The organism is Methylosarcina fibrata AML-C10 (genome assembly GCF_000372865.1).
Lineage (GTDB): Bacteria > Pseudomonadota > Gammaproteobacteria > Methylococcales > Methylomonadaceae > Methylosarcina > Methylosarcina fibrata.
In genome coordinates, this window is record NZ_KB889965.1 from 492054 (window position 1) to 549195 (window position 57142).

The window sequence follows — 57142 nt, forward strand, 5'->3', positions numbered from 1 at the left end:
CGTTTACGAAAACCAGAATTACGACGTCAATCTGGAACAGCCGACGGTCTTCGGAGGCACGACCTTTTTCGGCGGCTGGCGCCGGGGCACCGGCGATTATCCGGTTTACGAAGGAAAAAGTCTGACCGCGGAGGACGGGGAAGTGCGCATCGGCGTCACCATTCCGCTCTGGCGCAACCGCGAGATCGACCGGCGCCGGGCCAGTCTGCAACAGGCCGAATTGGGGCAGCTCATTGCCGGCCACGAATACGACCAGGCGTTGCTCGAAGTTCGCCGTCTGGCTACTCATCGCTATTGGGATTGGGTGCTGGCCGGCCAGCGTTTGCGCATTGCCGAGCGTCTGCTCGAAATCGCCGAGCGGCGAAACGAAGGCATACTTGAACGCGTCAGAGCCGGCGATATTCCCGAATTCGAAGCGCTGGACAACCGGCGGGCGATCATCGAGCGTCGGGAACGGAAGGTAGCGGCTCAGCGATTGGTGGAACAGAGTGCGATTCAATTGTCCCTTTACCTCCGGGGAACGGACGGCGAACCCTTATTGCCTTCCGGCAACGAACTGCCGTCCGCCTTTCCGGAGCAGGAGCCTTCGGTCAACGTGAATTTCGACGAGACCGTGCAAACGGCGCACCGTCAGAGGCCCGAGCTGAAGCGCATCGGTTTGCAGAGCCGGCAGACCGAAATCGAACGCGATCTGCAGAACGACCAGAAGTCCCCCGGAATCGATCTGTCGGTGGTCGGCGCTCAGGACATCGGCCAAAGCCCGGACAAAACCAACCGGGACGAATTGTACGTGGGCCTGAATTTCGATATCCCTTTGCAGCGCCGCATCGCCGGAGGCCGTGCTCAGGCGGTCGCGGCGAATCTGCAGCGGCTGAAATGGGAACGCCGCTTGTTGGAGGATCGCATCGCCGCGGAGGTAAAGGATGTGCTGTCGGCTATTGCCGCCGCCCGCCAGCGGCTGGCGCTCGGCAAGGATCAGCAAAGAGCGGCCGGCCAGCTTGAGGAAGGCGAACAAAGCCGTTTCGATTTGGGCGACAGCACCTTGCTGATCGTCAATCTGCGCGAAATGGCCCACGGCGATGCCGCCCTGGCGGCCGCCGAAGCCGCCGGCGTTCTGTTTAAAGCCCATGCCGATTACCAGGCCGTGCTCGGCAATGAAATTGCCCATCCCGCGAACTGACAAGCCGATGCCGTGATTGGCAAGGATATGAAAAAAGCCTTGCTTCTTTTCACGCGAGTGCCCGGCAGGCGGGCAAAAAAATCGCCGCGCTGCCGGCCCACGTTACTCCGAAAAAAGCCAGCAGCGAAAGCAAGCGCATGACGCCGGTCAGAAAAGACAAAGGCTCGTCTTCGGGTCCGGGCAGAACGATCTCCGGCTTGAGCATCAACAGCAGCAACGTCGTTAACGCCGCCAGCGTCGCGGCGATAACGGCCATTTGCACCCATAAGCCGGCGCGGCTGCCGTCGATCACAAGACAGAAAGCAGGATGCAGACCGTAGACAACGGCAAAATGCAGCGCCCAGACCGCCAAAGGGCCGGCCAAAGCAATCAATACGACGCCGATCGACGGTTCGGAACAAGGAGAGCCTGATAACTTCATAAAATCATCCTCGGAAAGCCGTGAATCACCAGAAGCCCGAGAAGAGCCTGAGCTACGGTGTAAACCATCAGCAAGCCGGTATTTTCCAGAGTTGCGCAGCGGACACGGTCGAGCTTTCCCGTAAGGTGCCGCCCGATCACGAACAACGACATGATCAGCACGGCAAAAACAAGTTCGCCGGTCAGGATGCTTTCCATATAGACCATGGCGCCATAGCTGGTCGATCCGGGCCGCAGTCCGGCCTGCCACTGGCACCCGACCTCCACGGCGACGGCGGCTGTGGCCGAAAGGGCGCCGAAAAGCACCAGCATCGGCGTGGCGGCCCGCTTGCGGCCCGGTTCCGCCAGCGTTTTCTTCGCGGCCGCAAACAATGCCGCGCCGGCAATCAACAGCAACGCGCTTAAAACAGGCCACTGCAATTCGGGAAGAGTCTTTGCATCGACAGGCCAGACCTGGGGCGCAACGGTCCACAGGTAAAGATAGGAAAACAGATAGGTTAAATACAAAGAGGCGGCCACCAGCATCAGAATCACCATCGCCCACCAGCCGTGCCCTGTCGGTCCGGAAACATAAACCGGAAGACGAATGCCGGCACCGATATCGACCGGCCCTTGGCCGGGCCCTTTATCGAGCTCCCACACCCAGACCAGGCAACTGGCGATGGCCAGCGCTCCGCACAGCAAAGCCGGGACCACTACCTTGATGGTCAGCAGCAGAAAGCAGGCCGCTGTGAAAACGGCGGCAAAAAAATGCGCCCAGCCGTTGCCTGGCATTTGAATCACGTATTGCGGCCTGGCGTCGATGACCGAGGTGACGATGGTTTCGCGTCCGCCGGTCGGCGCATTGGGCAGGTAATGCCGGCCCGCATCGACCTGCGCGGACAGACCGGGCTGGGTCCACAAGGGCTCGCGGCTGGTCACGTGCGGAATCGAGCGAGTCGAGTACAGGTCGGTCGGCAGCCATTCGAGGGTGCCCGCCTGCCAGGGATTAGGTTCATTGCTTTGTCCGATCCGGAAATTCCGGATCAGATCGGCGATGAATACCGCCACGCCCAGGCCGATCAGATAAGCGCCGACCGTGGACACCAGGTTGTATGCGCCCCATCCGGACGCTTCGGAATAGGTCCATACGCGGCGCGGCATGCCCAGCAGGCCGGCAATATGCATCGGGAAAAAGGAAACGTTGAAGCCGATGAAGATCAGCCAGAATGCCCATTTTCCGAGCCGTTCGGACAGTCTGTTCTTGCCGATCATCGGCGCCCAGTAATAAAAGGTGGCAAACAGCGGAAAGACCATGCCGCCGATCAACACGTAATGCAGATGCGCGACGATGAAATAGGTGTCGTGCGCCTGCCAGTCGAACGGTACCATCGCCACCATGACGCCGGTCAGGCCGCCGACGGTAAAAATGAACAGCATGCCCAGCACGAACAAGGCCGGCGTCTCGAGCCGAAACCGGCCTTTCGACGAGGCGATCGTGGCGATCCAGGCAAATACCTGGATGCCGGACGGTACCGCTACCGCCATGCTGGCCGCCGAAAAAAAGGCTGTGCTGAGCGAAGGAATTCCGGTGGCGAACATGTGGTGCACCCACAGGCCGAAACTGAAACAGCCGGTGGCGATCAACGCCACGACGATCAGCCGGTAACCGACCAGCGGGGTTTGCGCCATGGTGGGCACGATCATCGAGACGAGGCCCGCCGCCGGCAGAAAAATAATGTACACTTCCGGATGGCCGAAAAACCAGAACAGATGCTGCCACAGTAAGGGGTCGCCGCCCTGGGACGCGGTAAAAAACGGCCAGCCGAAAGAGCGTTCGATTTCCAGAAACATAGTCGCCAGGATCACCGCCGGGAAGGCGACGACGATCATCGCGGCGAACACCAGCATGGACCAGCCGAAAATCGGCAGTTTGTCCAGCGACATGCCGGGCGGCCGGGTTCGTAAAATGCCGACGATGATCTCGATGGCGCCGGCGATCGCGGAAATTTCGATAAAACCGATGCCCAGGAGCCAGAAGTCGGCATTGTTTCCGGGCGAATAGGCGGTCAACGTCAGGGGCGGATACATGAACCAGCCGCCTTTCGGGGCCAGGCCGTAAAAAACCGTCGAGAAAAACACTGTGCCGCCGATAATGTAGGCCCAGACGGCAAAGGCGCTGAGGCGCGGAAACGGCAGATCGCGTGCCGCCAGCATTTGCGGCAGCAGCAGTACGCCCAGGGCTTCCATCGCCGGAACTGCGAACAGAAACATCATCGTAGTGCCGTGCACGGTGAAGATTTGATTGTAGAGGTCCTGGCTGACCAGATCGTTCTCGGGAACGGCCAGTTGCGTGCGCATCACCAGCGCGAGCAGTCCGGCCAGCAAAAAAAACGCGAAAGCGGCGCCGAGATACAGCAGTCCCACCACCGTATTGTTGACTGCCGTGATCCAGCGCCAACCGGGGGGTGTTTCCCAGATGCGCAGTAATTCTTCTTTCTCGCCGGGCGGGCGGGGCCAAGGATTGGGCAGAGCGGTCTTTTCTTCGGTCTTATCGATCACGAATTCCCCCTCATGAAATAAAGCAAAACCATGCCGCCGCCGTAAACGGCGAGCACCGCGGCCGAGTCCAGCCCCATGCGTAAAAAGGTTCGGTCGGCGCGTTCGGCGAGGCCCACCAGAAATAAGCTCGTGACAGCCAGGCCCAGCAAAGCTCCGACCGCCGAAAAATCGCCGGCGCGAGACAGCACCGGAGCTCCCGGAGTAATGGCATCGATGCCGAACAACAGCATCACGTTAAAGATATTGGAACCGAGAATATCCGAGATGGCCATCGTGTAAAGGCCGCGATTCATGCTTGCAAAAACGATGCTTGCTTCCGGCAGGGCGGTGGCAAAGGACATCAAGCTCATTCCGGTAAAAGACTCACCCAGCCCGCTCTGCCGGGCGATTATGCCGCCTGCGGTGGCCAGCACGTAACCTGCACAGAGGATAACCAGCGCACTGGCGACGGTTTTCACGATAAGCAAGTCCCGAGGCTCGTGCCGCAACGGGAACTCGCTTTCGTCCCGGCCGCTGCGATCTTCCTTGCCCAGCGCTTCATCCTCGGGATTGTTCACGACCCAGGGGTATTGACCTTCGGCTTCGCTGATTTTGACGAAACTGTACAGAGACGCCGCCAACAATCCCCAGGTCCAGAGTCCTGCACCGAACAGTGGGACGTCGCCGACGATTACGCCGATAGCGACGAAGGCCAGCAGGCAGATCACTAGAGCTCCCTGCAACATCACCACTGGATTTGGAACGACAGAAGTCAGAGCCCGTTCGCCGGTAAAGATATCGGCAATGGCCAGCAACGCTAATTGCAGAGCGATACCGCCGAGCATATTGTTGACGGCGAGGATGGCGTCGCCGTTATAGGCGGCGCTCAGGCTGGTCGCGATGTCGGATAAAGAAGTTACGCCGGCCAGCAGAAACAAGCCAAGTAACGCCCGGCTAAGGCGAAAGCGCTCGGCAAGTTCGTCCGCATAGGCCGCGATCTTGGTTCCGGCAACCCAGACGCCGGACGCGGCTGCCGTAAAAATCGTCAGGTTCATTGTCAGACTGTAACCGGAAAAATCGAACATGGCGGCTATTCCAATCCGTTAAGATAAGTCGCCAGCGACCGAAGCTCGCTTTCGGAAAAGAAATCGAAAGGAAGCATTAAATTGTCCGGTTTGAGAGTTTGATGACGGCTGATCCATTGCATGAAGCTTTCCGGCGTATTCGGCAAAATACCGGCGCCGAGGGACAGCCTGCTGCCGACGTGCGTCAATTCCGGTCCTATCTTGCCGTCGGCCTTGGTGCCGCGGACGGTATGGCAGCCGCCGCAGCCGCTGTCGATGAATAATTGCTCGCCTTCTTTTTCATGCGCAGGGCGCGCATCAGACTGTTCTTTAGAGAGCCAGGCCTCGTAATCGGCCGGCGCCATCGCGACGGCATAAAAAGCCATTAAGGCATGGGCGCCGCCGCAATATTCCGCGCATTGTCCGCGCACGATGCCGGGCTTGTCGGCGATGAAATGCAGCTTGTTGGCATGGCCGGGAATCATGTCGACTTTTCCCGCATACGCCGGCAGCCAGAAGCTGTGAATCACGTCGGCGGATAATAACTCGATTTCTACAGGGCGGCCTGCCGGGATCCGCACCTCATTGGCGCTTTCCGTCGTGCGGCCGTCGGCGTGCCGGTAAACCACCCGCCACCACCACTGCTCGCCCACCACCAGAATGCGCGCCGGATCCTGGGCTCGGCTTAAAGTTTCGCCGGCGCGCAAAACCGAAAAACCGTAAATCAGCAAAACGCTCAGCGTCGCCGCGGGAAAGACGATGCCGCCCCAGACGATGCTTTTTTCTCCGGAGAGCCGCTCGCGCCAGCCGGCAGGGCCGGCGATCGACACGCACAGCAGCAGGCCGATGAAAACCGTTATCAACACGGCGGCCACGAACATGATCCACATCAGCAGCGAAATTCTCGAAGAAACGGGCCCCAGCCCGGCGAAGGCCGACTGTTCGCCGCCGCAGCCTGCAAGCGTCACGACCAGCAATAGAAAACATGGGATCGATAAGCGAAAGACGGCCGTCTTCATGGCTGCGCCCCTTCTTCCGTCCTCGACGGCGGGGCGGTTTCCGGCGACTGATTCGCAAAGAACGCGGCGGCCGCGGCAGCCTGCCGTTCCGTCAATCGCCTGGCCACGACCGACATCATCGCTCCATGCGGCGTTTCGTTACGGCCGCCTTCTTTCCAGATTATCAGTTGTTGCTTGAGATAAAGTTCGGACTGGCCGGCCAGTCGGGGATAGTCTTCGCGTCTTTTTCGGCCGTGGCAGGAATTGCAGGCAGGAATTTTATGTTCCCGATCGCCTTGCTCCGCCAGCCGGCGCCCCAGTTCCCGGTCTTCCGAAGACGTTCTTTGCCGACGAAGAGTAGGAGACATGGCCGAGTAATAAGCCGCCAAACGATCGATTTGCGCGTCGCTGAGATCGTCCGCCACCGGCTCCATAAAGCCGCTCTGTCGCGAATCGTCGCGATATTCGTACAGCGCCCTTTTCAAATAGGCTTCATCCTGGCCTGCGATGCCGGGAATATGGGCACTGGTCGGTGCCGCACCGGCCGCGTCGTGGCAGCGGCTGCAGGCGGTGAGGTCCAGCCTGGGCCGTCCTTCATTGACGATTTCCTCAACGGAATGGGGCTGAATTTTGCTGTTGCCGCGAGCATGGCGAAGGTATTCGGCTGCCGTCATCGACGGCAAGGCTTCCAGGAAGGCGACGACCGCCCAGACTTCATCCTCCCGGTCGCTTCCGCTCCATGCCGGCATGCCGGTGAACTGGATGCCGTGACGCGCAATCCAGAACAACTGGCCACGGGTCCAGCGAGGGGAATGAAGCTGAAGATCGGGAGGATGAGGCAGCATGTGGCCGAACACCGGATTCACCGGCTGTCCCGGGGCGCCATGGCAGACCGCGCAAGTTCCCTGAAAATGAGCGGCTCCGAGAGGCACCAGGTCGGCCGTATCCAGTTCCGGCGGCTCAATATTCCGGCTGTTCACTTTCACCGAACGTTCTTTCGCCATCTGTAGAAACCGCTCGAGCCAGACCGGATGCCCGGCGCTGGCCGCGACATTGTAAATCCCCGAATAAGCGGCCAGAAGCGCAAACAGCGCGCCGCCGGCCAGCAGGCCCAGCGCCCACAGCAGAAGAGACCGCCATCTCATCGTGACGTAGTTGATCATGAGCCGCTTTCCGAGACCGGCGCCGAAGGCTCAGTCTCGCTCCGTGATTCGCAGAGAGCTGCAAACCATCGATACACCAGGACAATCGCAGCGAGCACGTAAGTCATCGGGCAGGCGATGACCATCAACAAGCCTGCCGTCTGCTGGTCGGCAAGATCGGTCTTGATGCCGGAGTGAAATGCTTCGACGCCGTAAAGCACGCGCGGAGCGAACGTCAACAGGACCGCGAGCAGGCAAAACAGCTTGCCGGTCAGCAACAGACCCAGCACGGCCCGCCATAAATGATTGTCGGCCTGATTGAAGACCGCCAGCCAGAACCACAGGGCCGATAAAAACAGCGCGGCATGCAGCGCTCCTTCAGCACCTTGAGCTACCGCCGCAAAACCGGGAGGAGAATGCCAGGCGAAAAACAGGCCGGCCTGCAGGAAAGCGGCCGCCGCCAGGGAATTGGCTCCGGCGCATTCGGCCCTCAAACCGGTCAGGCCTCGAACCGTAACGGCCAGAATAGGTGCCGCCAGACTCATTAGCAGGATGTGAAGGATCATATGGCGCGATAAAACGCCTGCGTTTCCGGCATAATGCAAAACCCAAAACGCCAGCAGCGACAGGACCGCCAGTTCAGCAAGAGTAAGCAACGTCATCGGCTTGGTCTGCATTCATGGTTCTCCTTGATCTCCGGGATGGGTACGTCATTCAAACGATGCCGTTCAGTGTCAAGGCGTTCCTGCCCAGGCACGCGCAAGCACCGTTCAAACGGCCGCGTCCGGGTAAGCGGTATGCTTTTGTGACAATGAAAATCATGGAAAGTGCATCGAGTGTATTAAATCCGCTTTTTAGGGAGACACCCTGTGTCGGTAGAGGATGCTTCTTTCCGTTTCCGCAGGGCATTCCCGTCGGCCGAAGCAGAACAATCTAGTAGTCAGTCAATTTAAATCAAAAGGATATATTGGGCTTGTAAGTCACTCTATAGTGGCATTGATGGTTACTGATTGAGGTCAAGCAATGCCAGCTCTTAAATACAAAGTCAATCTGACTGAAGACGAAAAGCGTGGCTTGGAAGCCATGATCAACAAAGGAAAAGCCGCGGCACGCCATCTGACACGCGCGCGAATTTTATTAAAAGCGGCAGCGGGTATTCAGGATAAAGACATTATCCAAGCTTTGGGTGTCTCGGAATCAATGGTGTTGACGACGCGCCAACGGTGTGTGGAAGAAGGCCCGGAAGCCGCCCTGAAAGAACGCCCCCGTCCAGGACGTGCCCCAAAACTGACGGAGAAGCAGGCCGCCCATATTATCGCCTTGGCTTGTAGTGAGGCGCCGACAGGGCATGATCACTGGACCTTGCGGTTGTTGGCGGACAAAGTGGTGGAATTAGCGTATGCCGACCGTTGCAGCTATGAAACCATCCGTCAGCTTTTAAAAAAACACTCTCAAACCCTGGCAGAAGCAAGAGTGGTGCATTCCCGAGGTGAGTGCTGAATTTGTCGCGGCGATGGAAGACGTGCTGGACCTTTATGAAGAACCCTACGATCCGTTGCGCCCGGTTGTGTGTTTCGACGAAAGTCCGAAGCAACTCATTGCGGAAGTCCGCCAACCTCTCCCGCCTGAGCCCGGTCAACCGGCCCGCTATGACACCGGCTATGAACGGAAAGGCGTCTGCGATTTGATGATGATCTGCGAACCTAAACGCGGTTTTCGGCAGGTGGACATCACCGCGCGGCGGACCAAAATCGAATTCGCGCACAGCATGAAGCATATCGCTGAACTTTATCCGGACGCGGCGGTGATCCGGGTGGTGCTGGACAATCTGAATACCCATAAAATGGCGTCTTTGTATGAAGCCTTTCCAGCAGAGCAAGCCCGTGAATTGGCGCGACGGCTGGAGTTCCACTACACGCCCAAGCATGGCAGTTGGCTAAACATCGCTGAGATCGAACTGGCCGTCTTGTCGAACATGTGTTTATCACAGCGGATACCGGACACAGAGAGCCTCCGGCGTGAGGTCGAAGCCAATATCCTACCGCGCAACACCAAGGCGACGCCCGTCAATTGGCGATTTACGACGCAACAGGCACGACGTAAACTGGCTCGCCTGTATCCTTGTGTTTCTTCGTGACTGACTACTAGGATGAATCAATTTTCTTCGAAGAGACGGCTTTGGCCACCTTTTCCAGTACGGCATCCTGGGAGAGAAGGCTTTCGAGCCGGCGCGGCGGCTGCATCCACCAGCGCAGCCGAAGCACAATGCCGTTATCGGCCAGTTTGACGATGAGGACGTCGGGCGCAGGATGATTCAGTACTCCGGGAATTTTCTCTACGGTATCGAGCAGGGTTTGCTTGGTTCGCTCGACGTCGTCGGCAAAGCCGATCGTGATTTCATGTTCCAGGCGGCGAAGCGGATAAGCGGTATTGACCGTGACCGAGTTGGTGAAAAGATTCGAATTGGGGATGACCACGCGCCGGCCGTCGTACGTTTTGATAAAAGTCGCCCGGGTCTGAATGTCCTCGACCGTGCCTTCGTATTCGTTCAGAGTGATCTGATCGCCGATACGGAAAGGCTCGGTCAGCAGTAATAAAATGCCCGCCAGAAAATTCTGCAGAATGTCGCGAAACGCAAAACCGATGGCGACGCTGGACAGACCCAGAACGTTGACCAATTCGCCCGGCGTGAAGCCGGGAACGGCGATGACCAGGGCGATGAGCAAGCCGAGGAAAATGATGACGCCGTAACTGAGCCGGCCCATCACCAGGCTTAGATTGAAATGCCGCCGGTTACGACGGGTGATGGCTCCCACTGCCGTACGCGCTGCCTTGGCGGCGAAAAGAAACAAAACAAAAACGACGAAAGCAATTACGAAGTAGGGAGCTCTTTCGATAAAGCCGTTAATCATCTCCTGTACGGAAGCGGTGGCTTCGCTAAAGTTGAATTTCATAGTCTTCTCCCGCCTTATTTTCGATTATAAGCTCGAACGGTCGGAGCAGAAGGATGGTTTTTCACTGCTTTCATGCCGGACGAATCATCGGTTATCGAAATATATTTTTTTCGAATTATACGTCCCGGTGGTTGCTGATTATGTTCGCTAGCGAGCTTAAGCAAACATTTTTTGGACGGCGAGTCCGATACCCAATCAGTGACAAGGAAGGTGCACTGCGGCAAGGAGTTAAAAGATTTTTCGTCCTTCGGCGCCGCCGGCTGGCCTTTCGGCATTTTTTTCAATACAATCGAAGCGCCTTCTCCGAATGAACGAGAACACGGTTGCCCCTGCTTTTTGTCCGAAAGCAGCCGGCTGTCGAAACGTCTGCCCCTTCCACACTTAAACCGCGCCGGTAACGGAGTCGGCTACATCATGGACATCGCGCTTATTGTCATTTTGATCCTGATCAACGGTATTTTCGCGATGTCGGAAATGTCGGTCGTTTCTTCCGCCAGGGCGCGTCTGCAGAAACTGGCCGATGAACGGCGCGCCGGTGCCCGCACAGCGTTGAAACTGCACGCCGACCCTTCCCGGTTTTTATCCACAATACAGATCGGCATCACCTCGGTAGGGATTCTGAGCGGAGCGCTGGGCGAGGAAGCGCTGGTCGAGCCGTTAATCGTTCAATTAAGACAATTTCCGTATTTTGAGCCTTATGCGGAAAGCCTGGCGCTGGCGATCACCGTTCTGTCGATCACTTACGTTTCGGTCGTAGTCGGCGAATTGGTGCCGAAACGCCTGGCGTTGCTGCGTCCGGAAGGCATCGCGCGAATGATCGCCCGGCCCATGAACGGGCTGGCCCTGATCGCGAGCCCGCTGGTATGGCTGCTGTCGGCTTCCAGCAATTTGCTTCTGCGGCTAATGGGCGCCCACAAACCGCCGCAGGCGACCGTTACCAACGAAGAGATTAAAATCCTGATGGACATGGGATCGGAAGCGGGCGTCTTTCACGCCAAGGAAGGGCAGTGGGTATCGAACGTGTTGAAGCTGGACGAACAACGGGTCGGAGCCGTCATGACGCCGCGCAAGGACATTTTTTTCATCGATTTGAACGACGGGGAACAGGAAGTCAGACGGCTTGTCGGCGAGTGTCCTTATTCGAAAGCGGTTGTTTGCCGCGGCGGACTGGAAAACGTGCTGGGCGTGCTGCAACTGAGAGAATGCTTGAAAGTGTTGATGGAAAACAGCGAATTGAGCATTGAGCCGCTGCTGCGCAGCCCTCTGTATGTTCCGGATCTGTTAACTCTGCCCCATCTGCTGGAGTTCTTCAAGGAAAAACGGAGCGACTTCGTGCTGATCGTCAACGAATACGGCGAATTGGAAGGCCTGGTTACGCTGAGCGACGTGCTGAAAGCCATCGTCGGCGATCTGCCGAGCCTGGAAACCGATCTGGACCCGGATATCGTGCAGCGCAACGACGGCTCCTGGCTGGTGAGCGGCAGTTTATCGATCAACCGGATGAAATCCGCTATCGGCATGAACGGCCATTTTCCCGGTGAAAAAGCCGTCGGCTTCAATACGGTCGGCGGTTTCATTTTATTCTATCTGGAAAGAATTCCCCGCGTGGCCGACAGCTTCGTTTACGACGGATGGTATTTCGAAGTGATTGATGTCGACGGAACGCGCATCGACAAGGTTCTGGTCGCAAAAGAAGAAGCCGCTCCCCTGAACAAATAGAGGGCATCGCTCTCGGCAGTCCGCCGGTATGCCGAGAGGACAGGACGGAGAATCCATGCGATGGCCGTCGTCCCCATCCCTTTTTTATCCGTGCCCTGAACCTCTCTTCATGAAGCAGGGTCGACATGAACATGTCCTTCAGTGCCTGGAAGGGGCGCCGGGCTTTAACGGGATCGGTCGTCATCCCGCAAGAACTTGGGTCAGGTCGCCCGAACACGGGAGCTCAGGACGGCGGGCCACCTGCTCAAACGGTGGAGGGGAATCATGAAATTTGACGAAGAAGGCGGAAAGCCCGAAAGCGAGCGGACGGCGGCACATTCCGGAGAGAATCGAGACTTGGCCAGGCGGACGTTCATCGTTGCCGTGACGGCTTTTGGGGTGATTGCCGTCCTGCTGATCATCCGGCAGATGGCTCAGATTTTACTGCTGGTTTTCGCAAGCGTGCTGCTGGCTATTTTTCTGCGCACCCTGGCGGACTTCATCGGCCGCCATACGCCGATCTCGGTATCCTGGGCGCTCGCGGCGGTGGTTATCCTTCTGATGGGGTGTTTTGCGCTGATTCTGGTCCTGTACGGCCCGGACATCGCCGACGGATTTTATCGATTATTCCGGCAGTTGCCGTCGGCGCCCGAACGGCTTCGAAGCACGCTCGAACCGTACGAATGGGGTCCTGCCGTCATGGAGGCATTGTCCAGGGCCGGGCAAACGCTGGTCAGCCCGAAACAATTGGCCGGCATTGCCGGGATTTTTTCGACCGCGTTCGGAGCGCTCGGCAGCGGACTGTTCGTGATCGTGTTGAGCCTTTATCTGGCGGCGGATCCGAAAACCTACCTCGACGGCGTGGCGCGGCTGTTTCCGGGGGAAAGCCGGGGGCTGGTTCACGAAGCCTTCAACCGGATCGGGCACGCGCTCCGCTGGTGGCTTTTGGGTAGGATCGCGGCGATGGTCATTGTCGGTATCCTGATCGGCGCCGGACTGGCGCTATTGGGCATTCCTTTCGCCTTTATTCTGGGCCTGGCAGCGGCTATTCTCGATTTCATACCCAACATCGGGCCGCTGGTCGCCGCCTTGCCGGCTCTGATGATCGGGCTGACTCAGGACGGCTCGACGGTGGCCTACGTCGTTGTTCTCTATCTGGTGGTGCAAAGCCTGGAAGGTTATCTGATCTCGCCGCATATAGAGGAACGGGTAGTGTCCCTGCCGCCGGCGCTGCTGCTGTCCGCCCAGCTTCTGCTGGGAGCCGGCATGGGTATTCCGGGCGTTCTGCTCGCCTCTCCGCTGACGGTGGCGGTTACGGTGCTGATACGGATGTTTTACCTGCGCGACGTGCTGGGGCAGCGGGTGGATCTGCCCTAAGGATACGCCAGAAGCCAATAAGCGGCCAGGCCGAGCCAGGTCAGGCCCAGCAGCAGCCAGGGCAGCCAATGCTGGCGGTACGCGATCGTTTCGAGGATCTCGGCCTCGTCGGTTTCCGTCGACGGCTCTTTTTGCCTGGAAGCTTTCTTGAGCCTTTTGTTCATTTCCCTGGCTTTTTCTTTTTGCTGCCTTTTATAAAGATCGATTCCTTTCTGGATGCCTTGCGCGATCAGCCGGGTCTGCTCTTTGGTTTGCCCCGGACGTTGAGTCGATCTGGCTATTTTTAACGCTTCTTCCTGGGTTTGCGGAGACGGTTTCTGGTAATTGGGTTTGTTCATGGGGCCTCGGGTTAAGGGTCAGTCTGTCGGTAGCGTCCTGCGGCGGTCAACCGGTTCTCCATCGTAAACAAAGGCATCCATTGCTTCAACAATAAATTCCGTTTGTTGGGCCGGCACGCCTATCTCGCCGTTCAGCCCCGCCGCCAGGCATGAAAACGCGCCAAGAGCTTGAGCAGGGTTTCCGGCTGGTGCTGGCGCTTCCAGACCCCCGCTGCGTATTTATTGCCTTCGGCAAGGGTAGGGTAGATATGGATCGTGTTCAGGATTTTGTTCAGGCCGATGTTGTATTTCATCGCCAGAACAAATTCGGCGATCAGGTCGCCGGCGTGTTCGCCGACCAGCGTCACACCGAGAATCTTGTCCTTGCCGGGCACGGTGAGGACTTTGACGAACCCTTCGGTTTCACTGTCGACGATGGCCCGGTCCAGATCGGCCAGATCGTAGGTGCTGATTTCGTATGGAATGCCTTGTGCAAGAGCGTCCTGCTCGTTCAGGCCGACTCGGGCCACTTCGGGATCGGTAAACGTCGCCCAGGGAATGATTGAATAGTCGGTGCGAAATTTCCAGAAGCTCCCGAACAAGGCATTGACCGCCGCGTACCAGGCCTGATGCGCCGCCGCATGGGTAAACTGATAAGGGCCGGCGACGTCGCCGCAGGCAAAAATATGGGCATGATTGGTTGCCTGGAAAGCGTCGACCCGGATCGTCTGTTTCGGCGACAGCTCCAGGCCGATTTCTTCGAGCCCGTAACCCGAAATAGTTGCGCTCCGGCCCAGGGCCAGCAATACCCGGTCGAACGGCAGCCGCACGGTTTCTCCCCGGTGTTCGGCCAGCAGGACGTTTTCGCCGTTCTCGACGACGAATTGCCTGGCGCTGTGCTCCAGCCGCAAGTCGATTCCTTCCTTTTCGAAACTTTTCGCGACAAGCCCGGAGACTTCTCTGTCTTCCCGGCTCAAGAGGCGGGGCGCCATTTCCACCAGCGTGACCCGGGCGCCCAGCCGGACGAAGCACTGGCCCAGTTCGCAGCCGATCGGTCCGCCGCCCAGGACCAGCAGACGTTCGGGCCGCTCCCGCAAGGCCCAGATCGTGTCGGAAGTCAGGTAGGGCACAAGGTCGAGTCCGGGAATCGGGGGGATCAGAGGCCGGGCTCCCGCCGCGATCACCACTGCCTTGGCGGTGATCGTCCGGGTTTCGCCGGGCGTGGCCACCTCGATTGTCCAGGGCGTGATGAACCGGGCCCGGCCTTCGATGACCTCGACGCCCAATTGCCGGTAGCGCTCGGCGGAATCGTGCGGCGCCACGGCATGGATGACCTGCTGCACACGCTTCATGATGTCTTCGAACTCGCAATCGACCGCAACGTTCCGGATGCCGTATTCCGAAGACCGCCGCATTCTGGCCAGCAGCCGGGTCGATCGGATCAACGCTTTCGACGGCACGCAGCCGGTATTCAGGCAATCGCCGCCCAGGTTGCCGGCTTCGATCAGAGTGACTTTGGCTCTGACGGCGGCGGCGATATAGGAGGTCACCAGTCCTGCCGCCCCGCCGCCGATGACGGCGAGATTCGTGTCGAAGCGCCTGGGCCGGGGCCAGGATCGAACCGGCATTTTCTTGTTCATTTCGGCCAATTCTCCACGATTTTTTTCGCTAGCAGCGGAAAGAGTCCCAATAATGCGAATGAACCGACCAACGGCGGAGACAACAAGCCGGAAAGCGATTCGACTTTCGCCAGTTGGGTGCCGGCGTTGACGTACACCAGAGTGCCGGCGAGCATGCCCGCCTGGCTGACCCAGTAAAAGGTAAAAACGCTCAGATGGGTCAAGCCCATGGCCAGATTGATGATGAAAAACGGAAACAGGGGAACCAGCCGCAGCGTAAACAGATAATAAGCGCCTTCCCGTTCGATTCCTTCATCGATGGCGCTGAGCCTTTCCCCGAGCCGGGCTTTCACCGCATCCCGGAACAAGAAGCGCGCGGCCAGAAAGGCCAGGGTCGCGCCGATACTCGATGCGAACGAGACCAGCAAGGTGCCCCATCCCAAACCGAACAGCGCTCCTCCGGCCAGCGTCAGCAAGGTCGCACCCGGCAGCGACAAGCCGGTTACGGCGATATAAATCAGCGCATACAGCAACCCGGCCGGCAGAGGATGAAGGCCGACGTAGGCTTTCAAATCGGCCTGCCGGGACTTCAGATTGTCCAGAGTCAGCGCGTCCTGGAGATCGAAGTAAAAAAAGCCGCCGATTGACAAGATGAGAACGATCAATAACAGGATACGCAAATTTGACATAATCTTTGGCTCCAGCAATAGTATTCGGGAATTTCCGAACGAGTTAAGTTTCCCCCGGACAGTTATTGTAAAATAGCCTTTATGAAAACGTGTCGTAATTTCAGTTTCAGGGCCCTTTCTTCCGATTCCTGCACGGATGTAGATTATGTCCCATGCCGCCCGAGGTTCTGTTGAGCAAATACCGTTTCAACCGAAAAGGACGATTTCCGGGCGGACACCCCTCCAACTGCCGGGTTTCTAAATGAAGTTTTTGAGCAGGCTTTTATTCATCGAAATGGTGAGGCAGATATCGCAAGATATCGGTCGCAGCCGTTCGTTACTTTATATAGAAGTCAATCACACTTTGCAGATTGCCAGTCTCCTGCAGGGAACCGAGGCGGAAGAAGGGTTGCTGGCTTCGATTCGCGCAATCATCCTGAAAAAGGTGAAACGCTTGCCCAATGCCTATATCGGCCAACTCGATCATAACCGGTTCGGCGTCGTGCTCGATCTGCCGGTCAAGAAAGGCGTCGAATTTGCCGAAGAACTGGCGGACTATCTCGACCGGCAGTGCATTACCGTTTTTGAGCTGCCTTATTATCCCAAATTGATCATTGGGGTGACCGCCATTTCGCCGGCCTACAAGACCCCTGAACGGATGCTGGCGGCGGTCGACGAAGCGCTCTATCAAGCCCGAAGGGCCGGCAACAGTGTCGTGAAGCTGATCGAGCCGGATGACCCGTTTCTGCACGAATATTACAATCTGCTGGAATTATTGCCCGAATTGAGAGAAGGCTTGGCGAACAATTCGTTCATTCTCTACGCACAACCGATCGTACCGCTGAATCATTCGGTCACGACTGCGAAGGCGGAAGTTTTGCTGCGTTACCGAAGCGGAGACGGGGATATCGATTCGCAAAACCGTTTTCTCCAGGCGGCGGAATTGTTTCACATCAGCCGGGAGGTGGACCTGTACGTCGTCCATCATTTCGCCCGGTACATTCACCAGCAAGAACGCCAGGATATCGTTTATTCGCTGAACATCTCGGGCAGCACGATCCGCTACCCGGGCTTTCTGGACAAGGTTTTCAACGATTTTAGAGAGTTCGGCGTGGATTCCCGGCAAGTTTGTTTTGAAATCACCGAAAACGTAGCCGACCAGGATTACCGGCAGGCCATCCTCTTCATGAAATCTTTAAAGAACCGATTGGGCTGCCAGTTGTCGTTGGACGATATCGGCATCGGCTCCAGCAATCTATCGAATCTGTCGAAATTCGACGTCGATTTTTTCAAGATCGACGGTTCCTTTATTCATAATCTGACCGAGGATCCTTATTGCGAACTGGTGGTCGATTTCATTACCGAAGCGGCCTCTCTCTTTCATCGGGAAACGATCGCCGAATACGTGGAAAATGCCGAGCAACTGGAAAAACTGAAAAATCTCGGAGTCGATTATGCTCAGGGTTACTTTACCGGCAAACCCGAATTGTTGTTCGATCCTTCGGCTTGACCGAATGATTTCGCCGCAACCGAAGCCACTTCGGAACGCAGTTCACTTTGACCCGATGCGGTTTTCGGAGACGGCCCGCGGCTCGTGAAATTCCGAGTGAATTATCGGATGATAAAAATTTTAAAAGACTTTTTCATTTGCATTTATTCAAATATCGAGTAGATTGTGCTTCTTTTAATTTTAAGCTCATAACGAACAATGGTCTTTCACACTCTATCATTCCAGATTCACGGAGGAGCGGATCACGATCACGGCGGCGTCGCGGAAACTCTTGCCTCGCTGCTGACTTTTCTCGAAGGATGGGTTGCCGAGACGCCTTCGGAAATAGTTCCCTCGTTTTTTCCGGGAATCGCGGCCATGGATAACCTCCACCCCATGTTGGTCCATTTTCCCCTTGCCTTCCTGCCGGCGTTTTTGATTATCGATCTGGCCGGTACCTGGTTCAAAAAAGCCGAGTGGCGGGTAGTTGCCAGTTGGCTTTTGTATATGGGCGCGATTTCGACCGTATTCACCGTCGTTTCCGGATTCCTGGCCGGCAATTCGGTCATGCACGGCGATAATGTGCACGGCATCATGGAGGCGCTTGAACTGTACGGCATCGTTACCCTGGCGTTGGTCTTTGTTCTGTCGATCTGGCGATGGGTAGGCGGCAGCCGGATGCGCGGCGGCGCCAATGTTCTGTTTCTGATCGTAGCGGCCGTCCTGTGCGCGATCATGCTGCTGGCCGCCGATTTGGGAGGGTTGCTGGTGTATAAATATGGCATCGGCGTGGAGTCGATTCCCGATCAGATAGAAATTCAGGAACACGAGCATCATCCGCACGTTCATGAAGAGTCGAGTCCCGATCCGATAGAGTTCAAGGAGCCTATGCACTCTCCGCTCGGCCATGACGAATCGGTTTCCGATCCGATCGAAGAACATGCGGATCATCCGCACAGCCATGAAGAATGAGTCGTCTTATTTTCCGGACTCCGGAGGCGGACTGGACGATGGCCGTCATGCCGCCGACTTGCCGGGTTTATCCATGAGACGGCGGCGGTAAACTCTTGATCTTTTCCGATGCCCGAGTTTTTTTTAACCACCACCTGGCGAATACCGGCTTCTCTCGAAGCGGTCTGGTCCTGTCTGATCCATACCGAGAACTGGCCTTCATGGTGGAAGTATGTGGCCGGGGTCGATGAAATTTCGGCCGGCGAGCCGAACGGTTTGAACAACATCAGGCACTACGTCTGGCGCACGGCTTTACCCTACCGGCTGGCGATGAACCTGCGCGTCATCGAATTAAAGCCCCGGCGCTCGATCGCCGTGGAAGTCAGCGGCGATTTGCGAGGCAAGGGCGTCTGCCGGTTTGCCTGTCGGACGGCGCCGATCGAGACCGAAGTTTGCTTCTACTGGCACGTCCATACGTGCAAGCCCTGGATGGACTGGTTCGGCGACCTGAGCCGTCCTGTCTTCATATGGAACCACGGCAAAGTCATGAAAAGCGGAGAACAAGGACTCATACGCCGGTTGACGGATACCGCTCAAAAACCTGCTGAACGCGAGGCAAAATTCCGGCAGGACGGTTAAAGGCGGGGTATTCGCCTTACAGCTCCCGGCTTTTCGACAATCACGGCCAGTCACGGATCTGCCGGTTTCCAGAACGCGGCAGAGTCTTCTTACGGCGGCATCGGGGCTAATCGGCGCGTTTAGGCTTGCTCGGCCGGCTTCATCTTCGTGCCGGAAGGAACTTCAGTCTTGGGCACGCTGTTTTTTCAAAACCGGAGAACTGCTTGCGTATTCCAGGTCAAAGGGTAATGCACGGTGTTTTTCGTATGACCATTATCTGCTAAACTGGCCCGGTCACTCTCGGTAAATGCAAAAAGATGGCTAAAGAATACATACAAAAATTACTCGATCGATTTGTACCCGATCCCGAATTCATCAAACAACACAAAAGCCTTCAGTTTCTCGGGGAGAAACTGCATCAGCCCAATTTATGGCATTTGAACAGGCGTTCCGTATCGCTCGCCTTTGCCGTCGGCCTGTTCTGCGCCTGGATACCGACGCCGACGCAAATGGCCATCTCCGCGGCGGCGGCCATTTATTTCAGCGCCAATCTGCCCCTTTCGGTCATTCTGGTCTGGGTCACCAATCCGGTCACGATGCCGCCCTTGTTTTATTTTGCCTACGAGGTCGGGCTCTGGTTCATGAATGCTCCGGAGACCGAGAGCCAGTTCGAGTTTTCACTGACGGGTTTGTTTTCCGGTCTGGGCGGCATCTGGCAGCCTTTCCTGCTGGGGTGCTTCATTCTGGGCGTGGTTTCTTCGTCCGCCGGTTATTTCGGCATCCAGTATTTCTGGCGGCAGCACACGCTCAAGAGATGGAAAGAGCGAAAGCAAAGAAGGGCGGCGCTGGCGGAAAAATACCCCGCTCCCAAGGAAGAGCGGAAAACCGAGGCGCGCGATCCTTTCCGTGCTCGGGATTTCAGCTAACGATGACGCCGTCTTCCATGTGCAGCACCTTGCCCATTCTGGAAGCCAGTTCGTGATCGTGAGTCACCACCAGTAAGCTGACGTTAAGCTCCTGGTTCAGTTCCAGCATCAATTGATACACCTGATCGGCCGTCTTGCTGTCCAGATTGCCGGTCGGTTCGTCCGCCAGAATCAAACCCGGATGGTTGATCAGCGCCCTTGCCACCGCGGCCCGTTGCCTTTCGCCGCCGGATATTTCGCCCGGCTTGTGTTCCATGCGATGGCCGAGGCCCACCCGATGCAACAGCTTGCCGGCGCGTTCGCGCGCCGTCTTGACCGATGTTCCGGCGATCAGCAAGGGCATGGCCACGTTTTCCAGCACGGTAAATTCACCGAGCAGATGATGCGATTGATAAACAAAGCCCAAAGAGGCATTTCTCAATTTGGCCAGTCTGCTCGGACCGACTTTCTGGAGATCGACGTTATCCAGCACGATCTGTCCGCCGGTGGGTTTTTCCAGACCGCCGAGCAAATGGAGCAGGGTGCTTTTGCCCGATCCGGAAGCGCCCATGATCGCAATGCGTTCGCCCCTGCCGATGGTCAGATTGACGCCTTTCAATACCTCGACGTTGAGCGGACCCTGCATGTAACGTTTGGTGAGTTGCCGGCATTGCAGCATAGGAGGGTTATTCATATCTGAGTACTTCCGCGGGATTGACTTTGGCGGCCTGCCAGGCCGGGTAAATCGTTGCCAGCAGCGACAGAACAAAAGCCATGCCGGCGATCGTGTAGACGTCCGACCAGACCAGCTTGGAAGGCAGTTGGCTGATGTAATAAACGTCGGCCGGCATGAAATTAACGTGAAAAAATTCTTCGATGCGTTTGACGATGGCGTCGGCGTTCAAGGCCAATAAAATGCCGCCCACGGTGCCGATGACGGTGCCGACCACGCCGATGACGGTGCCGAGAACGATAAAAATGCCCATCACCGAGACGGAAGTCAGGCCCTGGGTTTTTAAAATGGCGATGTCTCCGCGTTTGTCGGTCACCACCATGACCAGGGTCGATACGATGTTGAACGCGGCCACGGCGACAATGAGCAGCAGGATGATGAACATGACCGTCTTTTCGGTTCTGATCGCCTTGAAGAAGTTGCTGTGTGCCTGGGTCCAGTCGCTGACCCGGTAATCGTCATAAAGCGCCGTCGCCAGTTCGCGGGTGATTTTCGGCGCATTGAACAAATCGTCCAGTTTGATCCGGAGGCCCGACACGGCGCCGTCCATACGGAACAGTTTGGCGGCATCGTCAATGTGGATGAGGGCCATGTTGCGGTCGTATTCGTACATGCCGACCTGAAAAACGCCGACCACGGTAAACCGCCGCATTCTGGGAATGACCCCGGCCGGGGTCGAATTGATTTGCGGACTGATTACGGTGACTTTGTCGCCCAGGACGACGCCGAGGTAACCGGCCAGCTCCGCGCCCAGGACAATGCCGTACTGACCGGGCACCAGATCGGACAGGTGCCCCGCGATCATTTTGGCACCGACTTCCGACACTCTCGATTCATATTCGGGCGAAATGCCGTTCACCAACGTGCCGCTGACGCGCCGTTCGGCGTTGATCATGACCTGACCGGTGATGAATGGCGCGGTACCCTCGATATGAGGAAAGTTTTTCAGTCTGTTCTCGGCTTCGGGCCAGTCGTACAGCTCGCCATATTTTCCGGTGACGGTGGCGTGAGCCGTCATGCCGAGAATGCGTTCCCGCAATTCGGCTTCGAAACCGTTCATGACCGACAGGACCGTGATCAAAGCCGTTACCCCCAGCGCTATGCCGAGGACGGAGGTCAGGGTGATAAAAGAAATGAACTGAGTGCGGCGCTTGGCTCGCGTATAACGCAAGCCGATATAAAAAATCAGAGGTTTAAACATGAAGTGGAAGGTCGGCTGAAAATGTCAGGATTTTTTGCAGTTGGGGCAAAAACCGTATAAATAGAGGCTGTGATCGGTCAGTTGATAACCCATCCTTTGGGCAATTTCTTTCTGCCGGTTTTCGATGATTTCATCGGTAAATTCATCCACCTTGCCGCATTTCATACACATGATGTGATCGTGGTGATCGCCTTTGGCCAGTTCGAATACGGAATTACCCCCTTCAAAATGATGACGGGTTACCAACCCGGCCGCTTCAAACTGGGTCAGGACGCGATAAACCGTCGCCAGGCCGATTTCCTCGTGCTCGCTCAACAGAATTTTGTAAACTTGTTCTGCGGTGAGATGATGTTCGTCGACCTGGTTTTCCAGAATTTGCAAAATTTTAACGCGAGGCAAAGTCACCTTAAGACCTGCATTTCTAATATCGTGCGTTTCCACTTTTAATCTCCGGGTTATGCGCCGGGTCCGGCAGTTGTCTTTGGATTGCACATTGTAGCCTTTTTTGGCCGTGATGGGCACGGCTGTTTTATAAATCGGGGAGAAGCGAGCGATCCCTTCCGATAACGACCCGCGATCCCGAACCGAAAGCCGATCGTCCGTTTCCGGACGCATGGCCCGTGCTTGTCCGGCTCGGATGCGATATTATAAAGTCCCATAGGATAATTGCTTAACATCGGGTATGATTTCAAGATTTTAATCAATTTGCAGCTTTTTAATGAGTAAGTTTTTTCGTTTTTTAAGTGCCGTGGCCGGTTTGTCGGCGGTGTCCTGCTCGCCCATTTTGAATAATCTGCCTGGGGTATACACCATCAATGTTCAGCAAGGGAATATTATCGATCAATCGATGGTCGACCAGTTGCGGCCCAACATGACGAAACGGCAGGTGCTCTATATCATGGGCTCTCCGATGTTGAACGACGTCTTCCATCCGGACCGCTGGGATTATATCTACTCGAATCAGCCGGGCGGCGAGCCGCGGCAGGAAAAGAAAGTCACCCTGATATTCGACGGGGACAACATCGTGGGCATCCAGGGAGACTTCAGGCCGAGCAGCCAGCCGGTGGTCAAGGTGTCCGAGGAAACGACGGTCGAAGTGCCCAAACGCGAGGTCGAAAAAACCTTGTGGGAAATGTTGACCGGTCTTTTTGGATTGGATGAAACGCCTGCTCCGGAGGCGGCGCCCGCATCGGAAAAGGGCGATAATGCAGCCGCACCGGCATCGGAAAAGGACTCGGCTTCGAATCCCGATCAACCGGAGGTATCGCCTTAAACCCGTGACTTTTCTTCTATCCAATACTCTTGAACATCTTTTTGGCCCGTCATTCCCGGCCGGTTCTATCCGCCTTCAAGAGAGAAGGCCGCAGCAATAAAGCCTTTCTGCCATGAGCGACACGTTATTTTACATCCACGATCCGATGTGCAGTTGGTGTTATGCGTTTCAGCCCGCGCTGTTCGCTTTGAAAAACCATCTGCCTTGTTCCGTCCGGCTCGAGAAACGGGTGGGCGGGCTGGCTCCCGACACGACGACGGTGATGCCCCAGGATCTGCAGGAGCGCATACGGCAGACCTGGCGCCGAATCGAACGGACCGTTCCCGGAATTCGCTTCAATGACGACTTCTGGATGTTGAATACGCCAATCCGCTCGACTTATCCGGCCTGCCGGGCGGTTCTGGCCGCGGCACGGCAAGGCGCTGAGTATGAAGACGCCATGATCCTTGCCATTCAAACCGCTTATTACCGGCAAGCCAAAAATCCTGCGCTGTTTTCGGTGCTTCAGGAATGCGCCGCCGCTATCTCGCTGCATCCGGACCGGTTCGTACAGGATATGGCCAGTGAAAGTTTGGACAAGGAGTTACAGGATCAAATCGGCCAGGCCAGACGGTGGGGTGTTACGACCTATCCGTCGCTGCGGCTGCAGCACGGAAAACGCATCGTGCCGATCGCCGTGAATTATCTCGATTATCAAGCCATGCTCGATGACATCGGGCAGGTGGCGGAATCTTGATGTGGCCGGTAAAATAGAGCCGGATACCCTGAAATCGTAGGTCAAAGCATCGGCAAGCCGGCGTCTGACTGTCCGGAATTTCACTTCTGATTGAGTTTTTCCGATCGCCGTGACCTTCGATCCACGCCTGAAAATCATCATTTTTTTGACCGTGGCCGCCACCGCCGGATTGTTCGGCCTGGCCGATCCGATTGCCCAGGATCCTGCTTATCACCGCTTCGCGGATCGGCGCGCGGCGTTGGGTATTGCCAACTTTCTCAATGTGATTTCCAATGGGCCTTTCGTAGTGATCGGGTATAAGGGCATGCGCCTGATCGCGGCGCACGAAAACAACCGGCCGCTCGGCTCCCTGACGGCGCTCTATTTCGGTTTTTTTGCCGGCATCTTTCTTATCGGTTGCGGTTCGGCCTATTACCACTCCCATCCGGACAATCAAACCCTGGTGTGGGATCGGCTGCCGATCACTGTCGCGATGACGTCTTTTTTCTGCGTTCTGATCGGGGAGTACGTTTCGGCACGAAGCGCCCGGCAGTTGTTCATCCCCTTGCTGATCCTGGGATTGGTCTCGGTCGCTTACTGGTACATCACCGAACTGAGCGGCCACGGCGATCTGCGCCTTTATGCGCTGGTTCAGTTTTTACCGGTCATCCTGGCGCCGGTCATTCTTCGGCTGTTTAACTCGGCCGAGCTTCATCCTCGCGTTGTCTGGGGATTGCTGGGAACGTTCGCGGCGGCTAAAATCGCCGAACATCTGGATGCGGAAATTTACAGTCTTTTGGGCTGGGTCAGCGGCCACACGCTCAAACACCTGGGCATGGCGGCCGGGATCTGGATCGTTTACCGCGAGCTGCGGAAGCGAAAAGACGAAGCGGGAACCGCCCCGCTTCGCCGGTGAGTTTTACACCAATAATTTGAAAAAACTCTTGGGAGCCCCGCATATCGGGCATTCCCAGTCCTCAGGAATATCTTCCCAACGGGTTCCCGGAGCGATACCGCTGTCCGGATCGCCTTTTTCTTCATCGTAGATGTGCTCGCATTCCATGCAGTAGTATTTCTTGTAATCCGACATTCTGATTCCTCATAAATGATGTTTTGTGAAAAGGGTGAATATTGAGCGTTGGTCTTATCCTGACCGGCTTCGGCAGCTCTGTTGCCGGCGGACAGGAAAAACCGCCTTCTCAACCCAGTTTGACCTGACGTCCCAGTGCGGCGGATTGCATGGCGGCCACCAGCAGCTCGCAGTTGCTTCTGGCATCTTCCAGCGAAAGCGCCGGTTCGGATCGGTTCAGGACGCACCGGCTGAAATGTTCGATTTCCAGCCGGAAATGGTTTTCGGGCGGCATCCGCTCTTCGCATTGCCGGCCGTCTTCGGTCCACCAGGAGATGACCGGAATATCGCCCGGCAATTGCCAGACCGTATGGCATTTAATTCCGCCTTTGGTTCCAATAATTTCGTATTCGCAGCGCCGGGCGCGTTCGAAGCTGAAATCGAAATTCACCATTTTTCCGGAGCCGTAATCGATAATGCCGCTGGTGGTGATGTCGGCGCCGCTGCCGACGTAGCTGGACACTGCCGTTACCGAAACCGGCGGGGTGTCGAAAAACAGGCGGGCCGAATGAATGGCATAGCAGCCGATGTCCCAGAGCGCGCCGCCGCCGTTTTCGATGCTTTCGGCCAGACGGTACATGCGCGCCGGGCGCATCATGAAGGAATAAGTGGAGCGCACGGTGCGGATCTCGCCGAACAGTCCGGACCGGATCAGTTCGAGAACCCGCTGATGCTGCGGATGAAAACGATACATGAAGCCTTCCATCACCGTGACCCGATGCCGTCTTGCTGCGGTTTCAATGGCGTCGATGTCGGCTACGGACAGCGCCATCGGCTTCTCGCACAAGACGTGCTTGCCGCGCTCGATCGCACGGAGTGTCCATTCGGCGTGTTCGTGATTGGCCAGAGGCAGATAGACCGCTTCCACTTCCTCGTCGTCCAGCAAGGCTTCGAGGCGGTCGTAGGTTTTGACGTCCGTCTGTCCCGGTCCGTATTTGGCCAGCGTTTCTTCGGCGGCGCCGGGGCGCCGGCTGGCGATGGCCGTCAATTGGGCATTGTCCGCTTCGACAATGGCCGGCAACAGCCGTTCGTTGACCCGTGCGGCACCCAATATGCCCCAGCGTAATTGTGCTCTGTCAGTCATGTAGGCTCTTCCTATCGGGCCATCCGGTAATGGCCCTTGTGGTTCTAGTTCCAGGATGGATGTCAAAATTTGCGTCCGCTGCCCGTCAGGGCAAGCGGGAAGAACGGCGGCTCGGAGTGCACCTGAAGATAATGCTCGTTGCCGACATAAATCTGCCAGGTTTTAAAAACCTGGCAGATTTATGGCAGGAAAACGAGTTCCAGCCATATCCTTATTCGAGATTGGCGTGACGCGTCCGCATTTCTTCTTCGGCAATGCCTTTTTCGTGAATCAGATGCGACACCAAAGCTTCCAGGAAGGAAAGGGTGGACAGTTCAAAAATCGTCCCCATGGGCATGCCCACCACCTTGCCGTACTGATCCGGTTTACCCATCAGCAGGACGGCGTCGGCCATATCGCCGATCGTGGAGCCGCTTTTTGCGGTAATGAGAACAATTTTGGCACCTACTTCCCGGGCTTTTTTGGTAAAGGCGATCAATTGTTCGGTTTCGCCGGAACCGGAAATGATGATCAGAAGATCGCCCTTTTTGATGCTCGGCGTGACGATCTCTCCGACCACGCTGACGTCGTAACCGCTGTGCATCAGCCGCATCGCAAAGAAACGGCAGACCAGGCCCGAACGGCCCGCTCCGGAGACGAAGATTCGCTTGGCCTTGTCCAGCATCTTGGTCAATTGCTCGGGATAGTCGTCTTCGGTTTCGCTTAGAATCGAATGGACTTTGCCCAGGATCATGTTCTGGTGCGGATTGCCGGCCTGGCCCTGGCCGTCGACCAGTTGCTTGATTCGGCGCGCCGCCTCGGCGGGGGAAGGGGCGCCGTAGATGGCGGCACCCACCACGATGATGTCGGCGCCCGACTGCACCACCTGATCGACCGTGGCCTCCTTGATGCCGCCGGCGACCGAGACTCTGACGTTGAGGCCCAGCCGTGCGATGTCCTGCAAATCGGCAAAAGGCGTTTGTCCGGCCGCCTGGGCATCGAGCCCGGTATGGACGCCGACGATATGGGCGCCCAGTTCGGCTGCGGCTTTCGCGCACTCCAGTTTATCCGGCACGTTGATCAGATCGATCTGGGCTTCGGCGCCGTGCGCCTTGGCAGCCTTGATCACGCCGGCGATCGTGGCCAGTCCGGATACGCCCAGAACGGTGCAGATGTCGGCTCCCGCCGCATAGAAAGGCGCGGCCTCGTACTCGCCCGCATCCATCGTCTTGAGGTCGACCAGAATGAGTTTGTTCGGGAACTTGGCTCTGAGCGCCTTGACCAGCTCGATGCCGTTGAATTTGATGCAGGGCGTGCCGATTTCGAAAATGTCGACGTAGGGCGCGGTTTGCTCGGCCAGACTCATGGTTTGATCGAAATCCAGTGAATCCAGCGCTAATTGTATGAGTGGTCTTGCCATAGGAGGTACCCCGAAATGTTATTGTTATCAGTGTTATTGTTATACAGAAAAACCAATGGATAGAACTCTAAATCAGGTTCGAAAGGATGTCAATTTCCCGCCGACGCTTTAGCGCGGCGGACGGCGGATTGGATCCTTTTTCCGGTGTGCATGCCGATAAAGAAAGCCCGGCTAGCGGACAAATCCGGACGGATCCGATAGGAGGCTGTTGCCATGACGGAAGCTCTACCGGACCGATTCCAGAACGCCGGCCATTTGCCGGCTGAAATCGTTCATCAGTTCGCTGAGCGCCTTGACGGAAGCCGCAGGAGAACGATCGGACAAAGGGCGGCTCAGATTGACCAGACCGTGTTTCAGAATACGATGGTCGGTTTCCTTCATGACCGCCCAATTGGCCTCCAGGTTGGCCGCACGGCCGGGCGTGGCGTCGAAACGGACAATGTCCACCAGCAGCCGATAATCGACCCGGCCGTAAGCACTCCACGGATAAGCCTTGATCAGATCCCGCGACAGCAGAATCCCGAGGTTTTCGGTCAAGGTCTGGAGTATGTTGTCTCTTAACGGGGCCGCCCACTGATGCTGTTCGGAAATTTCTATCGAACCTTCCGGGTCTCGGATCACCAGTTGTTTGCGTTCCAGCAGGGCTGCCAGGGTGACGGGACCGACGCCGATGATCCGTTCGGGTTCCTGATTGACGGATGCCGTTCCGGACGCGGTCAGGGGCTCCAGAATATAAAAGCGGGTCGGCGGGGTCGAGGCGCAGGCGGCGACGGCCAGACCGAGGGCATAAGGCAACCAACGCCGGATTAGCGAATGAGCTTTCATTCCGTTCCTTCCTCTTTTTTTCCATGAAGCAGGGTTTCCGGGTGCTGCTCCAGATAATCGGTTAGCTCCTTGACCGAGCCGGCCGCGCGGGTCAACTCCTGCAGCAACCGGTCCAGTTCGTAATGCGTGGTCGAGCCGGGTGCCAGCGAATTCAACACCTGCTCCGTGGAAGTCATCGTCCGGTCGACCTGGCCCAGCGTTGCTTTGGCGCCGGCCATCAGACTGTCCGCCGCCCTGGCGGTTCCCTGGAGCGACGTCAACGTCTTATTGGCTTCCGCGGTCAGAGTTTCCAAAGGCAGTTTGGCCAGTTTGTCCATAATGATCTGGGCGGAATGGGTAAATTGATCGAGCGAACTGGCCGTGGTCGGAAACTCGGGGTAATCCATTTTATTGGCGGTCAGGACGATTTTACTGTCGGGATGGAAATCCAGGTCGACCAGCAACTGGCCGGTCAACAGGCTGCCGGTCTGAAGCTGCGCGCGAAGCCCTTTTTTGATCAACTGGGCAATGATGTCCTCGTGTTTGACGTTCGGCTGATCATTGATCTTTCTGATGCGGTCCGGCTCCAGCTCGACCACCACCGGGATGCGAATGTCCGCTGTTTTTTCGTCCAGTTCCAGATTGATGCTGGTGACCGCGCCGATCGGAATTCCCCGTAACTGCACCGGAGCGCCTTCGGTCAAGCCGCGGACCGAGCCGTTGAAATACATCACGTATTTGAGGGTGTTCCGATAAACGACCTGGGTGGATTGCTCGTAGTTTTCGTACAGCTTGAAGACGCTGTTTTCGGGCTGGATGTCCTTGATGCCGTCCTTGCCCGAGGCACGGAAGGCGATGCCTCCGCTCAGCAAGGAAATCAACGGTCCTGTTCTGACCTTGAAACCCTCGGCGCCGGCGGACAAATCCAGGCCGCTGTCGATCCAGAAACGGGTGTTTTTCCGTACGAACTGATCGTAAGGGGCGTTGATGAAAATAGTCAGCCGGATTGCATCGGAAGTTTCGGTGAACTCGTGACTGAGGACTTCGCCCACCGTGATGCCGTGAAAATTGATCGGCGTTCTAGGTTTCAGAGAGCCGAGGTCGCTGGTTTCCAGGATGAATTGTTTCCCGGGGGTGGCGGTTTTTAGCACCGGAGGCACCGTCAGGCCGGTAAAATGGCGCTCGTCGGGGCCGCTGCCCGGCTTGATTTCGATATAAGCCCCGGACAGGAGCGTGCCGAGCCCGGAGATGCCGCCCAGACTGACCTGGGGACGCACCACCCAAAAGCTGGTGTTCTTTTTCATGTAATCCTGGGCGCTGCGGTTCATGCGCGCGCTGACGCGGATGGTTTTCAAATCGTCGTTGATGGCGATGGCGGTGACTTTGCCGATTTCGACGTCCAGGTAGCGGATTTTGGTCTTGTCCACTTCCAGTCCTTCCGCCGTCGGGAAATCGATCGTAATCAACGGTCCTTTTTCCGATACCGACTTGTAAATCAGCCAGGCGCTGACCAACAGGGCGCAGACGGGCAGCAGCCAGACCAGGGACAGCTCCGGCTTCCTGTTGAGTGTTGCCGTCCCGGCTTCGTAAGAGATTTCTTCCTCGTTCATCATGGGCGTTGCTGATTGTCCCAGATCAGGCGCGGGTCGAAGTTTCTGGCCGCGAACATGGTGAGCACCACGACGGCGGCAAAGGCGGTGGCGGCGGGACCCGCGATAATCTGCGCCACTCCGCCCAGATCGACCAGCGAGACCAAAATGGAAATCATGAAAATATCGAGCATAGACCAGCGTCCGACAAAAGCGATGATGCGATACATGAGCGTCCATAGCCGGGCATTGACCTGCCATCGGTAACGGGCGCACAACACTAACAAGGTGATGCCGACCAGTTTCGACAGCGGCACCAGAATGCTGGCGATCAGCACCAGCAGGGCGATGGGAATCATGTCGCTGTCCATCAACGAAAGAATGCCGCCGAGGATCGTGTGCGGCGCCGCCGAGCCGAACTGGGTGACGCTCATGATCGGGAAAATATTGGCCGGGACATATAAGGCATAAGCGCTGAGCAGAAAAGCCGTGGTCCGGGCCAGGCTGTACCGTATGCGCGCATGCAGAGGGGCGCCGCAGACCGGGCAGGCCGGAGGGTGCGCCGTGCCGCCAGCGGACGGTATCTTACTTAAAAATCCGCAATCGTGGCAGCGGATCAGCCCCTGCGCCCATGCCGTTTTCATCGACGGAGAGTGAAATCGCCGAGCAGCTCATCGATGCGCCGCCAGAACAATACTTTATCGAGACTGCTCGCCAGCAGGCTGGTAACGATCAGCAAACCGATGAAGGCATACAGGCCGAAACCGAATCGCAATTCCGCCATGTCCGACAGTTTTACCACGGCCACAATGATGCCCAGCATATAGACTTCAAGCATGGCCCATTCGTCCAGATGCTGGAGCGTACGCATCCACAGAGGTAGGCGCCGGTCGGGCCGGTCGAAAAAAAGATGAGCGCTGATCAGCAAGGACAAAGCGATGTTCAGCGCCGGAAACAGGATGCTCGACAACAGGACCAGCAAGGCCACTCCCCACATGTTTTCGGCCATCAGCGAAACAACGCCCGAAAACAGAACGCCGTCTCGGGTGTTGCCCAGCACCTGAATGCCCACCAGAGGCAGAAAATTGGCCGGAAAAAACAGCGCCAGGCCGGCGATCGACAAGGCAAGGGTGCGCTCGACGCTGTTTTTCCGGGGACGTTCCAGGAGCAAGCCGCAGCGAGGGCAGTGCGCTTTTTCGCCGATTTCGGGAAGCGCCGGGTAGAGCAGCGCATCGCATTCGGGGCAGGCTTCCAGGCGGATTCGACGCAACATCATTCGGATCAAGACGGCAGACGACAGGAAATGGCGAGAACTTTTTCAGTCCGGCTCCTGCGTGGCTTCGCGTCATCCTACCATTGAGACTCGCCGGTTTCCGGATCGTACATTTCGTGGACGATTTTATGGCGGTTGGCGATGAGTTCTTCAATCGTGGGCGAATTGCTCATCGCGCGCGAGATGGCGAGTTTCATCGCTTCGTAATTGGTGCGGTACAGGTCCTTGCGGTCGAGATCGGGATTGGTCGCGCACTCGGGAGCGATCCAGATCATCGCAATGATGCACAAATCGTTCGCCTCGGCGGCCGGAATCACACCCTCGATTACGCTGTCGAGCACGGCATCGGCCACGGCCGATTGCACCGGTCCTCCCAACAGATTGACGTAAGCCGACGATTTGATGGTGACTTTGGGCACCATGATCGTCGCCGGCCGCACTTGTTGGTTGCAGGCCCGGATGGCGAACATGCGGGTGTGCCCTTCGGTCTGGCCCATCAGGTTGGCGAAAGCATGGCCGGCGGGTCCCTTGACGCTGCCGATCAGGATCTCCGGCATGGCGTCCGTCCCCTGGCCCTCGCTTGAAAATACCGTGGCTTCGCCGGTTTTAAACCATATTTTTTCTGACATCGGAAGTCCCCTGTGTTTAAAGAAATCGAAAACGGGTCATTCTATGACTATTGGGCCACAGCGGCAATAGCCAACTTCAAATGGCCCGGACGTCCGTCCCGGCCGGCCATTGATAGAAACAATCGAACTGCCGGCTTATGGTAATATGGTCCGTTTTCGACTTCATTCGCGCCGCCGGCCCTTTTGCAATTTTAAGTTTAAGTAAGACATTTTCCATGCTATCGAGATTATTGCCGTTATTGTCCACCACGCTGCTCTATCTGATTTATTATCTGATCAGCACGTTTAAATTCGACGTACAAATCAAGACCTCGGCAATTCCTTACGATTTTCTGTTGCAACTGGCCGTTTCCTACACGCTGTACGCCTTGTCGAAAAGGCAATGGATTTTTCTGGTCATTCAGGCCCTGTTGATGGGCCTTCTCTACGTCGGCAACGCCATTAAAATCTCCTTTTTCGGCGGCCCGATCATGCCGGACGACGCCTATGCCTTGCGTTCGCTGCTGCTGATCCTCGAAGGCTGGCGTTTTTTTGCCGCCGCCATCCCTCTGGCCGCCATTGCCAGCCTGTTGCTGTTCAATTTCACGATGCGCCACTGGAGTTCCTATCTGGCGAGTCTGTTCGCCATTTTGCTGGGCCTGACCATCGTTTATCAACCCTTGATGATCGTCGAACCGCTGGACAAATATCTGGGCAACTCGGTATGGGATCAGCGTTCGAACTATTTATGGCACGGCGCCACCCTATACAGCCTGCAGGAAGGGGCGCGCTATTTCGCCCTGGCCGACCGGCCGCCGGACATGGATGAAGCGCACGAAGCGGCTCAGAATCTGCTGTCCGGGCTTCCGGAGCCCGTAGAGGAAGAGAAGCCGTTTACTCCGCGGAATATCCATCTGGTGCTGCTGGAATCCTTCTGGGATCCCAACGGTTTGAAAAAAGCCCGCTACTCCGGAAACCCGCTGGCGCCCGAGTTCCGCAAACTCTGGAAAAGCGCCGGCTACTCCCATGCGCTGACGCCGGTGTTCGGCGGCTACACGGCCAATTCGGAATTCGAAGTGCTGTGCGGTTTTCCCGTGACCAAGGACAACGTCAAATTCGAACGTCAGTTGCTCAATAAGGTGCCCTGTCTTCCCCACATTCTGGCCGATCAGGGCTATCGCACCGTGGCCTCGCATCCGAACGTGCCGGTGTTCTGGAACCGGGTCAATGCTTACGAAAGAATGGGATTTCAAACCTACTGGTCGCTGGACGATTTCGTTCAGGACGACATGAACCGGGAATTCATGTCGGATGCGACGCTGTTTCGCCAGGTCCTGGAAAAGATATCGCCGACGCTGGCGGCCAAGCAGCCGATTCTGGACTACATCGTGACTTATTTCGGGCACTGGAACTATCCTTTGAGCGACAGCCGCCCCAATAAGATCAAGTCGGCCTCCCCGGTGGAGGAGGTGACCACTTACGCCAATACGGTGTATTACAAGTCGCGGGAAGTGATGGATTTCATTAAAAAAATGCAGCAAACCGATCCCGACGGCATCATCGTTGTCTTCGGCGATCATCTGCCTTTTCTGGGGGAGAATTTTGCCGGCTACGTGGATTCCGGCGTTCTGGCGTCCAGTCGCAGCGAATTCACTCCGGAAATGTTCAAGTTTTACGTGAGCACGCCGATGATCGTCATCGACGGCAAACGCGGACCGGTCAAATTCGGCAGTTTGCCGCTTTATCAGGTGCCCGGTCTTCTGCTGAACCTGCTTCATTACAAGGAGCCGAGCATTCTGGATTATACCCGCCCGTTGCCCGGTCTGCGCGTGCGGCCTTTGCCGGGGCTGCATTTCGACCTGCTCGACGACGGAAAAATCGAGGTCTGCAAGGAGCCGCCTTATTCCGAAACCTGCCGGAAATCGGCACAGTGGCTTGCCGACGTCACCGTGGTCGGCAACGATTTGTTCATCGGCCGTCAGGTAACGCGCCCGAAGCCTTCCGAGCCGGCACTGCCGATGGAAGAACCGGACCGCAACAAGGAAGAAGCGGAAAAGGTGACCGTTCCCGATTGACTTCCGGCGTCCGCTGTCCAGGCGGGAGAAAGCCTTTCGCCGGCAGACCGGGATGTCTTCGCTGGAGCGTCATTCGTTGCTCCGCCGGTTCGATGCTTTTCCGGTATCGAAAATCGCCGGGACTTTTTCAGCAATCCTTGCCGAACTCAATGCGATAGCAATTAAAAACAAAAATTCATTGATCTTTAGTTTGTTTAGGCGTCAGGTTTTAGGGATAATGGCCTGATTGTTTCATAGATTTATCCAGTGGTGGGACGGTTATGGCGGAACTCATGAATAGCGGTGTCGAATTAATGCTGGTCGGGATGGGCGTCGTTTATCTTTTTTTAACGGCGCTGGTGATAGCGATCGGCTTGATGTCGTCCCTATTGCAGCGCTTCTTTCCCGAAGCGCCGCCCGCTCCCAAAAAAATATCGCTGGAACCCGACAACAGTACGATCGCAGCGATCAGCGCGGCGGTTCACCAGTATAGAAACAGAAACTAACGACCCGGATTAAAACAAGGATGATTTAACGTCTCTTCAAGTTTTAAATAACCGATATTGTGCCAATTGATTATTGACTCGAAATGAAAAAACTACACCGGTCTCTGGAGAAAATTTAAGTATGGCAAAAGAGAAAACCAAGCCTTTAGCTATCACCGAAGTCGTATTGCGGGACGCGCATCAATCGATCCTGGCAACAAGGTTGCGGATCGAGGATATGCTGCCCGTTTGTGAGAAGCTCGATCAAATAGGTTACTGGTCTTTGGAGACATGGGGTGGAGCCACGTTCGATGCTTGCATCCGCTATCTCGGCGAGGATCCCTGGGAAAGATTGCGCCTGTTGAAAGCCGCCATGCCCAAAACCCGCCAGCAAATGCTGCTGCGCGGACAGAATTTGCTGGGTTACCGCCATTTTGCCGACGACGTGGTCGACAAGTTCATCGAACGCAGCGCCGTCAACGGCGTCGACGTTTTTCGTGTTTTCGACGCGATGAACGACATGCGCAACATAGAGCACGCCATTAAAGCCGTGCTGCGTACCGACGCTCATGCGCAAGGCACGATTTCCTACACGACCAGTCCCGTGCACACGATGGATTTGTGGGTAAGTCTCGGCAAACGGATCGAAGACATGGGCGCCCATTCCATCTGCATTAAGGACATGGCCGGCCTGCTCAAGCCGTACGATGCCTATGAACTGGTCAGCCGCCTGAAAAAGAGCACGAATCTGCCGATCCACATGCAGTGCCACGCCACCACCGGTTTAAGCACTCCGAGCATCATCAAGGCCGCCGAAGCGGGCATCGACAACGTCGATACCGCCATCTCCTCGCTCAGCATGACTTACGGCCACAGCCCGACCGAAACGATTGTCGCCAGTCTGGAAGGCACCGCGCGCGACACCGGCCTGGACTTGAACAAGCTGGAAGAGATCGCGGAATATTTCAGGGAAATCCGGAAAAAATACGCGCAGTTCGAAGGCAGTCTGAAAGGCGTGGACGGACGCATTCTGGTCTCCCAGGTTCCGGGCGGCATGCTGACCAACATGGAAAGCCAGCTCAAGGAACAGGGAGCAGCCGACCGGTTTGACGACGTGCTTCGGGAAATTCCGCGGGTACGCGAAGATTTGGGCTTTATTCCGCTGGTGACGCCCACGTCGCAAATCGTGGGCACTCAGGCCGTGATCAACGTGATGAACGGCGAACGCTACAAAACGATTACCAAAGAGACTGCGGGAGTGCTGAAAGGCGAATACGGCGCCACGCCCGCGCCGGTCAACAGGCAGTTGCAGGAACGGGTGCTGGCGGGAAGCCAGCCGATTACCTGCCGTCCGGCCGATCTGCTGGAGCCGGAAATGGACAAACTGATCGCCGAAGTGACGGACAAAGCCAAAAAGGAAGGCGTCCAACTGGCTGCGAACGTGGAGGAAGACGCTCTGATCAACGGCATGTTCGCTCAGGTCGGCTGGAAATTTCTTTGCAACCGCGGCAACAAGGCCGCTTTTGAAGCGCCGCCGTGCGCGGAAGCCCCGGCTGCCGGCACGGCCGCCGGAACCCACGAAAATCGGCACGGCCGGCAGATGCCGGAAACCTATACCGTCAACGTCGACGGCAGAAATTTCAGCGTCACGGTCAGCCCGGGCAGCGGCGATTTATCGATTCAGCCGATGGCGGCGAGCGCCGTCCAGACCCCGCCGGCGAGCGGCAGCGGCCACGTCGTGGAGGCTCCGATGGCCGGTAATATCCTGAAAATTCTGGTGAGTCCGGGGGCTGCGGTGGCGGCGGGAGAAATCGTCGTGATCATGGAAGCCATGAAAATGGAAACGGAAGTGCGTTCCAAGTTTGCCGGCATTGTCGGCGCCGTCCACGTCAAGGAAGGTGCCGGCGTCGCAGGCGGCGATGTTTTGATTTCATTCCTGTAAAAACAAGCAAAAACGGAAGATGGATACTCTTTTATGCTTTGTACGGCCGTCCATTCAATCGCCTTGAGACTTCATTAATTAGTTAACCCATGGAAAATCTGATTTCACTCTGGCAGAGCACCGGCATTTACAATTTCACCGGCGGACAGGCCTTTATGATGCTGGTCGGTTTTGTTTTGCTGTATCTCGCCATCAAAAAAGGTTTCGAGCCTTTGTTATTGTTGCCGATCGGTTTCGGCGCCGTGCTGAGCAATATTCCCGTTGCTGGCATTGCCGAAGAGGGCGGGATTCTTTATTACCTTTACTTCGGCATCAAGACCGGCGTTTTTCCGCTGTTGATTTTCATGGGCGTAGGCGCCATGACCGACTTCGGCCCCATGCTGGCGAATCCTAAAACGCTGCTGCTGGGCGCCGCCGCGCAGTTCGGCATCTTTGCCTCTCTGCTGGGCGCTCTGGCTCTCAATTTCATTCCCGGCCTGGACTTCAGCCTGAAAGACGCCGCCGCTATCGGCATCATCGGCGGCGCCGACGGCCCGACCGCGATTTACGTCGCATCCAAACTGGCCCCGGATCTGCTCGGCGCGATTGCCGTTGCGGCTTATTCCTACATGGCCCTGGTGCCTTTGATTCAGCCGCCGATCATGCGGGCGTTGACCACCGAAGACGAACGAAGGATCGAAATGCAGCAATTGCGCTCGGTCAGCAAGGCGGAAAAAATCGTTTTTCCGCTGCTGCTGCTGTTGCTGTGCATACTGATGCTGCCTTCGGCCGCGCCTCTGGTCGGCATGTTCGCTCTCGGCAACCTGATGAACGTTTGCGGCGTCGTGGAGAGGTTAAGCCAGACGGCGCAAAACGAGCTGATCAATATCGTCACGATCTTTCTCGGCTTGTCGGTGGGTTCGAAACTCAGCGCCGAGGCTTTTTTGCAGGTCAAAACGCTCGGCATCCTGGCGCTGGGAGCGACCGCCTTCGCCATCGGCACCGCCGCCGGCGTCGTCATGGCGAAAATCATGAACCGGTTCAGCAGCACCCTGATCAATCCGTTGATCGGCGCGGCCGGAGTCTCCGCGGTGCCGATGGCGGCGCGGGTTGCCAACAAGCTGGGTCTGGAAAGCAACCCGCATAATTTCCTGCTGATGCATGCGATGGGACCCAACGTGGCGGGCGTGATCGGCTCGGCCGTCGCCGCCGGGGTACTGTTGAGCCTGGTCAAATAGCTCCTTCGGAGCGCCCGTTGTTTCGCGGCAAAGGGCGCTTTATCCGGCGCTGTCGCTGCGGTTTTGCAGTTTTTTTTATTCCTATCTCATAGAAAGCTACCGTCCATAGCTATACGGTAACGTAATGGGGTCAAATCCCGAACTGTTCCCATGTAAGTTGTACGATTATGAAAAGCACCAGCGGCGGCTGCTTCCGGAAGTTATTCCTCCGGCGAATAAGGGTCGAGTAACAAGCCGTTGACCGGGGCAAAATGCTTGACGTTGCCGGTGCATAGCAATTCGTTATGGGCCAATGCGGTGGCCGCGATCAACGCATCGCCCATTTCCATGCTGTGGCTGAGCGCGAATTGGCGGACCAGTTGGCGGGCACGGTAAGAAATGGCCGGGGTGAGTTCATGGATAGTGAATTGCAGTGCGGCGAGCATTTTTTCAAACACGGCCAACTCTTGTTTGTTTCTGCAAAAAGGCACGTATTCCATATAGGTCACGGCTGAAATTGCACGTTGCTGGGTGTTCATGATGAGTTCTTTGGCAGACAGCACGCCTCTGTCGGCATAGATGAGGATGTTGGTATCAAAGATCATCGAAAGCTCTCCGGCGGCCCTTGCGGACGGCGCGCAATTCCGCTTCGACGGAAGCAATGCCGTTCGTGCGGTGCATACCGAAAAACTCCGCCATGGCCGCTTCCTGTTCTTCGGTATTGGTGGCTGGAGCGACAGGATGGACCACGCCCAGTATTTGGCCGTGATAGGTGATTTCCACGATCTCGCCGCGCTTCAGCGCGTCGATGAGTGCTTTGTGCCGAGATTGGAGTTGGGAAGCCGTTAATTGCATGATTCGGATAAATACATATTTTAAAATAGCTATTTTATCGCAAAATCACAAAAGGTTAACCAAAAATGAGCAATTCCCGGCTCTGCCGGGGAGCCGGCAAAAGGCTGACGTTCAGTGGAGTCCGTCAGGAGACTCCCCATTTCTTGAGTTCGGCTATGCGTTTGGTTTATCCGGCTAAAAACGCCGGCAATTATGAAAAATCTTTAACCAAAGCCTACTACGGGGAAGTTATCTCCTGATAGATCGGCATGGCGGCGATGCGGGCGTCGATCTGCTCCACTATTTGTTTGTAGGCCGGGCTGTCGATGCCGCCGAACAAGCGCTTGAATTCGGCCGCATCCATTTTTTCCGGAAGATCGCGCGGATCGGGCATGAAGTCGCTGTAATTTTTAATGCCCGCCATGGCTTTTTGAATCTTCCGTGCATTTTCGGGCGAGGAGGTCGCGATTTCTCCGAAGCGGGTTCCGGCCTTGTCGGCCGCCAGATCGATAAAGCTGAAGCCGCTGCCGCCTTCGGCATCGCTCAATTCCTTTTGTTCTCCGACCACTTTAGCCACCTGGCCGTTGACCGATGCGGTCAGCGCCGCCGAGCCGATGAAATGTTGCGCCAGATCGATCCGTTTGTACATGAAGGCGGCGTATGGGCTTTTCTCGCTCGTCCTGGGCGCCGAATCGTTGATCATTCTGACCGCCTCCTGTTTGTTGACGTAATCGTTCACGGTCAGAATGACCTGCCTGTTCTCTTCGACCGCATTGTCCGGGGACGAGCGCCGGTAAGCCAGTTCAAACAGCGGTTGCAGCAGTTCCGCCAGTGACAGGCGCCATTCGGGATCGTGGCGGGCGACGATGTCGGCCAGTTTTCTTTGATAAACGTTCTGCGCCGGATTGTCGCTGCCGTGGCTTAGAAACCGGCGCGCCTGCTGTAGCGTTTCGGCGCTGGAATGGTAGGTGATGGCGATTTTATCCTCATCGATCCGGACCGCCTTGATCGGTCGGGTGGCCAGAATGAAGTATTCGTTCATAGACGTGTTCTGAATCACGGCATCGATGACGAACGCAGCCAGTTTCGCCGGCAACAGCAATTTGCCGACTTTGAATTTGGTGATGCCGGGCAGTTCGTCGGGGCTTTCATTGCCCAGCCTGAAACTGACGTTCAAATATTTGCCCAGACTATTTTCAGGCAGGGTGGTGGTGACCTTGAATCTCAATTTGCCGTTCTTCAATTGAATTTGGACGGCGCTTTTACTGAAACGGTTCAGCAGGTAATTACCGGCCAGATTCAGGTCGCTTTCGGTCAGTTCGATCGTACCGAGTTCATCGGGTTTGATTTTGGCGCCTTCGTGCAAAATTTTCCGCGCCCTGGCAATGTCGTCGTGAGTCAAAGCCCAGCCCAGGCCGATGACCTCGGGTTTGTCGCCGACGCCGAACAGAATCAGCAACAGGCACAAGAAAAATACGGCCATCAGGCCGAACAGGGGAATACGGATTAAAGTTTTCATCAAGCGTTTAGGAGAATGCCAGCTTAAAGCCCGCGGATTTTATGTAGTCCGCTTCTTGTAACAGATCGGCGTGAGTAAGAGGCGATTGGTTCAACCAGTCGGGAGGAAATTTTAGATGAATTCGGGTTTTATCGATCGTCAACTGAAAATCGGGTAGTTCGTGTTCATGCCGATTGCGCCGCAACAAGACCGCCAGGCGTAGGATAAGGGTCAGAAAAGGAGCCTGCTGGTCCCAAGGAGCGGGCAGAGAGGTGAAATTGGAACGCACAAACTTGCGCCGATGAGAGCGCACGATGGTGGCCAGCACGATCTGATCCTGCCGGGAGAAACCGGCAAGATCGCCGTTTTCGATAATGTAGGCGCTGTGTTTGTGATACTGGCTGTGCGCCACGTCGAAACCGATTTCATGCAAATCCGCCGCCCAGTTCAGGAATTGTATCAGCATTTCTTTTTCCGACAGCGAACCGTCTCTGTCCAGTTGCGCGATCATGTAAGCGATGGTCTGCCGGATGCGCGCGGCGTGCTCTTTATCGGTATGATAACGCTCCGCCAGCGCCTTGACCGTCTCCGAACGAACGTCGTGATCGTACAAGCGGCCGAGCAAATCCTGGATCAGCCCTTCGCGGAGGGCGCCTTCCGAAACGGTCATCTGCTCGATGCCGAGGCTTTTGAACGTGGCGTAGACGATGGCGACGCCGCCCGGAAACACCGGCAGCCGGTCGGGATTCACGTCGAGCGCTTTCAAATCGTTAACGTGATGGCAGCGGACGATATGGTCCACCAGTTGTTCCAGCGCGCTCCTCGTGATCCCGTTATTGCTCCATTTTTTGGCTTTCAGAACCTTGTCGATCGCGCGTAAGGTCCCGGAAGCGCCGATCGCTTCATCCCACCGGTTCCGCTGAAATTTTTTCGCAAACGGTTCGAGCCGCTGCTCGGCAAAGAGGGTTGCCCCGGCAAAGGCGCTTTTCGAGATTTTTCCTCCTTTGAAGAACGCATTGCTGACCGAAACGCAACCCATGTGCAGACTTTCTTTTTCAAGGGGCGTATTGCCCGTGCCCACGATGTATTCGGTGCTGCCGCCGCCGATGTCCATGACCAGCCGGACATTGCTCGTATGGCCCAGGCTGTAGGCCACGCCCAGATAAATCAGGCGGGCCTCCTCGATGCCCGAAATGATGTCGATCGGATGATTCAACGCCTGTTCGGCCTTGGTCAGAAACTCCCCGGCGTTTTTCGCGGTACGCAAGGTATTGGTTCCCACCACGCGAACGCTCTCCGGCGGGAAATTACGGATCCTTTGGCCGAATCTTTCCAGACATTCCAGGGCTCTCGTCTGGGTCTGGACGTCGAGGATGTTGCGTTTGTCCAATCCCGAAGCCAATCGGACCATTTCTCTCAAGCGGTCCAGGATCTGTAATTTGCCGTCCGTCAAACTGCATACGATCATGTGAAAACTGTTGGATCCGAGGTCCAGGGCGGCAACATAGCGGGGAATTTTTTTGGGCATGCGTCAATCGGTTTTGTCTTCGGTCGGTTCGATTATCTGATAAAATTGTTACATTTTTTCGTATCGAATTGATCAGCAGTCGATCACTAATCGGCTAATGTAACGTATTTACCCCTTTTCGTTAAGCAGTTTTACATGAATGCATTATCCATTCGCAATCTCAGAAAAACTTACAACAATGGCTTCGAAGCCCTGAAAGGCATCGATCTTGACGTCGAATCGGGCGATTTTTTTGCGCTGCTCGGACCGAACGGCGCCGGCAAATCCACAGCAATCGGCATCATCAGCTCGCTGATCAACGCCACCGGCGGCAGCGTCCGCATTTTCGGACACGATTTGAAAAAAGAGCTTTTCCAGGCCAAAAGCTGCCTCGGGCTGGTCCCCCAGGAAGTCAATTTCAATCAGTTCGATACGGTCAAGAACATCCTGCTCAATCAGGCGGGTTATTACGGCACGCCTCGCAAACTGGCCCTGCAGCGGGCCGAATACTGCCTGAAGCAGATGGATCTGTGGGACAAGCGCAATACCGTGTCCCGCAGGCTGTCGGGCGGGATGAAACGGCGGGTGATGATTGCCCGGGCGATGGTGCATGCGCCGAAACTGCTGATTCTGGACGAGCCTACGGCGGGCGTCGACATAGAAATCCGCAGATCGATGTGGAAACTGATGCGCGAAGTCAACCAGCAGGGAACCACCATCATTTTGACGACGCATTATCTGGAAGAAGCCGAAAGTCTTTGCCGGAACATTGCGATCATCGACCAGGGCGTCATCGTCGAGCATTCTTCGATGGCCAACCTGCTGGCCCGGCTCAATATCGATCATTTCGTGTTGGATCTGGCGGAACCGCTCGCCGCCGCGCCCGACATTGCCGGCATCCATTCCGAACTGCTCTCGGAAAAGGTTCTCGAAGTCGCCGTACCGAAAAAAATCGGGCTGAACGAATTGTTCAACCAGCTCGGTTCACGCCACATCAAGGTGCTCAGCCTTAAAAACAAATCCAACCGGCTGGAGCAATTGTTTCTGGATTTGATCGACACGAAAACCTCGGGAGGCGGCCAATGAATTTTTCCATTGCCTTAAGAACCATCGTCGTCAAAGAGGTTTACCGCTTTCTTCGCATCTGGCCGCAAACGTTGTTGCCGCCGGCCATTACCACGGCGCTCTATTTTTTAATTTTCGGCCGGTTGATCGGCAACAGGCTCGGCGAGATCAACGGCGCCAGTTACATCGATTACATCGTGCCCGGCGTCATTCTGATGTCGGTGATCAGCCATTCCTACGCCAATGTCGTTTCTTCCTTTTACTCGACCAAATTTCAGCGCAACATCGAAGAAATGCTGGTCGCACCGGTGCCCAATTGGGTCATTCTCGGAGGCTACGTGGGCGGTGGCATCGTCCGGGGGCTCCTGGTAGGCGTCGTCGTGGCGTTGATTTCGCAATTGTTTGCCGATCTGCGGGTGAACGATGCGGCCGTTACTCTGGCGATCGCAGTGCTGACGGCGACTCTTTTCGCCCTGGCCGGCTTCATCAACGCTATTCTGGCCGAAAGTTTCGACGATATCTCGATCATTCCGAACTTCATCCTGACGCCGCTGAGTTATCTGGGCGGAGTCTTTTATTCGGTGGACATGCTGGACGGGGTATGGCAGATTGTTTCCATGGGCAACCCGATTCTTTACATGGTCAACGCCTTTCGCTACGGCTTGATCGGGGTGACCGACGTCCAGGTCGTCCTGGCCTTTGAAATTACCGTCGGCTTTATCGTGGTATTGACTCTGTTCAGCCTGTTTCTGCTGCACAAAGGAGTCGGGATTAAAAACTGATGCCGATGGCCATTTCGATCCGAAGTAAAAACGTATCGGAAACGCATCCCGTGCCGGCGGCAAAGGGAACCGGAACCTGCCTTGACTAAATCTGTCAGTTTGGGATAATGAATCCAGCGTTGGGTTATGCCCCATCCGCACTCTAACCGACAACATCCTATGAGTTTCGTGTGATTTCAGAGGGTTTTTTTAACCCTCAGCCAGCCATCACAGGATTTTAAACTGCCGAGATTTTTAACGAATCGGATCATTCATGGAATCTATTTCGAAGCGATTAAGGAAAAACCTCACGGTCGATAGAGCGCCCGTCCGCACGTTCAACGGTATTTCCATGGCAGGAATCGTCCTGCTTCATTACCCGTTCACTTCCTGACTTCTTTCGCCGCCGACAGAGCCATGCAGACAGAAAACGAAACAGAAAAGGCAACGAAGGACACGCGCACGCCGGACCGCGGCGAAAGCGCCTCCCGATCGGAGCAGGACCCTGTGGCTACAGAATCCGGCGGGCTCGATCCGACCCGTTACGGAGACTGGGAAAAAAACGGACGCTGCATCGATTTTTGATCAACACCCGACCAAGACACTATCCATAATTATGGCTGCGAATAAGAACAGACCTCTATCCCCACACCTGCAAATCTATAAACTGCCGGTGACGGGAGTCATATCGATTACCCACCGTTTTGCGGGAGTCCTGTTATCGGCCGGTTTGCTGTTTGTGGTTTATCTTTTGTCCATTCTGGTCGAAGGACCCGAAGCTTACGCGGCCATGCAGTCCATCATGAATCAGGGCATCATGAGATTCTTTTTCTGGAGTTTCATTCTCGCTCTCTTCATTCATGTTTGCCACGGCATCCGCCATCTGGTCTGGGACACCGGTAAAACTCTGGAGCGGGAAACTCTGACCCGCTACTCCATTCTGGAGCTGGCGGCATCGGTCGTCCTGACCTTGCTGACCTTCGTTTTGATGCAATGAGGAGCGTTATGAATTACAGATCGCCTTTAGCCAATGCCCAGGGCCTCGGCTCGGCCAAATCGGGCACGTACCATTGGTGGATGCAAAGAGTCACGGCCGCGGCCCTGGTCCCTTTGACCTACGTACTGATCCGGTTTCTGGATTTAAGCCTGAACGCTTCTTTCGAGGAAACCCTGGCGTGGGTGGCCACGCCGTTCCCCGGTATCTGTCTGATCGCCTGGATCGTTGCGGTATTCTATCATTCCGCGCTCGGCCTTCGGGTGGTTGTCGAGGATTACATCGCCGACGAAGGAATGAAAATTGCCGCCATCTGGATGTTGAATCTGGCGCTTCTGTTTCTGGCCATTACCGCATTAATTTCCGTGCTTCGCATCCTGATTGGGTAACTCATGTCCGCAACGTATAAAATTATCGAACACGCTTACGATGTGATCGTCGTCGGCGCCGGCGGAGCAGGCCTCAGAGCGACGTTGGGTATGGCTGAAAAAGGCCTGAAAACGGCCTGCATCACCAAAGTCTTTCCCACCCGCAGCCACACCGTAGCGGCGCAAGGAGGCATCAGCGCAGCCCTGGGCAACATGGGCGAGGACGACTGGCGCTTTCATATGTACGACACCGTCAAGGGTTCGGACTGGCTCGGCGATCAGGACGCCATCGAGTACATGTGCCGCGAGGCGATGAACGCGGTGATCGAGCTGGAACACTACGGCGTGCCTTTTTCCAGAACGCCGGAAGGCAAAATCTATCAGCGTGCCTTCGGCGGCATGACCACCCGTTACGGCAAGGGCAAGGCGCAGCGGACCTGCGCCGCCGCCGACAAGACCGGCCATGCGATCCTGCATACACTGTATCAGCAATCGCTCAGGCGCAACGCCGAATTTTTTATTGAATACGTCGCCCTGGATCTGATTATGGAAGACGGCCAGTGCCGAGGTATTCTCGCATGGTGTCTCGACGACGGCTCGCTGCATCTGTTTAAAGCTCACATGACCGTTTTGGCCACCGGCGGCTATGGGCGGACTTATTTTTCCTGCACTTCGGCCCATACCGTGACCGGCGACGGCAATGCGATGATTCTCAGAGCGGGTCTGCCGCTGCAGGACATGGAATTCATCCAGTTTCACCCGACCGGCATCTATGGTTCCGGCTGCCTGATTACCGAAGGCGTACGAGGGGAGGGAGGCTACCTTACCAATTCGGAAGGCGAACGCTTCATGGACCGATACGCGCCGTCGGCCCGGGACCTGGCTTCGAGAGACATCGTCAGCCGGGCGATGACCATCGAAATCAACGAAGGGCGCGGCGTCGGCAAATCGAAGGATCACATCTACCTGCACATCGAACACCTGGATCCCGCGATTATTCACGAACGGTTGCCCGGCATTGCCGAAACCTCCCGGATTTTTGCCGGCGTCGACGTCACCAAAGAACCGATTCCGGTCCTGCCGACCGTTCATTACAATATGGGCGGGATTCCGACCAATTACAAAACGGAAGTGGTCACGCTCGCCGACGGCAATCCCGATAAAGTCGTGCCCGGCCTAATGGCCGTCGGCGAAGCGGCCTGCGTCTCGGTGCACGGTGCCAATCGACTGGGCTCCAACTCGCTGCTCGATCTCATCGTCTTCGGGCGGGCCGCCGCGCTCCGCTGCGCCGAACTGATCAACCCGGGATCGGCGCACAAGCCTTTGCCGAAAAACGCCTGCGATGCGGCTTTGGCCCGTTTCGACAAAATCCGTCATGCCAAGGGCAGCCGCAGCACCGCCGATATTCGGTTGGACATGCAAAAAACCATGCAGACCAAAGCCGCGGTATTTCGAACCCAGTCGACTCTGGACCAGGGCATACGGGCCATCGCCGAGATTCGGGCTTCCTTCCAGGAGGTGCGGGTCAACGACCGTTCGCTGATCTGGAATACCGATCTGGTGGAAACGCTCGAACTGGACAATCTTCTCGCCCAGGCCCAGGTTGCGGTCACCGCCGCAGGCAACCGCAAGGAAAGCCGGGGCGGCCATGCGCGCGAAGACTACCCCGACCGCGACGATCTCAACTGGCTGAAGCATACCCTGACCTGGCTGCCCGACGATCAGGTCAGGATCGATTACCGGCCGGTCCATATGTACACGCTGACGGATGAAGTCGAGGTTTTTCCACCCAAAGAGAGGATTTATTGATGGCCGAATTCAGCTTGCCGAAAAATTCGAAGATCACCCAGGGAAAAACGTTTCCGGCCCCTGCCGGTACACGCCAGGTCCGCCGTTTCGAAATTTACCGATGGGATCCCGACAGCGGCGAGAATCCGCGTATCGACGTTTTCGAACTCGATAAGGAACACTGCGGCACCATGGTGCTCGACGCCATCATCAAAATCAAGAACGAAATCGACAGCACGCTGACCTTCAGGCGTTCCTGCCGCGAAGGCATTTGCGGTTCCTGCGCCATGAACATCGACGGCAGAAATACCCTGGCCTGTATCAAAGCCATCGACTCCTGCCCGGACACCGTCAAGATCTACCCGCTGCCGCACCTGCCGGTCATCAAGGATCTGATTCCGGATACGACGCACTTTTTCGCCCAGTACGCGTCGATCAAACCGTGGATCGAAACCCAGACGCCGCCGCCCGCCGACAGCGAACGGCTGCAGAGCCGGGAGGACCGCGCCAGACTGGACGGTTTGTACGATTGCATTCTCTGCGCCTGCTGCTCGACCAGTTGCCCCAGTTACTGGTGGAACAGCGAACGTTATCTGGGCCCTGCGGTACTTTTACAAGCCTATCGCTGGCTGGCGGACAGCCGGGATGAAAATACCGGCGCCCGCCTCGATCAACTGGAAGATCCGTTCAAGTTGTATCGTTGCCACACCATCATGAACTGTACCGATACCTGCCCCAAGAACCTGAATCCGGCCAAAGCCATTGCCGAAATCAAAAAGCTTCTGTTAAAAAGACAGGAAGGCTGATGAAGCCGCTGGAGCGGCTCAGATGGCAGTGCCGGCGCGGCGCACTGGAGCTGGACCTGATCCTTGAGGCCTATCTCGATACGCACTACAGGCAGGCGGACGACGATGAAAAAAAGCGTTTCAACGATCTTCTCGAATGGGAAGACGATGAATTGCTGGCCGTGCTGCTCGGCGACAAGCCGCCGGATGCGGCCGGTTTTGACGTCCTCATCGCCAGGCTCAAACGGATGCGGACAGGCGATTCGCCGGCCTAACAAAAGAATCGGCGCAGGATGCAGAGCCCGTTCAGTAAAGACATGGGTCGATCCGCCCGAATCCCGTAAAATTCAATTTGCATCCGGATAACTTATGGCTCAGCAATCCACCCGTCATGCTCCCGAGGCCTGGAGTTCGAAACTGGGCGTCATTCTTGCCGTGGCCGGCTCCGCGGTCGGCCTGGGCAACTTTTTGCGCTTTCCGGGCCAGGTCGCGGCTAACGGCGGCGGGGCGTTCATGATTCCCTATTTCATCTCTTTCCTGGTGGTCGGCATTCCGATCTGCTGGGCGGAATGGGCCATGGGCCGTTACGGCGGACGTTTCGGATTCAATTCGGCTCCGGGGATTTTCTCGGTTCTCTGGCGCCATCCCGTGGCCAAGTATTTCGGCGCGCTGGGGCTGCTGATTCCGGTCATCATCTACATGTATTACGTCTACATCGAGTCGTGGTGTCTGGCCTATACCTGGTACTATCTGACCGGCGATCTGGACCTGGGGCGGAATCCTGCGCTGTACAACGCTTTTTTCACTCATTACACCGGCATGCGCGAGCATGGCGCGGTGTTCAAGGACGGCAGCCAGGCGGCTTTCCGGTTTTTTCTGCTGGTCTTTCTGATCAACTTTTTATTTATATACCGCGGCTTATCCCGCGGCATCGAAAAATTTTGTAAAATCGCGATGCCGATGCTGATCCTGGCGGCCGTCGCCATAGCGCTGCGCGTGCTGACGCTGCCGGAGCAGCCCATGCCGCAGCCCTGGCAGGAAAGCCTGCCGCAGGCGCTGCCGGCATCCGAATGGCATCGATTGCAGGCGCTGGCGCTGAATCCGGAAACCGTTCCGGAGGGCTTTAAAGCCGAAGTGGAAAAGACTATCGGCGAGCATTTGCGCCATCAATTGCACTTCGCCGGTTCGGAAAAATCCCATGCCATGGTCCTGCCGCCGTCGGGTTTTGCCAAATCACAGGCGGCCTATGCGCTGGACATGGCGGAACTGCGCGCCGCGGAGGCCCATCAACGTCTGCAAGCCTGGTTGAAATCCGAACGGACCCGAATTTCCGAAGAGGCGAAGTCGGAGCTGCGCAAGTTGGAACTTCAGGAACTCAAACTCGACGGAGAAGCCGATGACAATTCGCAGCTCCGTACCGCGATTGACCGATCCCGGCGCGGTTTGTTGCCCAAGCCGCCCGCGGCCGACGTGGACGGCATCGAGCAATCCTTTCGGGCGGTCAAGGGCGCTTCCGCATACGGCGATCCCGGGCATCTGCTGCTGCGGGAGGCGGCGCTCCAGTTGGCCGAGCAACCCCGGACCGTTGCCAACGGACTCGGCTACATGTGGAATCCGGACTTTGAAAAACTCAAGAATCCGTCGGTATGGCTGGCGGCCGCGGGGCAAATCTTCTTTTCGCTGTCGGTCGGTTTCGGCATCGTGCTGACCTATGCCAGCTATTTGCGCCGGGACGATGATGTTGTGCTGTCCGGCTTGACCGCCTCGGCTACCAACGAATTTTGCGAAGTCTGTCTGGGCGGTCTGATTGCGATCCCGGCCACGTTCATTTTTTTGGGCTCGGCGTTTACGATGGAAGCTTTGGCCGGCTCGTCCTTCGGACTGGGCTTCAATACCTTGCCCACCGTTTTCGGCAACATGCCCGGAGGGCGCTGGTTCGGAGCGCTGTGGTTCGCTTTGTTGTTTCTCGCGGCCATCACCAGTTCGCTCAGCATGCTCCAGCCGGCCATTGCGTTTCTGGAAGAAGGCTTCGCGCTGAAACGCCGGGTCAGCGTCGCCATGCTGGGATTATTGACCATGAGCGGTGCGCTGCCGGTGATTTATTTTTCCGGAAACGCCGTCGTGCTCAGCACGATGGACGATTGGATCGGCACGGTCGCCATCTACGTATTGGCCACGATCGAAGTTCTGGTGTTCGGCTGGATCATCGGCATCGACCGGGGAATGGAAGAAGCCCATCGGGGCGCCAATATGCGTATTCCCGGATTCTTCCGTTTCATCCTCAAGTACGTCACGCCTTCGTTTCTGCTGATCATATTGGGAAGTTGGCTGGTGGATGCCCTGCCGGCCAAACTGGCTGCGATTCACGAGCAGCCCGAAATATTACTGACCGTGGTCTATCTGACGATCGTTTTTGCATTTCTGGCCTTGATGGTGGCGATCGCCGGCGAAAATTGGCGGAACAACGGCAAAGGCGAGCGCGAGGTGGACTTATGACCACCGTCGGCTTGATTATGATGATTCTGAGCAACGGGCTCGTCCTGGTGTTGACGGCCTATTGTTTTTATCGGGTCTGCCGCGCACCGGACGCGGAAAAGCACGAACACGGCATGCTCGACATCGATACGCGCGATGCCGAGTCGTCAAACGAATGAGCCGGGGACGCTTCGGAAGGGAATAAGAAAAACCTTGCCGATTTTGCTTTATCCGGTTAAAGATCCAAGACCGTCGATGCCGAACGCATGAATCGGGTGCAGCCTCCGCCTCGCAGGTAATTTTTACATTCTGCCGGAGTCAATGCGGTTGCGCTACGGTCTGACCGTCAACAAGGAGCGCCCATAACTTGTCAAATTTTTTTCTTGACGTTGGCAACGGTAAGTTGCTTCTCCTGCAGATTGACGCCGGTGCGGCGATTGTCATTGTGATGGCTTAGGATGTTTACCCGGCCCAGGACTGGCGGTGCCGCAACCGCAACCATTACCAGAACGACGCAACTTCGAAACGTCAGATTGACGTCTCTCGTTTTACTCCCCTTTATACCGAGATAACGTCAAAATTAGTTTCCCAATGCGTGATTAACGAAATCGGGCATGTCGAAAGCTTTCCCTTTGCCGATAGCCGGGTGCCATGCCGGTGCCTGCCGCAACAGCGAATGGCCGTCGTTCAACATTAAGCCGACAAAGGTTTCGACGACGATACGGCTGCCTACAGGCCCGAGTTGCACCGGCGTATCCTCTTCTCCGCCGTTCTGCCGCCAATCGTGCTGCGCCTCGGCGAGTACGTAGTACCATAATGGCGCTTTGCCGGAGAAACTCGGATCAATGGTATTTAAGGCATTCAGCTTATCGTACTCATCGGCGTTAGTAGCCTTGCCGACTTTCAGCAGATCATCGGCAAGAGGCTCGAGCCCCATTGCCCGTGCAACGTCCTGGCCGGAAGGCAACCCCATAGCCATGCCGCGCAAGAGATTACGTAGCGCCAAATTCGGTATCTCCTTCTTATCTAAAGGCTTGGGCTGAAGCTGCGCGATATCGGTCAACGGCGATGCCGGCGTAGACATATCGATTTTGGAAAACTCCGCCAAAAAGGCCAGCGGATTCACCAACGAGGTATCGATTTTATATGCCGGTTGCGTGCGGTCTTTGCCGATACGGCTGTCTTTATCGCCGCTGAGATCAAAGAATAAGTTCCAATCAATGCCCCATTCCTTCGGAAATTCGTCAAACCCGTTGAGGCCACGCTGCTTGAGGCCGGCGAAGATGAACTGCCGGCCATCAATACCGCGTTCGCGTTCATTAGGACGAGTATCGTCGGGATGATTACCTCCGCTTAGTTTGGTATTCAAGCGGTAGATCGGGCGCACCATGGAATGCCCGAAACGGTAAGCGGCGACCGAGAATTCGACCGGCATGAAGGCTTCATTTTTAGGCTTGTAGAATAATAGCCTCGGCTTATCTTCGAAAATGGACCGGCCACTGGCCAAATGCGGCAGCACGCTTTCGATAATGTCTCGGCGGGCGACTTTGTAGAGAAAATCGTACAGTACGACGTATTGATAATGCCAACGGACTTGCCGCTGAATTTCACTGAAACTGTAATGCTTGTTGTCGTCGGCTAACCGGTTGTGAAACTGTAAGAAAATTGAGTGCAACTGGCTGACGATCACGTTTTCATCGTTGCGCTTGTCGCCGATCAAAGCTCGGTTATGAACCGTGCCGTCAGGATCAACCCAACGATGACGCGGTAAATCATGCGCGATAACAGCGCCGTTCGGCCCTTCCAATAATTCGCGCCCAAGTTGAAACTTACGGCCGCGGCCGTCGTACATGTACGGTTGATCATCCGGACCTCTTCCGTAGAGGCAATCGAGGTCAAAACGCGGCGTACGAAAATCCACCAGTGCGTCGACATCGTTGCGTTTCTGCAGACTACTGGCCGGATCGAAAGTGAGATCGTGGTCGATGAATTGACCGAGATAGGTATAGCCTGAATCGATGCCACTGTTTTCTTCGTCGTCGTGCAAGCGGCTGGCTTGCCCCTCTTCACTCGGCGCGAAGGGAAGGTTTGTTCCTTCCGCCAATTCTGGATCTGAAGCCATTCCTCCTTCGTCGTGTCCGTTGCCTGCAAGTTGTCGCAGCGCCTCTTCCGGCCATTCGGCTGCCGGCAAATTACGGAATATGCGCCCGAAGCGGCCTTCGGCTTGGGAAGAGCGGCGATCGAAATCGGCACCGCGAACTGCGCCGTGCGATGAGTTTTTCTTACCTGGTAATGTCTTCATAAAAGTCCCCTGTTCTAAGTTAAGAAATAATTCCGCCTGTATTCGCCGCCGGTAGATAAGGCGGAATTTGGGCGGAAAACCCGATACAGCCATTTCGCGGCATGAGATGACGACTTGCTTCGATTCAAGGAATAACGAAAACCGCCATTCAGGCTCAGGGGCCAACGGTCGTCAGGATGCGTTCACCGTTGGCATGAAATTCAAAGCCAGACTTTCCATTTTCAAATGAAAAAAACAGCGGCTCGGCTTAACCGAAGTTAAGCGGTAAATTCACTGAAAACTGCCTTATAAATCAGGGTTTAAGAATGGGAATGATTTCAGCTTATAGGCGTAAGATATGAATGTCAATAGGTGATAAATATTATGCAGACTAAAACTTGCCTATGAAGAGTCTGAAGGTATAATTGTCGGGCTTTAAATCCTCCCGCAAACTCATAATCTACAGGAAAAAAATCATGGGGATTCTTAGCGTGTTGCTATGGACTCCGGCTGTTGGAGCTCTGCTCTTGGCTAGTATTCCCTATCAGAAGGTCTTCATTATCCGCAGCATCGCCCATCTGACGGCCGCTTTTGTTTTTCTGCTGAGCTGCTGGCTGCTGGCCGGCTTCGACCGGCAAAATTCTTCGTTGCAATTCATCGAATATTTTCCGCTCAATCCCGATCTCGGCAGCGCTTATGCGCTCGGCGTCGACGGTCTCTCGATGCCCATGCTGGTCCTGGCCACATTGCTGACCTCGATCGCTTTGCTGGCGTCGTTGTCCATTTCCTCGAGCGTTAAAGGCTATCATATCTGCGTTCTCCTGCTGGAATTCGGCATGTTGGGCGTTTTTCTGGCGCAGGACTGGGCTTTATTCTATATATTCTGGGAAGTCACTTTGATTCCCCTGTTTTTTTTGATCGGCCGATGGGGCGGCAAACGGCGCCATACGGCCAGTCTTAATTTCGTGCTGTATACGATGGGCGGTTCGATTTTCATGCTGATCAGTCTCCTGGCCATCAGCCGGTACGATCTCGAGCACAGCGGCTCTCTGATGTCTTCGATGAATCAGGTGGCCCAGGGCATGCCCCGCTATGAACAGGTGCTGGTGCTGTTGGGATTTCTTATCGGTTTCGGCGTCAAAATGCCGGTTTTCCCGTTACACGGCTGGCTGCCGCTGGCTCACGTGGAAGCGCCCAGTGCCATCAGTATCCTGCTCTCCGGCATATTGCTGAAAATGGGCGCCTACGGCCTGCTCAGAGCGATCGTGATGCTTCCGGAGGCGGCTGAAATTTTACAATGGCCGCTGGCGTTGCTGGCTCTGTTCAGCATGCTGTACGGCGGCTTGCTGGCCTGGCGGCAAAGCGATCTGAAAGCGATGGTCGCCTATTCGTCCCTGAGCCACATGGGCGTCGTGCTGCTGGGAATGGCGGCCTTGAACGAATCGGGCATCACCGGCGCCGTGCTGCAGATGACCGCGCACGGCCTGGTGGCCGCTTCGCTGTTTCTGCTGGTCGGACTGCTTTACGAGCGCACGCTGACCCGCAATGTCCAGGACTACAGTTCACTGGTGCAGGTCATGCCCCGGTTTGCCCTGTTCACGACCCTGACCCTGCTGGCGGCGCTGGGGCTGCCGGGCACCGTCGGGTTTGTCGCCGAACTCCATGCGCTGATCGGCGGATTTCAAGAATGGGGCGGGGTGATGGCTTTGTTCAGCCTGAGTGTTCTGATCGGCGCGGCTTATTGCATGCGGACCATCGGCCTGTTGTTCACCGGTCCGGTAAAGCCCCAGATGCGGCAGATTGAAGATCTGAGGCCGCTGGAACTGTTGCCTGCGGGAATGCTGGCCGGGGGGCTGGTCGTGTTCGGCGTGGCCCCGGCGCCGCTGATTTATCTGTCTTCAGCCACCATTGCCCAGATCGATCATACGATCCAGCTTCGCCTGGTGCAGGAATAAGAATGCGGCGATCGTTATCAGCAAACTCGAACGAGATGGCCGCCCTACGCGACCTCGTCAAAGAGGCATTGCAGCATCTTGATCACGTTCTGCCGGGGCAGGGGCCGATTCTTGATTTCGTCCACCACAATACGCTGCACGGCTATCAGCATCTGCCTTTCGAAGAGGCTCTGGCGGCCTGCGAAGCGCTGACGGGCGTGTCGGGTTATCTGCCCGAAGTAAAATTCCGGGAATTTTACCGGAACGGACGCATTAGCGAAGAGGACTTGTCCGCCGCGCTGTCGCACGAGCTTCAAACGGCCGCCGAACAAGTCCTGCTCTATCTGCCCGGCCGCAATATCGTCCGGAAGGAAATTTACCGGATTGCGTTGTTGTACGATCTGCAGGCGATTACCGTCAGTCAGTTGCACTGGAACGCGCAGGAGCTGAACGCGCTGGATGCGCCGCAGGCGGATCTGCCCGAACCGATCAGGCAACAATACCGGAAGGGCGAAAGCGGCACGCCGCCTGCCGGCATCCGGCCGCTCTGGCGCAGCCTCCTGGAACAGCTCGAACTCGACGGAGATATGCCTCATCCCGAGAACATGCTCGATCTCTCGACCGAGCAGGCCGAGGCCTGGCTTAACCAGGTTCTTCAGGATACCGGGGAAAACTCGAAGGCTTCGATTCATCTGGCCACCCGCCAACATATTCTGTCCTCCCTGAACGAGCTGCTGGATCGGATCGGCGAAAGCATTTCCTTGCGCGGTTTTATTGCCGCCTTGAGCGGAAGGGATATTTTTGACTTCGTGCGGCCTCAACTGATCCGCATTTGCGCCGCTTCGCTGGACGAGGGCGTAGCCGCATGGCGCCGGCCCGTGCGCTACGAGTCCGGCCAGAAACCGAGCTGGCGGGAAGTTTTGCGCTACGACGCCAATCCATTTCTGCACGAATTGCCGGAATGGCCGCAGATTTTGCAGCAATTGCCCGCCGATGCGGTGGATGCGATCGTGATTCATTTGTCTCAATTGGATATTCCGCAACAGAAATGGCGGGGCTATCTGCAGCGATTGGCGCTCGAATTGCCCGGCTGGTCGGGAATGATCAACTGGCGCCAGCAGCATCCCGAGTACCGCCCGGCTCACGGCTCCCCGCTGACTCTGGCCGACTATCTGGCGATTCGTCTGACGCTGGACCGGATCTGGCTGACTCAAGTATGCCGGGATCTCTGGAAGATCGAAGCCAGGCTCAGTTCGCTTGAAGCTTATTTTCGCAAGAATCTGTCGGAATTCAGTGTGCGCCGGCAATTGTTTCAGGGCGGATTGCCGGAGTATTTGACGCAACAGGCGCAGTCGCTGATCGAGCGCGCCGGCTCCGAGCGGCACGAGCGCAAGGACTGGCAGCAGCTTTCCGACCGGATTCGAACCTGGCAATTCAGTCCGATGGCCGACTCGGCCGCCGCCTGTTCGTTGAATAATCAGGCCTGGCGGCTTTTTCGCCTGTCCCAGCACCTGGGGCTGGGACAGGCGGATATCGACTCGCTGACTCGTGACGATTGGTTGAATTTGTTGAAAGAACTGGACGGCTTTACGGCAGCCCGCCGCAGTAAAATCTGGCTGGAAGCGTATGAAAGAAATTACCGGGATCATCTGTTCCAGGCCATCCGCGCCAATCAAGGCCGGGGACGCTGGTCCAAACGCGAGCTGCGTCCGGAAGCGCAGATCGCGTTCTGCATGGACGAGCGGGAAGAAAGCTTTCGGCGTCATCTCGAAGAGCTCGCCCCCGCCGTCGAAACCCTGGGCGCGGCCGGTTTTTTCGGTATCGCCATGAACTATCGGGGCCTGGACGACGCGCACGATACGCCCTTGTGCCCGGTAGCGATCCGGCCGGCGCATCAGGTGCGCGAGAAAGTAAAACGCGGCGAAGAAAGCACGTTGAAAGCTCATCTGAGAGGGCATCGATTTTTTCGATGGTTTAATGGTTTGATGCACCGGAATCTGCGCCGGGAGCTCATCGTGGCCTATCCGAAGCTGCTTGTGCTCGCCCCTGTTGTCTTGATCGGACTCCTGGCGGACACGATCATGCCTCACTACTGGCACCGGCTGAACGGGTGGTGGCGGCGTTTCATCGAACCGCCGGTGCCCACCGAACTGCATTTCCAGGCCGACGCTGCCCTGTCGGGCTTTACCGACGGCGAACAGGCCGACCGGGTCGAAGGTTTGCTCAGAACGATGGGCCTTACCGATGGGTTTGCGCCGTTCGTCTGCCTGATCGCCCACGGCTCGACGAGCCTGAACAATCCCCATGAGGCCGCCCACGATTGCGGCGCCTGCGGCGGGCGCCGCGGCGGACCGAACGCCCGTGCGTTCGCGGCCATGGCCAATCGCCGAGAGGTGAGGGCGCTGCTCTCCCGACGCGGTCTTCTTCTGCCGGAAGACTGCTGGTTCATAGGCGCTCAACATGATACCTGCGACGATTCGATGATCTGGTACGATCTGGAAGCGATGCCGCCCGGCCTCGGCTCTTCCTTTAAAAAAATCCTGGACGCAGTAGGCAAAGCGCAGCAGCTTTCGGCTCATGAACGCTGCCGGCGCTTGCTGCCGGCCGAAGGCTCCCTGTCGCCGAAAGCGGCTTACGGGCATGTGCGGCAACGGGCGGCCGATACCAGCCAGGTTCGCCCCGAATACGGACATGCCACCAATGCCGCGGCTTTCATCGGACGCCGGTCGGCGACTCAGGGCTTGTTTCTGGACCGGCGCGTGTTTCTGATTTCATACGACGCCGCGCAGGATCCCGAGGGCGCCATTCTTGAAACTATTTTGCTGACCGCAGGCCCGGTCGGCGCGGGAATCAACCTGGAATATTATTTTTCCACCGTCGACAATGAACGCTTCGGCTGCGGCACCAAAGTGCCTCACAACGTCACCGGTCTGTTCGGGGTCATGGAAGGAGCGGCGAGCGACTTGCGCACGGGCCTACCGTGGCAGATGGTGGAGATTCACGAAGCGATGCGTTTGCAGGTGATCGTGGAGGCCCGGGTCTCGGTGCTCGAGGCTCTGTATCATCGCCAACCCATTTTGCGCGAACTGGTCGGTGGAAGCTGGGTCCATTTGAGCGTGGTCGATCCGGACACCGGCGATATTTGCGTGTTTAATCCGGGGACCGGCTTCGTGTCGTGGCAGGCTTCATCGAAAAAGCCTCCGCGGTTCGCAAGTTCTCCGGATTATTACCGGCAGCAAACCGGGCCGTTGCCGCCGGCGTTGATCCTGCGACCGGATTCTTTAGGAGCCTGACATGCCCGACGCCGCGGCTTCCTTGTCTGCGTTTTTTTGATATCTGCCGGTTGATCTTATGGATGCATTGGTTCTATTGATTCCTCTGTTGCCGTTTCTGGCGTCGATTGCCGTCGGCCTGGGCATTTTATCCGGAGTTCTCGACGGCGAAACG

54 protein-coding genes (2 of these 54 only partly in view) are annotated in these 57142 nt (G+C 56.5%); 28 read left to right on the forward strand and 26 right to left on the reverse strand.

The features are described 5' to 3' along the window. On the forward strand, window positions 1-1180 hold the 3' portion of the coding sequence (locus A3OW_RS0102450; RefSeq protein WP_020561847.1) for a TolC family protein. 233 nt of this gene lie to the left of the window's left edge; the window shows 1180 of its 1413 coding nt (coding positions 234-1413); the start codon falls outside the window, past its left edge; the stop codon is at window positions 1178-1180. Between the two features lie 49 nt (window positions 1181-1229). Here A3OW_RS0102450 and A3OW_RS0102455 read toward each other — a convergent pair whose 3' ends face one another. Genes A3OW_RS0102455 through A3OW_RS0102480 form a run of 6 tightly spaced genes read right to left on the reverse strand, consistent with a single transcriptional unit; the run spans window position 1230 to window position 8001 of the window. Next, window positions 1230-1601 carry a hypothetical protein gene (locus A3OW_RS0102455; RefSeq protein WP_020561848.1) on the reverse strand — a complete coding sequence of 124 codons (372 nt, stop codon included), beginning with the start codon at window positions 1599-1601 and terminating at the stop codon, window positions 1230-1232. Further along, the gene (gene ctaD / locus A3OW_RS0102460; RefSeq protein ID WP_020561849.1) at window positions 1598-4141 is read right to left on the reverse strand and encodes a cytochrome c oxidase subunit I; all 2544 of its coding nucleotides are present in this window, start codon (window positions 4139-4141) and stop codon (window positions 1598-1600) included. The genes A3OW_RS0102455 and ctaD overlap by 4 nt, the downstream gene beginning before the upstream one ends. Then, on the reverse strand, window positions 4138-5205 hold the full coding sequence (locus A3OW_RS0102465; RefSeq protein WP_020561850.1) for a sodium:calcium antiporter: 1068 nt from the start codon (window positions 5203-5205) through the stop codon (window positions 4138-4140). The genes ctaD and A3OW_RS0102465 overlap by 4 nt, the downstream gene beginning before the upstream one ends. Window positions 5206-5210: 5 nt before the next feature. Next, entirely contained in the window at window positions 5211-6203 is a 993-nt protein-coding gene (locus A3OW_RS0102470; RefSeq protein ID WP_020561851.1) for a cytochrome c oxidase subunit II, read from the reverse strand. Further along, window positions 6200-7345 carry a c-type cytochrome gene (locus tag A3OW_RS0102475; RefSeq protein ID WP_020561852.1) on the reverse strand — a complete coding sequence of 382 codons (1146 nt, stop codon included), beginning with the start codon at window positions 7343-7345 and terminating at the stop codon, window positions 6200-6202. Before A3OW_RS0102475 ends, A3OW_RS0102470 begins: the two co-directional genes overlap by 4 nt. Further along, a complete protein-coding gene (locus tag A3OW_RS0102480; protein WP_020561853.1) occupies window positions 7342-8001 on the reverse strand; it encodes a cytochrome c oxidase assembly protein in 660 nt (219 codons plus the stop codon). The genes A3OW_RS0102475 and A3OW_RS0102480 overlap by 4 nt, the downstream gene beginning before the upstream one ends. A 346-nt stretch (window positions 8002-8347) precedes the next feature. Between A3OW_RS0102480 and A3OW_RS26825 the strand changes: the two genes are divergently transcribed. Further along, a protein-coding gene (locus A3OW_RS26825) for an IS630 family transposase (protein ID WP_085984322.1) occupies window positions 8348-9461 on the forward strand; the annotation gives its coding sequence in 2 pieces (ribosomal slippage) (window positions 8348-8775 and window positions 8774-9461; 1116 coding nt in all). Between the two features lie 7 nt (window positions 9462-9468). Here the strand turns inward: A3OW_RS26825 and A3OW_RS23855 are convergent. After that, window positions 9469-10278 carry a mechanosensitive ion channel family protein gene (locus A3OW_RS23855; RefSeq protein WP_020561854.1) on the reverse strand — a complete coding sequence of 270 codons (810 nt, stop codon included), beginning with the start codon at window positions 10276-10278 and terminating at the stop codon, window positions 9469-9471. A 198-nt stretch (window positions 10279-10476) separates the two neighbouring features. On the opposite strand from A3OW_RS23855, the gene A3OW_RS0102500 reads away from it, so the two are divergent. Beyond that, window positions 10477-11997, forward strand: coding sequence for a hemolysin family protein (locus A3OW_RS0102500; protein WP_232422317.1), 1521 nt, complete (start codon window positions 10477-10479; stop codon window positions 11995-11997). Between the two features lie 264 nt (window positions 11998-12261). Next, complete coding sequence (locus A3OW_RS0102505) at window positions 12262-13353, forward strand: AI-2E family transporter (RefSeq protein WP_020561856.1); 1092 nt, start codon at window positions 12262-12264, stop codon at window positions 13351-13353. On the opposite strand, the gene A3OW_RS0102510 is transcribed toward A3OW_RS0102505, so the two are convergent. The 3 genes from A3OW_RS0102510 to A3OW_RS28425 form a co-directional block, all read right to left on the reverse strand. Further along, window positions 13350-13691, reverse strand: a complete 342-nt coding sequence (locus tag A3OW_RS0102510; RefSeq protein WP_020561857.1) for a DUF2956 domain-containing protein — start codon at window positions 13689-13691, stop codon at window positions 13350-13352. The two genes, A3OW_RS0102505 and A3OW_RS0102510, sit on opposite strands and share 4 nt — an antisense overlap. 131 nt (window positions 13692-13822) lie before the next feature. Continuing rightward, the gene (locus tag A3OW_RS23860; RefSeq protein ID WP_033411942.1) at window positions 13823-15310 is read right to left on the reverse strand and encodes a dihydrolipoyl dehydrogenase family protein; all 1488 of its coding nucleotides are present in this window, start codon (window positions 15308-15310) and stop codon (window positions 13823-13825) included. Continuing rightward, window positions 15307-15978, reverse strand: coding sequence for a TVP38/TMEM64 family protein (locus A3OW_RS28425; RefSeq protein WP_033411527.1), 672 nt, complete (start codon window positions 15976-15978; stop codon window positions 15307-15309). The genes A3OW_RS23860 and A3OW_RS28425 overlap by 4 nt, the downstream gene beginning before the upstream one ends. A 241-nt stretch (window positions 15979-16219) precedes the next feature. Between A3OW_RS28425 and A3OW_RS0102525 the strand changes: the two genes are divergently transcribed. From A3OW_RS0102525 to A3OW_RS0102540, 4 genes are all read left to right on the forward strand, one after another. Further along, window positions 16220-17467 carry an EAL domain-containing protein gene (locus A3OW_RS0102525; protein WP_020561858.1) on the forward strand — a complete coding sequence of 416 codons (1248 nt, stop codon included), beginning with the start codon at window positions 16220-16222 and terminating at the stop codon, window positions 17465-17467. Between the two features lie 198 nt (window positions 17468-17665). Beyond that, entirely contained in the window at window positions 17666-18418 is a 753-nt protein-coding gene (locus A3OW_RS23865) for a DUF2231 domain-containing protein (protein WP_020561859.1), read from the forward strand. A 108-nt stretch (window positions 18419-18526) separates the two neighbouring features. Beyond that, complete coding sequence (locus A3OW_RS0102535) at window positions 18527-19036, forward strand: SRPBCC family protein (protein ID WP_020561860.1); 510 nt, start codon at window positions 18527-18529, stop codon at window positions 19034-19036. A gap of 296 nt (window positions 19037-19332) precedes the next feature. Next, on the forward strand, window positions 19333-19941 hold the full coding sequence (locus A3OW_RS0102540; RefSeq protein WP_020561861.1) for a DUF2062 domain-containing protein: 609 nt from the start codon (window positions 19333-19335) through the stop codon (window positions 19939-19941). Here the strand turns inward: A3OW_RS0102540 and lolD are convergent. The 3 genes from lolD to fur are packed head-to-tail and all read right to left on the reverse strand — an operon-like array spanning window position 19934 to window position 22295. Continuing rightward, window positions 19934-20614: a lipoprotein-releasing ABC transporter ATP-binding protein LolD gene (gene lolD / locus A3OW_RS0102545; RefSeq protein ID WP_026223276.1), complete on the reverse strand. Its 681-nt coding sequence runs from the start codon at window positions 20612-20614 to the stop codon at window positions 19934-19936. The two genes, A3OW_RS0102540 and lolD, sit on opposite strands and share 8 nt — an antisense overlap. Next, window positions 20607-21854 carry a lipoprotein-releasing ABC transporter permease subunit gene (locus A3OW_RS0102550; RefSeq protein ID WP_020561863.1) on the reverse strand — a complete coding sequence of 416 codons (1248 nt, stop codon included), beginning with the start codon at window positions 21852-21854 and terminating at the stop codon, window positions 20607-20609. The genes lolD and A3OW_RS0102550 overlap by 8 nt, the downstream gene beginning before the upstream one ends. A 24-nt stretch (window positions 21855-21878) precedes the next feature. Continuing rightward, window positions 21879-22295, reverse strand: a complete 417-nt coding sequence (fur, locus tag A3OW_RS0102555; protein ID WP_026223277.1) for a ferric iron uptake transcriptional regulator — start codon at window positions 22293-22295, stop codon at window positions 21879-21881. A gap of 277 nt (window positions 22296-22572) precedes the next feature. On the opposite strand from fur, the gene A3OW_RS0102560 reads away from it, so the two are divergent. The 3 genes from A3OW_RS0102560 to A3OW_RS0102570 all read left to right on the forward strand — a co-directional run bounded on the left by A3OW_RS0102560 (window position 22573) and on the right by A3OW_RS0102570 (window position 24758). Then, the gene (locus tag A3OW_RS0102560; RefSeq protein ID WP_020561865.1) at window positions 22573-23127 is read left to right on the forward strand and encodes an outer membrane protein assembly factor BamE; all 555 of its coding nucleotides are present in this window, start codon (window positions 22573-22575) and stop codon (window positions 23125-23127) included. A 112-nt stretch (window positions 23128-23239) separates the two neighbouring features. After that, window positions 23240-23863, forward strand: a complete 624-nt coding sequence (locus A3OW_RS0102565) for a DsbA family protein (RefSeq protein ID WP_020561866.1) — start codon at window positions 23240-23242, stop codon at window positions 23861-23863. A 109-nt stretch (window positions 23864-23972) separates the two neighbouring features. Continuing rightward, window positions 23973-24758 carry a ceramidase domain-containing protein gene (locus A3OW_RS0102570; RefSeq protein ID WP_020561867.1) on the forward strand — a complete coding sequence of 262 codons (786 nt, stop codon included), beginning with the start codon at window positions 23973-23975 and terminating at the stop codon, window positions 24756-24758. A gap of 3 nt (window positions 24759-24761) precedes the next feature. Here the strand turns inward: A3OW_RS0102570 and A3OW_RS0102575 are convergent, their stop codons facing one another. The 8 genes from A3OW_RS0102575 to fae all read right to left on the reverse strand — a co-directional run bounded on the left by A3OW_RS0102575 (window position 24762) and on the right by fae (window position 31749). Beyond that, a complete protein-coding gene (locus tag A3OW_RS0102575) occupies window positions 24762-24932 on the reverse strand; it encodes a rubredoxin (RefSeq protein WP_020561868.1) in 171 nt (56 codons plus the stop codon). 109 nt (window positions 24933-25041) lie between these two features. After that, window positions 25042-26055 carry a Gfo/Idh/MocA family protein gene (locus tag A3OW_RS0102580; RefSeq protein WP_020561869.1) on the reverse strand — a complete coding sequence of 338 codons (1014 nt, stop codon included), beginning with the start codon at window positions 26053-26055 and terminating at the stop codon, window positions 25042-25044. A gap of 211 nt (window positions 26056-26266) precedes the next feature. After that, window positions 26267-27454 carry a bifunctional 3-hexulose-6-phosphate synthase/6-phospho-3-hexuloisomerase gene (gene hxlAB, locus A3OW_RS0102590; protein WP_026223278.1) on the reverse strand — a complete coding sequence of 396 codons (1188 nt, stop codon included), beginning with the start codon at window positions 27452-27454 and terminating at the stop codon, window positions 26267-26269. Between the two features lie 225 nt (window positions 27455-27679). Beyond that, a complete protein-coding gene (locus tag A3OW_RS0102595) occupies window positions 27680-28279 on the reverse strand; it encodes a PqiC family protein (RefSeq protein WP_020561872.1) in 600 nt (199 codons plus the stop codon). Continuing rightward, window positions 28276-29871: a PqiB family protein gene (locus A3OW_RS0102600; RefSeq protein WP_020561873.1), complete on the reverse strand. Its 1596-nt coding sequence runs from the start codon at window positions 29869-29871 to the stop codon at window positions 28276-28278. The genes A3OW_RS0102595 and A3OW_RS0102600 overlap by 4 nt, the downstream gene beginning before the upstream one ends. Then, window positions 29868-30491 carry a paraquat-inducible protein A gene (locus A3OW_RS0102605; RefSeq protein ID WP_020561874.1) on the reverse strand — a complete coding sequence of 208 codons (624 nt, stop codon included), beginning with the start codon at window positions 30489-30491 and terminating at the stop codon, window positions 29868-29870. Before A3OW_RS0102605 ends, A3OW_RS0102600 begins: the two co-directional genes overlap by 4 nt. Next, window positions 30488-31123, reverse strand: a complete 636-nt coding sequence (locus A3OW_RS0102610) for a paraquat-inducible protein A (RefSeq protein WP_033411531.1) — start codon at window positions 31121-31123, stop codon at window positions 30488-30490. The genes A3OW_RS0102605 and A3OW_RS0102610 overlap by 4 nt, the downstream gene beginning before the upstream one ends. 74 nt (window positions 31124-31197) lie before the next feature. Then, window positions 31198-31749, reverse strand: a complete 552-nt coding sequence (fae, locus tag A3OW_RS0102615; protein ID WP_020561876.1) for a formaldehyde-activating enzyme — start codon at window positions 31747-31749, stop codon at window positions 31198-31200. 215 nt (window positions 31750-31964) lie between these two features. Here fae and A3OW_RS0102625 point away from each other — a divergent pair, with 215 nt between their 5' ends. The 4 genes from A3OW_RS0102625 (at window position 31965) to A3OW_RS0102645 (ending at window position 37426) form a co-directional block, all read left to right on the forward strand. Beyond that, window positions 31965-33803, forward strand: coding sequence for an LTA synthase family protein (locus tag A3OW_RS0102625; protein ID WP_020561878.1), 1839 nt, complete (start codon window positions 31965-31967; stop codon window positions 33801-33803). A gap of 272 nt (window positions 33804-34075) precedes the next feature. Beyond that, window positions 34076-34288: an OadG family protein gene (locus A3OW_RS0102635; RefSeq protein WP_232422318.1), complete on the forward strand. Its 213-nt coding sequence runs from the start codon at window positions 34076-34078 to the stop codon at window positions 34286-34288. A 121-nt stretch (window positions 34289-34409) separates the two neighbouring features. Continuing rightward, a complete protein-coding gene (oadA, locus tag A3OW_RS0102640; RefSeq protein ID WP_020561881.1) occupies window positions 34410-36209 on the forward strand; it encodes a sodium-extruding oxaloacetate decarboxylase subunit alpha in 1800 nt (599 codons plus the stop codon). Window positions 36210-36298: 89 nt separating this feature from the next. After that, window positions 36299-37426, forward strand: a complete 1128-nt coding sequence (locus A3OW_RS0102645; protein WP_020561882.1) for a sodium ion-translocating decarboxylase subunit beta — start codon at window positions 36299-36301, stop codon at window positions 37424-37426. A 200-nt stretch (window positions 37427-37626) separates the two neighbouring features. Here the strand turns inward: A3OW_RS0102645 and A3OW_RS0102650 are convergent, their stop codons facing one another. The 4 genes from A3OW_RS0102650 to ppx form a co-directional block, all read right to left on the reverse strand. Further along, window positions 37627-38010 carry a type II toxin-antitoxin system VapC family toxin gene (locus tag A3OW_RS0102650; protein ID WP_020561883.1) on the reverse strand — a complete coding sequence of 128 codons (384 nt, stop codon included), beginning with the start codon at window positions 38008-38010 and terminating at the stop codon, window positions 37627-37629. Next, entirely contained in the window at window positions 38000-38260 is a 261-nt protein-coding gene (locus tag A3OW_RS0102655) for a hypothetical protein (RefSeq protein WP_020561884.1), read from the reverse strand. Before A3OW_RS0102655 ends, A3OW_RS0102650 begins: the two co-directional genes overlap by 11 nt. Before the next feature lie 217 nt (window positions 38261-38477). Further along, window positions 38478-39758, reverse strand: coding sequence for a hypothetical protein (locus A3OW_RS0102665; protein WP_020561885.1), 1281 nt, complete (start codon window positions 39756-39758; stop codon window positions 38478-38480). Between the two features lie 7 nt (window positions 39759-39765). Beyond that, window positions 39766-41265 (reverse strand): exopolyphosphatase, encoded by a 1500-nt coding sequence (gene ppx, locus A3OW_RS0102670; protein ID WP_020561886.1) that lies wholly within the window; start codon window positions 41263-41265, stop codon window positions 39766-39768. 135 nt (window positions 41266-41400) lie between these two features. Between ppx and A3OW_RS0102675 the strand changes: the two genes are divergently transcribed. From A3OW_RS0102675 to A3OW_RS27590, 10 genes are all read left to right on the forward strand, one after another. After that, window positions 41401-42330, forward strand: a complete 930-nt coding sequence (locus tag A3OW_RS0102675; protein WP_020561887.1) for an ABC transporter ATP-binding protein — start codon at window positions 41401-41403, stop codon at window positions 42328-42330. Beyond that, entirely contained in the window at window positions 42327-43091 is a 765-nt protein-coding gene (locus tag A3OW_RS0102680) for an ABC transporter permease (RefSeq protein ID WP_020561888.1), read from the forward strand. The genes A3OW_RS0102675 and A3OW_RS0102680 overlap by 4 nt, the downstream gene beginning before the upstream one ends. 396 nt (window positions 43092-43487) lie before the next feature. Then, entirely contained in the window at window positions 43488-43655 is a 168-nt protein-coding gene (locus A3OW_RS26830) for a DUF1674 domain-containing protein (protein WP_020561890.1), read from the forward strand. Between the two features lie 31 nt (window positions 43656-43686). Beyond that, window positions 43687-44067, forward strand: coding sequence for a succinate dehydrogenase, cytochrome b556 subunit (gene sdhC / locus A3OW_RS0102695; RefSeq protein ID WP_020561891.1), 381 nt, complete (start codon window positions 43687-43689; stop codon window positions 44065-44067). An 8-nt stretch (window positions 44068-44075) separates the two neighbouring features. Next, window positions 44076-44453 (forward strand): succinate dehydrogenase, hydrophobic membrane anchor protein, encoded by a 378-nt coding sequence (sdhD, locus tag A3OW_RS0102700; RefSeq protein WP_020561892.1) that lies wholly within the window; start codon window positions 44076-44078, stop codon window positions 44451-44453. 3 nt (window positions 44454-44456) lie between these two features. Next, entirely contained in the window at window positions 44457-46241 is a 1785-nt protein-coding gene (sdhA, locus tag A3OW_RS0102705; protein WP_020561893.1) for a succinate dehydrogenase flavoprotein subunit, read from the forward strand. Next, entirely contained in the window at window positions 46241-47026 is a 786-nt protein-coding gene (locus tag A3OW_RS0102710) for a succinate dehydrogenase iron-sulfur subunit (protein ID WP_020561894.1), read from the forward strand. Before sdhA ends, A3OW_RS0102710 begins: the two co-directional genes overlap by 1 nt. Further along, the gene (locus tag A3OW_RS0102715; RefSeq protein ID WP_020561895.1) at window positions 47026-47280 is read left to right on the forward strand and encodes an FAD assembly factor SdhE; all 255 of its coding nucleotides are present in this window, start codon (window positions 47026-47028) and stop codon (window positions 47278-47280) included. The genes A3OW_RS0102710 and A3OW_RS0102715 overlap by 1 nt, the downstream gene beginning before the upstream one ends. A 94-nt stretch (window positions 47281-47374) precedes the next feature. Further along, window positions 47375-49501, forward strand: coding sequence for an SLC5/6 family protein (locus tag A3OW_RS27485; protein ID WP_020561896.1), 2127 nt, complete (start codon window positions 47375-47377; stop codon window positions 49499-49501). Further along, on the forward strand, window positions 49498-49659 hold the full coding sequence (locus A3OW_RS27590) for a hypothetical protein (protein WP_020561897.1): 162 nt from the start codon (window positions 49498-49500) through the stop codon (window positions 49657-49659). Before A3OW_RS27485 ends, A3OW_RS27590 begins: the two co-directional genes overlap by 4 nt. 401 nt (window positions 49660-50060) lie before the next feature. Here A3OW_RS27590 and A3OW_RS0102735 read toward each other — a convergent pair whose 3' ends face one another. Then, window positions 50061-51875: a peroxidase family protein gene (locus tag A3OW_RS0102735; RefSeq protein ID WP_198291279.1), complete on the reverse strand. Its 1815-nt coding sequence runs from the start codon at window positions 51873-51875 to the stop codon at window positions 50061-50063. Between the two features lie 362 nt (window positions 51876-52237). Here A3OW_RS0102735 and A3OW_RS0102740 point away from each other — a divergent pair, with 362 nt between their 5' ends. The 3 genes in view from A3OW_RS0102740 to A3OW_RS0102750 are tightly spaced (at most 58 nt apart) and all read left to right on the forward strand, a layout consistent with a single transcriptional unit that may run on beyond the window. Next, a complete protein-coding gene (locus A3OW_RS0102740; protein ID WP_026223279.1) occupies window positions 52238-53716 on the forward strand; it encodes a complex I subunit 4 family protein in 1479 nt (492 codons plus the stop codon). Window positions 53717-53718: 2 nt separating this feature from the next. Continuing rightward, window positions 53719-56988 carry a DUF2309 domain-containing protein gene (locus tag A3OW_RS0102745; protein WP_026223280.1) on the forward strand — a complete coding sequence of 1090 codons (3270 nt, stop codon included), beginning with the start codon at window positions 53719-53721 and terminating at the stop codon, window positions 56986-56988. 58 nt (window positions 56989-57046) lie between these two features. Next, a protein-coding gene (locus A3OW_RS0102750; protein WP_020561902.1) for a proton-conducting transporter transmembrane domain-containing protein crosses the window boundary here: on the forward strand, window positions 57047-57142 show its 5' portion. Its footprint extends 1467 nt past the window's final position; the window shows 96 of its 1563 coding nt (coding positions 1-96); the start codon lies at window positions 57047-57049; the stop codon falls past the right edge of the window.

Bases quoted from the DNA above. Each gene is read 5' to 3' on its own strand.
- A3OW_RS0102600 (WP_020561873.1), bottom strand. From the start codon at position 29,871: ATGATGAACGAGGAAGAAATCTCTTACGAAGCCGGGACGGCAACACTC.
- A3OW_RS0102510 (WP_020561857.1), bottom strand. From the start codon at position 13,691: ATGAACAAACCCAATTACCAGAAACCGTCTCCGCAAACCCAGGAAGAA.
- A3OW_RS0102625 (WP_020561878.1), top strand. From the start codon at position 31,965: ATGCTATCGAGATTATTGCCGTTATTGTCCACCACGCTGCTCTATCTG.
- oadA (WP_020561881.1), top strand. From the start codon at position 34,410: ATGGCAAAAGAGAAAACCAAGCCTTTAGCTATCACCGAAGTCGTATTG.
- A3OW_RS0102540 (WP_020561861.1), top strand. From the start codon at position 19,333: ATGGCTAAAGAATACATACAAAAATTACTCGATCGATTTGTACCCGAT.
- A3OW_RS0102455 (WP_020561848.1), bottom strand. From the start codon at position 1,601: ATGAAGTTATCAGGCTCTCCTTGTTCCGAACCGTCGATCGGCGTCGTA.
- A3OW_RS0102575 (WP_020561868.1), bottom strand. From the start codon at position 24,932: ATGTCGGATTACAAGAAATACTACTGCATGGAATGCGAGCACATCTAC.
- A3OW_RS0102525 (WP_020561858.1), top strand. From the start codon at position 16,220: ATGAAGTTTTTGAGCAGGCTTTTATTCATCGAAATGGTGAGGCAGATA.
- A3OW_RS0102740 (WP_026223279.1), top strand. From the start codon at position 52,238: ATGGGGATTCTTAGCGTGTTGCTATGGACTCCGGCTGTTGGAGCTCTG.
- sdhA (WP_020561893.1), top strand. From the start codon at position 44,457: ATGTCCGCAACGTATAAAATTATCGAACACGCTTACGATGTGATCGTC.
- A3OW_RS0102475 (WP_020561852.1), bottom strand. From the start codon at position 7,345: ATGATCAACTACGTCACGATGAGATGGCGGTCTCTTCTGCTGTGGGCG.
- A3OW_RS27590 (WP_020561897.1), top strand. From the start codon at position 49,498: ATGACCACCGTCGGCTTGATTATGATGATTCTGAGCAACGGGCTCGTC.
- sdhC (WP_020561891.1), top strand. From the start codon at position 43,687: ATGGCTGCGAATAAGAACAGACCTCTATCCCCACACCTGCAAATCTAT.
- A3OW_RS0102715 (WP_020561895.1), top strand. From the start codon at position 47,026: ATGAAGCCGCTGGAGCGGCTCAGATGGCAGTGCCGGCGCGGCGCACTG.
- A3OW_RS0102480 (WP_020561853.1), bottom strand. From the start codon at position 8,001: ATGCAGACCAAGCCGATGACGTTGCTTACTCTTGCTGAACTGGCGGTC.
- A3OW_RS0102470 (WP_020561851.1), bottom strand. From the start codon at position 6,203: ATGAAGACGGCCGTCTTTCGCTTATCGATCCCATGTTTTCTATTGCTG.
- fae (WP_020561876.1), bottom strand. From the start codon at position 31,749: ATGTCAGAAAAAATATGGTTTAAAACCGGCGAAGCCACGGTATTTTCA.
- A3OW_RS0102580 (WP_020561869.1), bottom strand. From the start codon at position 26,055: ATGACTGACAGAGCACAATTACGCTGGGGCATATTGGGTGCCGCACGG.
- A3OW_RS0102535 (WP_020561860.1), top strand. From the start codon at position 18,527: ATGCCCGAGTTTTTTTTAACCACCACCTGGCGAATACCGGCTTCTCTC.
- A3OW_RS0102505 (WP_020561856.1), top strand. From the start codon at position 12,262: ATGAAATTTGACGAAGAAGGCGGAAAGCCCGAAAGCGAGCGGACGGCG.
- A3OW_RS23855 (WP_020561854.1), bottom strand. From the start codon at position 10,278: ATGAAATTCAACTTTAGCGAAGCCACCGCTTCCGTACAGGAGATGATT.
- sdhD (WP_020561892.1), top strand. From the start codon at position 44,076: ATGAATTACAGATCGCCTTTAGCCAATGCCCAGGGCCTCGGCTCGGCC.
- A3OW_RS0102655 (WP_020561884.1), bottom strand. From the start codon at position 38,260: ATGCAATTAACGGCTTCCCAACTCCAATCTCGGCACAAAGCACTCATC.
- A3OW_RS0102605 (WP_020561874.1), bottom strand. From the start codon at position 30,491: ATGAAAACGGCATGGGCGCAGGGGCTGATCCGCTGCCACGATTGCGGA.
- A3OW_RS0102565 (WP_020561866.1), top strand. From the start codon at position 23,240: ATGAGCGACACGTTATTTTACATCCACGATCCGATGTGCAGTTGGTGT.
- A3OW_RS0102645 (WP_020561882.1), top strand. From the start codon at position 36,299: ATGGAAAATCTGATTTCACTCTGGCAGAGCACCGGCATTTACAATTTC.
- A3OW_RS28425 (WP_033411527.1), bottom strand. From the start codon at position 15,978: ATGTCAAATTTGCGTATCCTGTTATTGATCGTTCTCATCTTGTCAATC.
- A3OW_RS0102465 (WP_020561850.1), bottom strand. From the start codon at position 5,205: ATGTTCGATTTTTCCGGTTACAGTCTGACAATGAACCTGACGATTTTT.
- A3OW_RS0102735 (WP_198291279.1), bottom strand. From the start codon at position 51,875: ATGGCTGTATCGGGTTTTCCGCCCAAATTCCGCCTTATCTACCGGCGG.
- A3OW_RS0102745 (WP_026223280.1), top strand. From the start codon at position 53,719: ATGCGGCGATCGTTATCAGCAAACTCGAACGAGATGGCCGCCCTACGC.
- A3OW_RS26830 (WP_020561890.1), top strand. From the start codon at position 43,488: ATGCAGACAGAAAACGAAACAGAAAAGGCAACGAAGGACACGCGCACG.
- ppx (WP_020561886.1), bottom strand. From the start codon at position 41,265: ATGCCCAAAAAAATTCCCCGCTATGTTGCCGCCCTGGACCTCGGATCC.
- hxlAB (WP_026223278.1), bottom strand. From the start codon at position 27,454: ATGGCAAGACCACTCATACAATTAGCGCTGGATTCACTGGATTTCGAT.
- A3OW_RS0102635 (WP_232422318.1), top strand. From the start codon at position 34,076: ATGAATAGCGGTGTCGAATTAATGCTGGTCGGGATGGGCGTCGTTTAT.
- A3OW_RS0102680 (WP_020561888.1), top strand. From the start codon at position 42,327: ATGAATTTTTCCATTGCCTTAAGAACCATCGTCGTCAAAGAGGTTTAC.
- A3OW_RS0102610 (WP_033411531.1), bottom strand. From the start codon at position 31,123: ATGATGTTGCGTCGAATCCGCCTGGAAGCCTGCCCCGAATGCGATGCG.
- A3OW_RS0102710 (WP_020561894.1), top strand. From the start codon at position 46,241: ATGGCCGAATTCAGCTTGCCGAAAAATTCGAAGATCACCCAGGGAAAA.
- lolD (WP_026223276.1), bottom strand. From the start codon at position 20,614: ATGAATAACCCTCCTATGCTGCAATGCCGGCAACTCACCAAACGTTAC.
- A3OW_RS0102560 (WP_020561865.1), top strand. From the start codon at position 22,573: ATGAGTAAGTTTTTTCGTTTTTTAAGTGCCGTGGCCGGTTTGTCGGCG.
- A3OW_RS0102665 (WP_020561885.1), bottom strand. From the start codon at position 39,758: ATGAAAACTTTAATCCGTATTCCCCTGTTCGGCCTGATGGCCGTATTT.
- A3OW_RS0102650 (WP_020561883.1), bottom strand. From the start codon at position 38,010: ATGATCTTTGATACCAACATCCTCATCTATGCCGACAGAGGCGTGCTG.
- A3OW_RS0102595 (WP_020561872.1), bottom strand. From the start codon at position 28,279: ATGAAAGCTCATTCGCTAATCCGGCGTTGGTTGCCTTATGCCCTCGGT.
- A3OW_RS23865 (WP_020561859.1), top strand. From the start codon at position 17,666: ATGGTCTTTCACACTCTATCATTCCAGATTCACGGAGGAGCGGATCAC.
- A3OW_RS23860 (WP_033411942.1), bottom strand. From the start codon at position 15,310: ATGAACAAGAAAATGCCGGTTCGATCCTGGCCCCGGCCCAGGCGCTTC.
- A3OW_RS0102550 (WP_020561863.1), bottom strand. From the start codon at position 21,854: ATGTTTAAACCTCTGATTTTTTATATCGGCTTGCGTTATACGCGAGCC.
- A3OW_RS27485 (WP_020561896.1), top strand. From the start codon at position 47,375: ATGGCTCAGCAATCCACCCGTCATGCTCCCGAGGCCTGGAGTTCGAAA.
- A3OW_RS0102675 (WP_020561887.1), top strand. From the start codon at position 41,401: ATGAATGCATTATCCATTCGCAATCTCAGAAAAACTTACAACAATGGC.